The following is a 57,671-nucleotide window of genomic DNA, read 5'->3' as shown; positions in this document are numbered from 1 at the left end:
ACTGGTATTTTCAGCGGTTTGGGAAGATATTTGAGGGATTTAGCTTACACAAAATAGCTGATTCGATTGGCGGGCCGATCGCTTCTGCTATTGTTTCGGCAAATGTGGATGCTGAAAAATTACAACAAGGTGTGGATCAAGTCCGCAGTTGGATTGCTGAAGGTATTGCTGTGGTGGGAGATACCAGCAAACTGACATCCTACCTGGTAACTAGTAATGAAATGGGAGCGATCGCTGAGACTCGATGGCTTTGGGGAAGCGCTCAACAGATCAACCTAACCGTCAATGGTGTTCTAGCTTATCAATGCCAGGAAGATGGCAATCTAACCGATTTACATCAAGCCTTTACTCCGTTGAGTGTTACTCCCATTCCAGCTTTACATGAGCATAACTGGAACCCTTTGCTAAAAGCCCTACCTGATTTCAACGACAATCATCGCTCTCCTTTGCCTCTCAAGATCGATCTAGAATCCCGTCAATTATTTGTATTTTTACCGGGATTCACTAAAAAACAGGTGAAGCTAACTCAATATGGTAAAGAACTGACTGTTGAAGCAGGGGAGCAACGGCGAAATATCTTTTTACCTCCAGATTTGCAAAAGCTATCTATTAAAGCAGGCAAATTTGAAGAACCATATTTGATCGTTGCTTTTGAAGAGAAGCAAGAATAGGGTAGAGACGCGATTAATCGCGTCTCTACATGCCAATTTGTGGACTAACGAGGGTCATACTCACCATTCACCAACAGCATCATTAAAGAAATCAGGGATTTCATACCCATTACAATTAACGACATGAACCACTAGCCTGCTATAGAAGGATGCAGGAAGAAAGCAGTGGCTAGCATCGCATAAGTTATCAACAGTAATATTCCCTCTAGCCAGTTAGCGCGTCTATCGGTTTTGACGGAATTCGTCATTAAAACTGCAATGCCTAACCCCAAGACTATAAAGTTGTCAAAGTCTAAGTTCATTGGCTTACCCATAATCAAACCAGCAAAAACTAAAATCGGAGTCACAAACATAGCAATTTGTAAGCTAGAGCCGATCGCGACAGAAGACGCTAACTCAACCTTATTTTTGGTGCCGCAAATACCGCAGGTAATGATTTCCACTGCTGCTCCAAACATAGGAATCAGAATGACTCCAGTAAAAAGCTCTGTCAAACCTGTGGTGGCGATCGCCTCTTCTAAACTACTGACAAGTACTTCCGAGACAAATAACAGAATTATTGTTGTTCCCACAAGCAGTCCGATGTGGAGTTTTAATTTATACAAACCCCTCGCTTCGCTGCCATAGCTTTCGGGTTCGGCATCTTCATCTAATCCGTAAAGATAGCTATGGGTTTTCATTGAGAACAACAGCATCAAAACGTAACAAATCAGCATCAGTGCTGAGGCAATATAAGAAAAATCATTGGTTGTTTCCAGGTGTAAAGAAATAGAAGTTAACTCAATTGCAGTCGGTGCTAGCAAGAAAACAACTACCAAGTTAAGCAAAGAGGCATTAACCCGCGCTACAGTACCAAGATTTTCTGAATTCAGTTGAAAAGGCTGCTTCGGGATCTGCAATCCCCCTAAGAAGAGAGCAAAACCCAGACCCAATAATAGGTTTGCCATCATTGAACCCATTAAACTAGCTTTGACTACTTCTATCAATCCCGCTTGCAGGGCAACTACGGAGACAATCATTTCAGTCGCATTGCCGAAGGTTGCGTTGAGCAAACCGCCAAAAGTAGGGCCAATACGAGTAGCGATCGCTTCTGTAAAGTTGGCAATCCAGGCTGCTAAGGGGATAATTGCCAAACCTGCTGTAATAAAGACAAGCAATGGATCGAGATCCAGTCTACTCAAAATCAAGCAGATGGGTACAAAAATCAGCATTCGTAAAAGCAATGCATCTTTACGGGACATGAAGCGATTGGTTGGGCTTAATATCTTTTGGTTGGATTTTGTGACTGGCATAGTTATCACTCTAAAATTTAATTGTTTAACTGGAGAGAATGAAGAACGTGACAACTTCGAGGTAATTAAACACTTAGTTTAAACCCCGAATCAGCAAAGCTTTGTTAATTCACTGGGAAAAACTGAATAAATTTTGCCCAATATAAAAAATCCCGTAACAGAAGCAGCGTTTCAAGATAATATGCAACCACTAGGAAAGTTAGTGTTAAAAATCATCTTGAGCCAAATACTTGAATATTGAGTCAAGACTAACTAACCTTTGGTTTAGAAATTATTAATGAATAATATCAAGTTTAGTTGATTACCCAAAACTGTTAGAAGTCAGTTTTTTTGATGATGCAGGTAATACAATAAACCTGATATTACAGCTATTTTCTCATGGCTAAACAACTTTTAGATTAGAGAGGTTTTGCCAATAGAATTTCTTTGAGGTTTTCAGATTTAGCTGAAGTTGAAGATTGCACTACTAGAACTGAGCAAGGTGCATGATGGGTGACATAGCTGCTGACACTACCCAAAATCAATTCACTAATTCCTGAAATTCCCCGACGTCCTATTACGATTAAATCCGCTTCCCAAGTTTTAGCTGTTTCGCAGATAATGCGGCTAGGACTACCTAAACTTTGAGAATATTCAGTTGATACGCCTGCTGCAATTGCTTCATTTGCAAAAGATTTGAGTAGATCCAAACCGGGCTTCTCAAACTCTTCCCAGCGTTTCTTGCTTTCTGGGGTATTCATTAATGACAATATACCGGGGGTGTCTTTGTCGTCCAAAGATAAAATATGTATTAATCTCAGGCTTGCTCCAGTTGCTTTTGCTAGGTCGAGTGCCTCCCGAAAAACATATTTACCAACACTGTCAGAACTAGCAATGGGAACCAGTATTCTGTGTAGCATAACAATCTCCAAATTTGTGAAATTTCAAAGGGAACGGGGACAAGAGGACAAGGGGACAAGGAGAATAATTAATGACCAATGACAATAGCTTTATTTGTGCCGACTTACTTAGCACTTTGGAACATAGAAATTCTTTGTTGAATTCAAAGTACAAATATTTGATTTAGCTCATTTTTTTCTAGGTATGAGTTCATTACGAATTTGAATTTACAGGACTCTATGTTGACTTTGATGAACTCATTATTTGCTACATATGAGTTCATTATAAATTTAGAACTGTAGGATTCTAATTTAGCTTGGTCGAGCTTATTATTCTCAGTATGTGAGTTCATTTTGAAATTGAAATCCAGTATCAAGTATGACAATAGAAAGCATGGGAGATCCATGAAGATATCCCATGCTTTTTCTAGCTAAACTAAACTCTCGGCAGGCGATTGTGCTCCGTAGACTAAGGAATCAACTACATGAAAAGACTTAGTTGTTGGTTCGTATACCCAAGCAACACCTTCTGGGTCTTGGATTCTGCTCCACTCAATGAAACCAGGTCTGGAACGGTGACGTGTTAGTGATTGCGAAGATAATCCCAACCGTTTTGCTAATTCACTTTGCTTTAGTTGTAGTGTCTTCTTTTCAGAAGGTTTTGCAGCCTTAACTGTGGTTGGTTGGCTCTTTACTTGGGAACCATTTGCTCCATTTAGAGTGATGGCAGGATTTTCTTTATGACCATTGCCATTTTCGTGGTTACTATGTCCGTTTGCTCCATTGAGAATGACGGCAGGATTTTCTTTATGACCATTGCCATTACCGTTACCATTTTCATGGTTGCTATGTCCGTTGGTGTCAGCTACCTTGTTTTTCACCTCGGATTGCAATTCAGAAGAGACAAGAACTTCTTCAACCTGCACATCATAGGTTGGTAGAACTTGGTTAGATGTAGATGTGGGTTGATGCTGGTGAAGCCGATTTTCTTCTTCGGCTATTTCGGCAGCGCTGAGTGTATGTCCTAATGGAGTGACGTCACCCGGCCCCATCAACGGGCGCAGACCGTTTAGTTCTGCCAAAATAGCAGTACCATTGTTGATTACCACTGCCAAAATTGGATCGAGGGCAAAGAAAATACCTGAAAGTAGAGCGCCAAGGTTAGGAATTGCCACGATCGCTGTATTCTGCCAGATAATGTCCATTGCTTGGCGGGCACATTTAATTGCCATAATTAAGCCGCGTAGGTCGTCTTCCATCAGCACCACATCAGCTGTTTCTCTGGCAATGTCTGTTGCACCCGCAAAGGAAATAGAAACATCAGCATACGCTAAAGCAGCTGAGTCGTTGATGCCGTCTCCGCAGAAGGCAACAGTTTTACCACTGTCGTGCAATCCTTTGACAACTTCGACTTTCTTCTCTGGAAAGGCTTCTGCATAGATGTTATCGGGGTTCATGCCCAAGTTGCCAGCGATCGCTCTGGCTACTCGTGTGACATCACCACTTAACATATAAGCATTGATGCCCATCTCCTTCAGTTCTTTGATTACTGCCTTACTTTCTTCGCGTGGTGGATCGCTATAGCGAATCACACCTATAAGTTTGCCATCACCTGCCACGTAGACCAGAGATTGCCCTCCAGACTTAGCATCTGGGTAGCGGCGATCGTATTCATTTAGATCGACGTTTTCTTGAGTCATAAACCGGGGACTGCCCACAATGATCTGCATCCCGTCGATTTTTGCGACTGCACCCAAACCAACCTTGTACTCCCACTCTTCACATTCCTTGAGAACAAGTCCCTTATCTCTGGCATTGTGAACGATCGCTTCAGCAATTGGGTGGGTTAGCCCTTGTTCAGCAGTAGCAGCTAAACACAATACCTCATCCTTGGTAAAGCGATCGTCCATGATATCAATGTCATTGACGCCTGCATGTCCGATCGTCAATGTTCCTGTCTTGTCAAAGACAACGGTGTCGATGGTTGCCAAAATTTCAATGGCTCGACCACTGCGAATAAGGACGCCATTACGAGCGGCGTAGGTGAGTACAGAGAGAATTGTTGTGGGGACGGAAACGCGAATGCCAGTACCAAAGTCCAGTGTCAACAGCGCAACTGCCCGATTCATATTACCTGAAGCAAGTCCGACGCCACCAGCAATTAACAGGGTAGGTAGCACAAACTGATTTGCCACTGTTGCCGCATAGTTTTCGACGCGGGTATCATGCACCGGAGCCGCCTGCATCAAGTTGACAATCACACCAGCACGGGTGTTGTTGCCAGTTCGCTCTGCAAGTATTATCAAGTTACCATCTACTAGCAGCGTTGAAGCAAACACCTCATCGCCTTCTCGACGAGTCACAGGAACTGATTCTCCAGTCAGCTTGCACTGGTCAAGAATACCAGTACCCGTCAAGATAATGCCGTCAACGGGAACCTGATCGCCGGGGTATACCAAGACGCGATCGCCCACTACCACATCTTTCGTGTCGATTTCTATTTCCCGATCATCGCGAATGACAATGGTGGTTTTGTTCAAACAAGACATCAAGTCGAGATTTGCCCGCTCACTGCCACGAGCAGTCATATCCCGAACTGCTTCACCACCTTCCACTAAACCCAACATAAAGGAAGGTGCAAAGTAGTGTCCTTGGAGGGTATGTAAAGAGATTGCCAAACCATCAAGGAAATCTATGGTGAGTTGACGATCTTGTTGAATTGCTTCCCATGCTCGTTTAAAGACTGGCATAGCACCAACAAATACAACACCTGCAATCACAAAACCTGGAATTGGCAAGCCGACTAGTGCTCCTACACTCAACACCAAACCAGCAATAGGAAATCCCAATCGTTCTACAAAATCAACCTCATTATCAGCTTTTTTCTCTTCTTTTTCTCCTGTCCATCCGAGAGGAACTTCAACTTCAGACGCTCGCTGAATTGCAGTGAATAGCTTTTCTTGAACTATGGCAATGGCAGTTGCAGTTGGTTGATGTTTGTAATTGACTACCAGGGAACTAGCTTGGGCATTGATTTCAACTTCCGTCACAAATTCGATTGTGTCAAGAACGTACTTAAGTTTAGTGGTGTATTCTTCATCCTCATGTAGTTGAGAAATTCGGATGCGAAAACGTCCTGGTATCCAATGCACAACCTGATAATGGATATTTTCTGCCTGACTGGAGTGAGTCTCTACTGATATAACCAATCTATCCGCAACTGCTGTAACCGTCATAAGGCACTCCTAAATTGAGTTGTTATCTGAGGTACAAATTTTAAGACAATAACTTGCTGTACATTTTTGCAAGTCTTACAGCTTGTACCTGTGTATTCAGGAAGCTTTTAATTAGCCTCCTGAATCATCATGAATACATCAAAGTTTGGCAGGAATTTTTTGCCATGCTTTGAACTGAGCTATTAATCATTGAAAATTTAAGTCATTTTGTGAATTTGATTGACGTTTTTCTGTGACGATAAAACGAATTGGATGACTCTTAATAGTTAGACAATCATCGAATTACCAAAACCTAAGCAATATAAGCAATATAAAAGTTTTGGCAACCTTACTTTTTGAGATGAGCTAAACAGTCGCATCAAAAGGGAGCACTAGTGAGATAACCATTCCACAAGAATGATTTATGAGTAGAAGTGTGATATGTGTTTATACTTTGAGGCTATCTCTATATCTCTATTAAAGAAGAGTTTACATAAAAAAGCAAAGAAAAAATAGAAAGTTTTATGAATTTTGTTTTACGTAACTAATTAATTTTAAAAGAAAATTTAATTTCATTGATACTATACTATCAATTCATATAATTCTCTCTGAAGCTAAAAAATTATTGCTTATGGTAGTGATAAACAGCATAAAAAACTATTTGCTGGAATAAGCAAAAAAATCCTGACAAAAATAGATTATTTAAAGATAAATTCACTAATTTATGAAAATATCATAGATTTTAATAGTTTTACTTCCAGATAATCGTAGGAGTGCAAGTTTTTGTGTCCCTACAGTTTAACAGGCCTCTTGTATAAATATTATTTTTTCTTATGCTTCAAGTGTGGAGTATTAGGTACGGAAGAATGACTTTTGCAAGAGTTTCAATGAAAACTATCAAGAATTTCTATATAGCAGTCTTAAATCATTTGTGAACAACAAAATCCCCGACTTCTCTAAGAAGTCGGGGATCTAAGCGTTCGATGATATTAGAATAAAAATTGTCTCATCAAAGTTAATATATTTTGGTCTATATAAGCCTCGACTTCTTGGTGGGTAAAACTATAACCCAATTCTGTTCCTAACTGTACTGCTATTCTGACGAGACTGGCTTGGTCTGTCGCTACTCCTAAACGCTCTTTTAAGGAAGCATCTTGAAGAACTAGTTGATGGAATTGCTTTAGCTCATGGAATTGGTTTATTTGTTGTGACGACACGTTTATCCTTCCTCACTTTTCTCTATTGAAAAACAGAAAATATAAATTCATCATCTTGTCTCAGCTTCGGTTTAGGGGAATAGATGATGAATTTTAGCAAGTCAACATTAAGTGGCATAAATATACATTTATGCTACTTGAATATTGCTGATACTAAAATGCAAGCTAAATGGGTAATCGCCGGACAAAACTTAAAAATTTACAAAGAAAAGCAATTACTTAGCTGCTTTTGGAACTGATTTTGGAAGACTTGATTTCTACAGTTTTACTCTCAATTTTTTTATATCATAGATTAAGGATAAATAACTATCCAATTATGATGATTTAGATTGCAAAACAGACTACTCGAAAACCAGTGCCACTACCTGCATGATCTGCTTGATCCCAATGGCGCTGGGCTGAACGGCAGAGAGTGGGGAGGCAATACCACGCTCCACCTCGCAATACACGACAGTTGTTAGACTTATCCAACTGCCAAATACTGCCATCAGAAGGTGCATTTTGATAGTTTTCATGCCAAGAATCGGCACACCATTCCCAGACATTGCCGTGTAAGTCGGATAGCCCAAAAGCATTGGCTATTTGGAAGCACCCAACAGGGGTAGTCTGTTGGCGATATGGCCCTTCTGTTCCAGAACCGTAAATATAGCTACCGTCATAATTAGCAAGGTTAGAGGTTATGGTTTCACCAAAGTGGAAAGGAGTTGTAGTTCCAGCCCGACAGGCGAATTCCCACTCTGCTTCACTTGGTAAGCGATAACTATGCCCTGTGAGTTGGGTAAGTCTTGCACAAAACTCAATGGCATCATACCAGCAGACTTTCTCGACGGGAGTATCTGGGTGTTTGAAATTGGAGGGATCTGGGTTGAGATATCTGTTGATTTGGGGAAGTTGGGCAATTATCCTCCACTGGGCTTGAGTAATGGGAAATCTACTAAAGTAGAAAGGTTGGAGGGCGACTGGATGTTGGGGTGCTTCATTGCTCTCTCTACCTAATTCATCTTCAGGAGATCCCATCAAAAATGTTCCTCCTGGAATGTAAACCATATTCAGAAAGACACTATCTCCCAGATGTTCTTGAAAATATTGTGCTTTGTTGATGGAGCAGTTAATTGGTTGTCCCCTGTTGTTTAAGGTTACAACTTCAAAGCTAAACTCTTGTATTTTGACTGATGAAGAAACTTTCTGTAATTGGAAGTCGGGTACTATTGTATGCTTTTGCTTGCGCTCTTGTTTAATGCCTTCTAGTTCAGTTCGCAGTTGTGCCATCTCTTGAGTAGATTGCTGTAACTGCTCCTGCAAGAGTGTGAGTTTGGCTTCTTGTTTTTGCAAGATTTCGGTCAGATCAGAGCGTTCTTGATAACTTTGTTCAAACTGCAAAGTAATTTGTGATGCACGTTGATTTGCTTGCTCAAGCTGTATCTGTGCTTGTTTTAATCGCTCTTGAGCTAATTGTAAGGCTGTCCATATTTTTTTCGCCCAAGCCAATCTGGTATTTTCTTTTTGAACAATTTCGGGGATCCACCCCATAGGAAATGGGTAAGGTGGTAGATTCCAATTACAGCAAGGACAATAATCGTCCTTGTTATGAATGTACTTACTTTGGCAGACGGGGCAGCGAGGCATGATTATAACCTCTGTTACAGATTTTATGTTTTAAGTAGGCAATAAATCAGAAATAGTAGTTGTCTTTTTTTGGGTGTTGCTGGAATTACTGACTTCCTGAGAATTAGCAAACGTAGAGATTAAGGATTCGTCTACTACATAGGAGTTGGGATCTGTATCAGGTTCAAATAAAGGTCGGAAACTGTTTAGTTCTGCCAGTAAGGCTGAACCATTGCTGATAATAACTCCTAACACTGGATCTAGAGCGAATAAAACTCCTGCGAGGACAACGCTAATATTGGGAATGGCAGCGATCGCCGTATTCTGATAAATAATTTCCATCGCCCTTTTAGAAATGGCAATGGCATGGGTAATGCTGCGCAGGTCATTATCCAAAAGTACGACATCAGCGGTTTCTCTGGCAATATCGCTACCTTCAAGAAAAGATATGGAGACATCGGCATGAGCAAGAGCGGCAGCATCGTTAATACCTTCACCAACAAATGCTACTATCTGCCCTCTGTCTTTTAAGTTACATATCACTTCAACTTTTTTGTCAGGGAAAACTTGGGCATATGTGCGTTCCTGGTTGATGCCTAATTGAGCACCGACGTGATTTGCTACACGTTGATTGTCTCCTGTTAAGATGTAAGTTGTCATACCCTGACATTGTAAAGATTCAACAACTTTTGTACTTTCTGGACGCAGAGGATCGGTAAACAAAATTACTCCTAGCAGTTGATTATTCTTAGCAACATAAACAAGAGAGTAACTGCTTGTTTTCAAATTTGGATATTTTTTGTGGATGGCATCTAAATTAATACCCTCTTGTTCAAGGAGCAATTCGCTACCTACTAAAATCTTTTCATCCTCAATCAGGGCAACAATTCCTAAGCCAATCCGATAATCCTTGGTTGTAGAAAGTTTAATTTCAACTCCATTTTCTTCCGCACAGCGAATAATAGCACTAGCTACGGGGTGAGAATTACCTTGTTCGGCAGAAGCGGCAAGTGCTAGGATTTGTTGGGGCGATATTTGCTCGTGTGCTGTTTCAATCGCCACGACTGCTGCATTTCCTTGAGTTAATGTTCCAGTTTTGTCAAAGACGACGGTATCTATCCGTGCTAGCATTTCCAAAGCTCGACCGCTGCGGATGTAAATTCCCTGACGAGCAGCATAGGTGACGGCTGCAAGAGCAGTTGTTGGAACTGCAATCCGAATGGCGTGCCCAAAGTCAAGATGGAGGGGAGCAAGTGCCCTCGATACATCTTGCGTCAGGGCAAAAATGGCTCCACTTAATAACAGGGTTGGTGCAATTAGGGCATTAGCGATTTTAGAGGCGTAATCTTCTACACGAGTATCGTGTACTGGCGCAGATTGCATCAGCTGAACTGCCAAACCTAGACGAGTATTCTTGCCAGTTCGTTTTGTGAGGACGCAAATCTTACCTTGCAATACTAGGGTAGAAGCATGGACGACTTGTCCCTCTGAGCGAGAAACTAGCTTCGATTCACCTGTTAACTTGTGTTCGTCGATCAGGGCAGTACCCCTTAATACCCGTCCGCTGACGGGAATTGTTTCACCTGCATAAACAACTATGCGATCGCCTTTTTTCACCTCGCTTAATTGAATGCGCTCCTCTTTTCCATCCCGTTCTATCCTGACGTACTTATCTACTCCTTGCAGTAAATCTAACATTTGTTGCTCATTGGCACGGGCGGTAGCATCTCTAAGCACATCTCCTGACTCTATCAGGCTAACCATTAATGCCGGGCCGACAAAATCACCTTTGATTGTATAAAGACTCATCCAAAGGATATCCAGAATATCCGCATCCAAACGACGCTCTGTCAACATCAGATCGAGTGTGCGCTGGATAAACGGAATTGCGGCAACAGCTACCACTCCTGCTAGCAACAAAGGGGGAATAGGTAGGAATTGTTGGGCTAAAAGTGCCAATCCCAAACTAAAGACAGGCATTCCAACTCTCTCGATTACCCAGTCGATTGCTGGTTTAAATTCTGTTTCAGCCCAGGTAATTTGTGACGAAGTTTCGGCGATCGCTGCCTGCTGAATCATCATCAGTAGGCTTTCTTCGACTATGGTGCTGGAAACAAGCTTTTCTTGATAGTGGATGATTAATGATTCTGCTGCTGGATTGATGCGAACACTAATGATGAAGTCAAAAGACTCAATTAACCAATTTAGTTGGTTGGCATACTTTAGATCTTTAGATAATCGAGGAATTTTAATCCGGAGGCGACCGCTAGTAGAATGGATGATTTGATAATCTATTTCCCCAATATGCTTCTTTAAGCTCAGAGTTTCTATTTCTGCAACCGATCTCATTATTGTTCTACCTTTAATATCAATCAGGTTTAAAAAAGAATTTTAAGAAATTGACAAACATCTTGACAGAAGGAGCCTTTTGTTGCATCTATCTTAGGAACAATTGCTTCCTACTAGAGTATAAAATTACAGATTAAATATATAAGTTTCGCTTAAATTAAGTAATTCGAGCGTGTCTATTTTTACCAATTGATTGTTAATATCGCACTTAACTGTACCAACAAACTCCTCAATAGCAATGTTTTACAGCAAAATCCTATAGAATAACTTATACTAATAATTAACTATAATTTATCGAATCTGTATTTGCTAGTTGGAGGTGAATGGCATTGAATTGACATTTATTCCCGGCTGAACATGCGCTAAAGCTTTCAAAAAAAATGGTAAAAATTTTTAAACATTCATAAAATTTATCAGTTAAAAATTTTGGATTAAGAGAGAAAGAATGTTATGCCCTTCATTGACATTAACCGTGTCAACATTCTCCCTAATAGGCGTCCTCTCAATGACCAAAAAGTCGCTGAGTTAATGGAGTCTATCAAAGCTAATGGACTTTTGAACCCTATTACTTTAGACCAAAACCTCAATCTAGTTGCAGGCTTGCACCGTCTGACTGCCTGTAAGCTCATTGGTTTGAACGAGATAGAGTGTTGTATTATTACCTGCGAAGACAAAGACCATGCCCGCCTAGCAGAAATCGATGAAAACTTGATTCGCAGCGAATTAGATGCTCTAGAACGCTCGGAATTATGGTTGGAACGCGATCGAATTCTAGAACGGATGGGGCTGAGGGCAAAGGTAGGGGACAACCAATTTACCCAAAGAGGTGGTGAAAGTATTTCACCACCGCCGAAAACTACATTGGAGTTGGCACAAGAAATAGGCTATACAGAGCGCACTTTACAGTATGGTAAACAAATTGCTAAAAACATTGTTCCTGAAGTTAAGGAGATGATTAAAGGCACGCCAATTGCTAAGAGTACCTCAGCGTTACTGAAAATAGCCAGGGCGGGAGGTAAAGAACTACAAGAGGCAGAACAAGCAGAAATAGCGGCACAAGAAGCTAGAGCAAAACAAAAAAGAGACGAACTAGAAAAGCAAAAAAAGCTAGCAGCACAAGCAAGAGAGAAACATAAGCAACTTCAGTTAGTTGCTTTTCAAAACGCCATAGCCCAAAAAGAAGCTAAAGAGTCTAGCAAGCCAACTCAACGTGTATCAAAAAATATTAAGACCGATGAAATTCAGATACAGACTGACGAAGTCTGGATTCTAGACCGACACATGATTTATTGTGGCGATACCACCGATGAAGATTTTATTCAACTATTACCATCTAATGCTGCATTGGCGATCGCTCCTCCCAGTTGTTCTTGGAACCATGACTACTTAGTGAACGAAGCTCGTGTTGTCGCTGTGATGTGTCGTGAGGGATCTATCTACAATCTTTGCAGAAGCACTCAAATGCCCTTTAGATATGAATTAGTTATAGGAAATATATACACTGCTATTTTTTCCCAAGAAACTTTGCTTAAACCAACTCATAATTTTGATATTGAGGGTGTTGAAGGCATCGTTTCTTACTTGGTGAGCTTTTTTACCAAACCCGGTAGTTTTGTAATTATCCCTTCTATCGGACATGGTGAAGCACTAATTGCTTGTGAACGTTTAAGACGGATTTGTTTTGCTGGAGACGAAGATCCAAAGCGAGTCAATGAGGCAATCCTTCGTTGGCAGCGATGGACAGGAAAACAAGCAATGAGAGCCTAATCGCAAGTTGCGTTCAAAGAGATTTCTTTCCTTATATCTTACACTCTTCTCTTGAAGAGCCAGAGGCTCTAGTTCTCGTTACCAGGTTGAACCCGGTAACGAGGGTTTGTGGGCTGTTGCCTGGTGGCTGTCGGTAGGAGTGCAAGATGTGAATTTCCCCGTTCCCTTTAAAAAATGGAGTGTAAAGGTGCAGTCTACAGCCGTAGCTAGTTGTTTGCTGAGTTTGGGTTAGTTAGCACTAACCAACAACAAACAAAAATAGATTTACACCTTTACATCCCCGATATTGTCAAACGCTGCTCTTGTTGAGGATGGTAATAATAGCAATCTTCAGCAAGCTCTGAATCTTTTGTGAAAGTAGCTGAGAGCAGATGCAAATGTCAAATTTACATCCTGACAAAGTCGGGATTGGCTTTTAACTTTGTAACCGATGCAATTTCTTGTGCTTCTGCTGACTCTTTTCACAAAGTTTTCAGAATGCCAATGAGACCGCTACACACATTTTAGACTCGTTTTGATCGTAATTCTCATCAAGTCTCATTAGTATCTGTTAGCAGTGAGTTAGAAATAACTAAATTATTACTCTTTCAAGATAGCCAGTTGTATAGATTACAATCTTTGTAAAGATACATCAATATTAATGGTATTGAATTTAAGAAACTCTAACTTTCGTTGTTTGATTTTTGTTAAATCAACTTATTTCGGGCTACCAAAATCATGGCATTCATAAAAATTGACGATATTGTGGTTAACACAAAATATATTGCTGCTATTCGATTACAAGGTCGAGTCCGCTCTGAAGAAGAAAGTGTTTATTTACTGATCGCCATTCCAAGTACTTATCTATTCCAAGAAGACAGTATTTCATCCAATGCCTACCACTACGAATGGATAGAGTTTACAGGTGATTCTGCTAAGGCACTGCGAGACTATTTTACAAGTTTCAATAATGTCATTGATTTGCTGCCTTTATGTTATTGATCAACAGTAATGAAATGATTGGTAGTTAGTGGTTAATTCAAAATTCTTATGTAGTCTATAGTATTTATTCATAGACCTGTGGTGTCATGACCATCCTGCGAAACTAGCAGCAATCAACCACTTCTTAACTTCAAAAAAATTTTTGCAGATATTCGTATATACACAACAGCAGTCAGTGTAAAGAATTTAAGCTGCTCCTATTTTAATTAGTAGGGAAAATAGATATTACCCTACTGCCTGCTTGACTCTACTGATGTGATTGATTATGAGTAAGATTTGATGGCAACTGAAATACCAAAGCTATAAAAGATACAATAATTTGCTAAAAGTAAAAAAATATGTTTCACTGCGTCTACTTTTGTAACAAAAACTTAATGTTGTTTCTAGTACTTTATTTTCCTGATAATATGTAATATGAATTCAACAAGGTGGAAACATTTAGAAAGTTTCGCTACTTGTTTTCTGACGGTTTTTACTCTCACTACCCAGTCTTCTTGCTATTGCTCGTGTAGCTGTTGAAGATTCGTTTCTACTTTTTTCATTCAGTATTTTGAGGTTATACACCTTTACAACTTAGGATTCGAGTTATCTAAATAGCTGCACCTGAAGCAAGCAGATTTCTCTATCATTTTGGAGGTCAATTAAATATGGAATTCGAGGCTCTTTTACTAGGTCTTGAACCGATGACTGCTGCCGTAATTGGAGTTGGAGCATTGGTGTTAGTACCTGTTGTCAGCGCTCTTGACTCTGCAACTGGTCACAATGTTTCAGAATCTGCAAGGAGTGCAGCTAAGACTGGATTAATTTGGACTTTTGATGCCATTGATAAAGCTCAATCTACTTTCGCCGAAGCAAGTGAATCCTTCAAGGATTTAGTTGCTGAAGCAAAAGCAGAGCGTTCAACTTCCAAAAACGGAACAAGCGAATCTCCTCGTGAGGTAACTATCGGCTAACCTCTGCAAAGCATGAAGGTGAACAGCTGATGCTTGCCAGAGACTGATAGCCCCTCGGTTGTCAGTCTTATATTGACCAATCTACTAAGCTAATGTGCGTTTAAGTTGCACATTAATCTATTTAACTTGACAACTTCATCAATAAGCTTGATTGTCACCACTTAATACTTGCTTAATCTCTGCATTTTCAAAAGTTGGGCCATGTTTACGAGACTCAACCTACAAAATATCATGCACCAAATTAGAGTAGACGCGCCACTACGGCTTGTGGACTGACTTAGATGCTTGGTGCGGCTTCTCATAGAGTGCGCAACCCTAGTGATGTACAACAATAGGGGCGTACCTACAAGAAATCCAAAATTACAGCTGCCCTCATGCTCTACTTCTCCTGATGATAAATCAGGAGAAAAGAGCCTTCTCTCTATCGAACTATCGGAGATTTGTTACCATGCTTAAATATCCAGAGTTCTTTGACTTGCGCAAGCTAGCGATTACCTTTGCTGTTAGCCCATTTGCTTTTCTTGGGCTAGTCATTCTAACTGACTTATCAGCCCATTGGTTCATGACTCAACAAACAGCAGATGCTCTGTGTGCAAATGGATGTCCTCAAGATCATGCTATAAAACTTCAAGCGGGTGAATGTCGATAGCGCTTTGCTACTGGATCGAAATTCCATGCAATCCCTTCTGGATCTCTAGCCTGAGTCCATATAGGAAACTCAGGCTTCAATCTTTTGCTGGTAAGAGACTGAGATGATACTCCTAACCGCTTTGCCAATTCACCTTGTTTCAGTGCTTTGCCATTTGATTTTCCCTGGCTGATTCTTTGAGAACTGCTTTTTAGAGGAGGTAAGAAGTTTGTCTCAAAAAGTGGGCGTGAACCGTTTAAGAATTCAGCTACAAAGGCTGTACCGTTATTGACAATCACGTTATATACAGGATTTACACCCAAAAACATGCCACCGCCTATTTGCATAAATAGGTTAGGAATCACTATGGTTGCAGTGTTTTCGTAGATTATTTCCATTGCTCGCTTGGCGATCGCAATGGCATGGGTGACTCCGCGCAAGTCATCTTCTAAAATGACAACATCAGTTGTCGGATCGGGAATCTGGCTCGTCTTGGCAAAGGAAATGGAGACATGAGCACAAGCAAGCCGTACTGCCTCATCTTCCCCATCTCCCACAAAAGCCACTGTCTTACCTTGGTGCTGCAACCCACGAATCAGATTTATTTTTTGGGTGAAAGGAACTTCTGCACAGACGTAATGGGGATGAACTCCTAACTGAGTGGCAACATCAAGGGCGATCGATTCAGGAACACCAGAAACTAAGTAAATATCTATGTTTTGACTCTGGAGAATGGCAATAGCTTCCATCGTCTCAGGGGAATCTAAAGCCAAGACATCGATATCAAAGACAATTGCATCGATGTGGGCTAAGGCTTCCAAAATACCACCACTGCGAATGTATATTCCATGTCGCACGGCATAGATCAGCGCTTGCAGAACTGTTGTCGAAATCGAAATTGGAATACCACTACCAAAATCAAATTGGTAGGGTGAGATCGCAGCACCAATGTTACCTGTCATTAAATAGATCGTGCCACCTAAAGCCAGAGTTGGTAAAATTGCATTTGTTACAAATTCTGCTTGAAAAGCACCAATTTTTGTATCGTGAACAGGTGCTAATTCAGCCAAAAGAGCAGCTAAACCAGCACGGGTATTCAGTCCAATTCTATTTACCAAGACACATAAGCGACCTTCAAGTAATATTGAAGAGGCAAAGACATCTTGTCCTTCTGAACAAACAATAGGTGTAGAGTTACCTGTCAAATTCTGGGTATCGATTAAACCATAACCATCAACAACGATCCCATCTACCAAAATCATTTCGCCCGATTTGACAATCATGCGATCGCCTTGTTGTAAGTTGCTTATATGGATCTGTTGTTCCTCTCCCTCCAACTCTACCCAAACATATCGATCTAACTCATTTAACAAATTGAAAGACTGTTCTTCTCTAGTTTGGGTTGTATTTCCCCTGAGAGTTCTCCTCACTTCTACCAAAACCGTTTTGAGTGCAGGTGCGATAAACTGACCTTGGACAGTCTGCATAGTCATCCATGCTGAATCCAGTAGATCGATATTGGGCTGATGTTGATTGAGCAGACTATCAGCAGCACGGTTAAACCAAGGTGTTGCAGCTCCAGCAATGGCTAAAATTACAATCAATGGTGGTAACTCCAATGGAGCTGCTAGCAAAGCTAAAGTCAGGCTGAGGGCAGGAAATCCTAAATCCTTCCATTGATTAACTTCCGGTTTCAGATCTTCTCCTTCCAGCAGAAATTCTGTTAAGGAAATTTCAACACAGTCTGCCGCAGCCTGGATACAGCTAACAAACTTTTCTAGCGCCGTTGTGCTGCAAAAATTATCTTGATAGCTAACAATCAGTGAACTTGCTTGTGCATTAATACGAACCTCAGTCACAAATACCAGCGATTCAACTAGTGCCTTAAGTTTGCTAGCAAAGTCTGAATCATGAGCAAGTTGAGGTATACGAATACGATAACGTCCAAAAGTAGAGTGAACGACCTGATAGCTCATTACATCGAGAGAAGCTTAGTGAAAGGGTTTTAAATCTCGCATTAATCAACATCATAAGCTACAACCGAAATAAGTAAAAAGCTTTTGTTGTAAAACTATGTGAGAATTGCTCGGTGTAATGCTATTTGATTTGTGAACAATCATATCGCCTAGAACCCAGACTTTTTAGAAAAGTCTGGGTTCTTGTTTTCATAATTAATCTATGCTTGCTATATCCTCTAATTATCTCCTCTTCCTGCGATATTCAGCCAAAATCGCCCTTCTTTCGATATTAAATTCCTCAACAATCAATAATGTCATTCCAAATAAAATCACAAAACCTAGAATAGAAACTAATAAGAGATTATCCATAAAACTTGCCCCTCATTGAAATAGCTCTCTATCTATATTGATAGAATATATAAAAAATCATTATACCTAATCTTTCTAAGTAAGTAGTATTTACTATCCAAAAGGTATAATTGCCACAAGTATTTTAAATAAACTGAGAACTTGCACCATTTTCAATAAGCGTAAGGTGGGCACTGTTCACAACGTAAAAATAAGGGTTTGAGGAAAGTTAGGCAGTGCCTACCCTACAAAAATTGCTGATTTTAACAAATTAAATAGGATTGCTATATAGCTATTTTGTATGGCTTGATGAAAATCAATATAGTTTTTTGTTTGATGTTTAGTATTTATGTATGTTAAAGATAATTAATTTTGTAATTAGAACTTTTTAAATGTGATAACCTATCATGTAGGCAAGCTATCATCTCAGTCAATTAAAAATAGTGAAACAGACTCTGCTCAGACAAACGTAATTAATCGTTTGTCGTAGGTGCTTGATGCAGGTGTTTTAAGTAATTGTGGAATATATCACCACTGCCACCTTTGCGATGAAGAACAAAATGGATTTAGCGGTGGCAGTGGCAATGGGATCGAGTTTGCAAATTGCCATGTTTATTGCTCCTATTTTAGTTTTGGTGAGTCAATTAATTGGGCAATCGATGAATCTGGACTTCAATCCCTTTGAAGTACTGGCAGTGGCGATCGCAGTCTTAGTTACCAACTCTATTAGCACTGATGGTAAATCTAATTGGTTAGAAGGAGCTTTACTTCTGATTACCTATGCTGTTGTTGGCACAGCATTCTACTTTCACCCTTAACAGTGCTCAATTTCCCATTCCAATTTTTATTGAGGTCATCTCCATGTCAAGTGAAGGAATAATCAAAGCTCAATCCTCAGACATTGCAGTCAAAGCAGAGGTAATCCAAGTTTATTCCCAATCTACCAGCATTCAGTTAGCTAGAACTTCGACTCAAAAAGCTTCTTGTTTGGGATTTTTTGCCACAGTTGCAAATGGAATCGGACAAGCAATCAGCGATGCAGCATCACAAGCAGGAAAAGCTGTGACTGAAACCACGGCTAGTATGGCAGAAGCAATTAATGGCATGGCATACCAAGCAGGAAAAACAGTGCTGGAAACTGCTGCTAATGTTGGAGAAGTGCTTGATAGCGTCACACCTCCTGGTTTAGCGCATTTGTCTGCAACAGCCAACAATATGGGTGAAGCGATCGGCAGCGTTGCTTTCCTCACTGGAAAAATGGTATCAGGAACAACTGTTGGTATTGGCGAAGCAATTGGAAATGCTACCTCCCAAGCAGGGCAATCTATTGCTCAGACAGTATCTGAAGCCATAGAAAATATTCCCTCTCCCGCATCCAAAGCTACGATTCAAGAATTCGGAGGTAGTTTAATAGGAGCTACTGTCGGAGAAACAGTAGGGGGAACAGTTGGAGCAGTTGTTGCTGGGATGGCGATCGGGCCAGCAGGCGCGATTGTTGGGACTCAAGTAGGCAGTGTTGTTGGTTTTACCATTGGCGCACAGTTTGGTGAGGATGCAGTGCGGCAAGTCAATCAGATCGCTCAAAAAAATTCTGAAACTGTTTATAACGTAAAACCATCATCTTCTCATCAGCAGAAAGGAAGTTGGCTAGGCAATACTGCCTGCAATTTCTTAGGTGAAACTGGTACAGCTGTTATCGGTGGAGCGATCGGGGTTACAGTGCTGGGGCCAAAAGGCAAAGAAGTTGGTAGAAAAATTGGCATGTTTGTAGGTAGACGAACTGACTGGAATCCCAACATAAAAACTGCAACTCGTGTTGAAGTTGGAGGTGGAGAAAAGCAACAATCTTAAATATATTTGTCGATCGCATATACAAACTACTCCACCTCTGCGGATAAAGTCAGCAGGGTAAGGTTTCTACATCCTCGCTAGCAAGTTGAGGCTTTTGACGCTTCGTTCATCAATTCACTTTATCCTCAAATCTTCGTTAACTTTAGCGACCTCTGCGCCAAGTTGCGATAAGGAAACACTTCTGTTCTACAGCCATATTGATATCTTGAGCGAGCACTCTTGCTCTAGTTCCTTCTGTTCTACAGCCATACTGATATCTTGAGCGAGCACTCTTGCTCTATTTCTCGTTACCAGGTTCAGCCTGGTAACGAGGGTTTCTACCACTTCCACCTGAATATTTACTCTTTCACTTTCAAGGTAGTTAAAATTCCATGCCCTTGACTAATAGAATTCATTTCCGCAACTTACACGGTGACATTTTTGGCGGTGTCACCAATGCTATTGTTTCATTACCTATTGCCCTGGCGTTTGGTGCTGCTTCTGGTTTAGGACCTGTAGCAGGTCTTTATGGATCGATCTGTGTCGGCTTTTTTGCATCTCTGTTTGGTGGCACACCGACTCAAATTTCTGAACCAACCGGGCCAACAACCGTATTTATGACAGCGATCATTACCGCGATGATTGCTAGAAATCCAGAGCATGGTATGGCGATGGCGTTTACGGTAGTCATGCTGTCTGGAGTGTTTCAAATCCTCTTTGGCATCTTCCAGTTGGGTAAATACATTATCCTCATGCCCTATAGCGTCATTTCAGGATTCATGTCTGGAATAGGTGTGATTCTGATTATTCTTCAGATACCACCATTTCTAGGACATGCAACCCCAGAAGGGGGTTTGATGGCAACGCTAACAAAGCTACCGCAACTTCTGGCAAACCTGAATCCTGTGGAAACCAACCTAGCAATTATCACGATGGCAATTATTTTTTTTATGCCCTCTAGATTCAGGCGCTATTTTCCACCACAATTGGCAGCATTGGTGATCGGTACAATCATTTCCTTTACCTTGCTCCATAATGTTGAGTTGAGACGGATAGGTGAAATTCCATCAGGATTACCTACTCTATATATGCCTACCTTCACACCCGCTCAAACGATGCGGATGTTAATTGATGGAGCCATGCTAGGTATGCTGGGTTCGATTGATGCCCTGCTGACATCAGTCATTGCTGATAGTATGACGCGCACGGAGACTTATGAGGATCAAGAATTGATTGGTCAAGGAATTGGAAATTTAGTTGCTGGTTTGTGCGGTGGACTTCCTGGTTCTGGTGCCACGATGGGAACAGTGATTAATATTCAGGTGGGAGCTAGGACTGCTCTTGCTGGTTTAATTCGGGCAGCACTGATGTTAATCGTGGTGTTGTGGGCTGCTGACTTAGCAGAATACATTCCGATGGCAGTATTAGCCGGAATTGCTTTTTCGGTAGGAATTGAAATGCTTGATTGGAACTTCTTGAAGCGATCGCATAAGGTTCCCTGGAAATCAACTTTGATTATGTACGGGGTGCTGCTGATGACAGTCTTTATGGATCTGATGGTTGCTGCTGGAGTGGGAATGTTTCTTGCTAACCTCCTGACAATCGAGCAATTGAGTAATGTACATGCTCAACAGATCAAAGCGATTTGTGATGCAGATGATACTATTCCCTTGAATTTGGAAGAGAAGGAGTTGCTCAATTTAGCCGATGGGCGAGTCTCATTATTCTACATGGGCGGGCCGATGAGCTTCGGGGTGGCAAAAACCATCGCTCGCGAACATTTAGCGATCAAGAATTGTGATACTTTGGTGATGGATCTCAGCGATGTTCCCTATCTGGATGAAACAGCGGCGCTGGCGATCGAAAATGCGATCAAAGATTTTCAGCAAAAAGGTTGTCAGGTGTTTATTGTTGGTGCGGTTGGCAGAGTTAAGCAACTGTTGGAGCGTCTTGGCATACTTAACTTAGTACCCTATGACAACCTGTTTATGGATAGAACCTATGCCTTGAAAAGAGCAGTTGTGATGGATAAGGTTGAAATCGGTTTGCAGACTGGTTAAATTTAGGGGTTTGATTGTCATACTGCATATGCCTGCCTGATATCTTCTAAGGCTTGGCGTAATTCTTGAGCGTGCATCCAACCCACAAAGCCAGCATACAAACATTTCCCCTGTGGAGATGCCACAAAGACATGATCGACGCCAACAAGGTTGCGCCAAGTCCGAATCGTGCCGCCATTGTTCAACTTCATCACCACCTTAGCTCTATGAAAGTCACGCCAATGCCCATCAGTCATTCCTGGCACTGCGTGTAAGCGTTGAACAATGTCATCAAATATAATGGATTCACCAATTGTAAAATCCAACCAAAAGTCGCGAATTGTTGATGCAACCAATGGATGATTTCGCAAGACAGCATGAGACAAACCGCCTAAACAAATAAACTTCGCATTTGCAAACTTGGTAGATCCTACCGGAATAGTACCGTCACTGCCATCGTCAATATCTCCAGCAATCGCTAGCGTTGGAATCACAGCTGCAATGTGTTGGGCGATCGCTTTGCGGTTTGTTCCTAAATCGCGAGCAACTCCGATGCCGAGATTCAAGGGATCGACGATCCGCCCTAAGTCTGCTCCGCCAACCGGGGATGCAACCAGAACTAGCGAATGTACCTTAGCCCACCACTGTGGATGACGATTCAGTAATTCTAACCAAATTAAACCACCCATCGAATGACCAATTATCCTGATCGGAACATCCGGATACTTAGCCATTTGCTCAATGGCAATACTTTCCACTAACTTAATGAGAGGGGTAATTCTAATCCAGGTTTGGATGTATCCCAGGTTAGGGGCAACGACTGGAGTCGTATCCGTGACGAGACGTTGCCCCAAATCTATCATCGCTCGATTATCATCTGCCCACCCATGCTGTACGAATAAGATGAATTCTGGATTCTGCGTTCTTTGTTCTTCTGTTATTTTTCTTGATACGTCCATACACCATCATCCCAGTCTGCATCAGATGGAGGTTTTTGCAACCAGTGTTGACAACGCTTCATATGCATGAGTGTGGCTTTATCATTTTTATCCATTTCCAAAACTTTATTAAATTCGACTTGAGCAAAGGTAAATTGGCGCTGAAGGTAATGATTACGTCCTTTATGATAATACTCAAGCAACTTTAATTTTTCACTACTTATAATATCAGATTGCAAACCGATTAATTGATATACTGCTACTGGTTCATTTCTACCTTTGACACGAATATAATCTAGTTCTCTTGCCCAAACAAAATCTTTGCAAGGATAATATGTTTTGTCACTAATAATAATGTCACAGCCGTATTGCTTGCTAACACTTTCTAATCGCGAACTCAGGTTAACTCCATCACCAATGGCAGTAAATTCCATCCGCTTGCTAGAACCAATATTGCCACTAATTACAACATCAGAATTAATACCAATACCAATATTAATGCACGGTTTATTAAGTGCATGACGGCGAGCATTAAATTCTTGCAAACGGTGACGCATTTCTAGAGATGTTTGCACTGCCATCCAAGCGTGTTCTTGTAAAGGTAAAGGAGAACCATACACAGCCATGATGGCATCTCCAATATATTTATCGAGAGTACCTTTATATTTGAATACAGCTTCTACCATCGACTCGAAATATTCGTTGAGCATACTTACCACTTCTTCTGCATCTAGGTTTTCTGTCAAAGTGGTATAGCCACGAATATCAGAGAATAAAATCGAAACTTCTTTGCGATCGCCTCCCAATTTAGCATCATCTAATTTCAGCAATTCTTCTGCTAATTCCTGAGTCATGTAGCGATACATCGTACTTTTGAGGCGCTTTTCGTCGCTGATGTCATCCATAACTACGAGTGCGCCACAGATTTGATTGCGATCGCTGGCATCAGCTATTGTGTTAATCGATAAATTTACACTGTGCTGCTTGTCTTCACCTGCCAGTAGCGTGCGATCGGGATAGTACTGCTGGCGGTATTTTGACTCGGCTGCACTCAAAGCACCCTGACACCACTTTTGAAAGTCACCTTCTTTAATACGGATAATCTCAGTAATTAATTTTCCTTCTAGGCGATCTTGTGCTTCTAAACCTAACAAGCGTTTGGCACTTTCATTGGCAGCAATAATATGCCCAACTTTATCAGTAGAAATTACACCATTAGAAAGACTGCGGAGAATATCTCGCTGCATTTGTTCTTGTTGCTTAACTGTGGCAAACAATTTAGCGTTTTGTAATGCTACTCCTGCTTGAATATTAAAAGCTTCCATAAACTCTTCATCGTTACGATCGAAACTAGCTTGGAAGCATTCGGGAGCTTTAGGCCAATCGCTAGGATTATAAGCAGAAAAATCACCAGACTTCTTTTTATTTACCAGTTGCGTCACACCAATTAATTCGCGATCGGCATTAAAAACTGGCATACACAGTAAACTACAAGTACGATAGCTTGTCTGCTGGTCTATTTTTTTGGCAGTATCAGAATCAGGATGCTCGTATAAGTCAAAGGGAATATTTAAAGTTTGCCCGGATGCTGCTACTTTACCAGCAAAACCTGTACCAATTGAGATACGTAACTCCTTTGTTGAGCCGTCAGCTTGGGTAATTTTTGTCCATAATTCGTGGCGATCGCTATCAATCAGCCAGAGAGTGCTGCGATCAGCATTCATCAATTCTTTGGCTTCATCCATCACCCGTTTGAGGGTATCTTCTAAATCAAGACTGCTTTGACTCAAAGATTTAACCGCTTTCATCAGCGCCGCTGCCGCTCTTTGTTTTTGAGTAGCAACGTAAAAGGAGCGTGACGACTCTAAAATCAGGCGAATCGAAGGAGCAAATTCCTGAAATAACTGTTCATCGTTACTGGTAAAACCACCAACATCAATTCTTTCTGACAAAGATGCACATGGATTGATATGAGATTTTAATTTATTTAGCAATTGCACCACCGCTACTAATTGCCCATGTTGGCTCAACAGTGGTAAAGCCAGCATTGTGTAGGTACGGTAGCCTGTTCTTTTCTCTTGTGCTTGGGCGAAAAAAGAGCGGGGATCGTCGTAAAAATCAAAGGGAATGTTAATAACTTTTTTTTCAGTTGCTACTTCACCAGCAATGCCCTTATTAGCCGGAACACGAATTTCTAAAGAGCGATCGCCTTCTGCTTCGGCTACTATTGACCACAGTTCTTGTTTTTCTTCATCTAATAAAAATATAGTCGTCCGGTCTGCTCCCAGTAATTCCCCGGTTTTTAAAGTTATAGAATGTAACATTTCTTGCAGAATTTTTTCAAACCCATGTGAATCCAACATAGACAGGGTTTGATTGACAATCTGTAATTTTTGTTCTACGTCTTTAACGACTAGTTTAAAAGTATCCTGAGTTAAGGGGGCAAGAAAGGAAGAAATTGTTCCTTGACTTCTGACAAGAGCACCCACAGGAGTAGTATTTTGCGGCAAATCGCGATCGCTATGGGTGGGAACACCAATAATTAAATCGGCACCTTCACCGCTACTACGTTGTTGAACTGACATAACTGACTTTTGATATAGGATCGATCGGGTTGTAGGAGTTTAATAATGCAATTAAATGATTATGTAAACATTATTACTAGCAACACTGAACTAGTATTATCCACAGTGTAATCGCTCCTACAGCCAGCGTCACCCCAGAAAAGATTGTCAGTGATGTGCATCTGATACCAATTCTCCAAAATCCTGCTACACATTAATCACCGCGTCTCAACTGTAGCCATCTTCAAGAGAAAAGGTATAAACCTATCCCTGCGGGTTTGAAAATAAGGTTGAGGGAACAGGGTTGGGGGAACAGAACAAGAAATATTTTCATTCCCTCGTTATGTGATAACATTTCACGTTAATTACGATACACATCAATTTTGTAGAGACGCGATATATCGCGTCTGTACTTATATCAAATTTTTTGTCAAATAGTATGCCGATCGCATGACGTCTAGATTGAAAGTCAAAGATTAGATAAATTAGCGATCGCCCTGATTTTAAGAGTGAAACGGACAACCACCTGCGGTTAATTTTTGCAGAAACGTGCTGTTATCAAAATAATGCTCTAAAGACTCAATTTTCAAATCTTCTGTGACGCGAGCAATACTTACGCCTACTATTTCTATTGTTTCTCCTGTTGGTGCATAATCTTTAAAAGAACCGCTAAATGTTCCCCAATGCCGCCATTTAAAGGTAACATTTGGTGGCCCTGAAAGTACTTCTGTTAGTTCCCATAAAAAACCATCGGGAAAGGCTTTGTGAAACATTTCAAAAGAAGATTCAAAAGTTTCTGATTTGGAACTGTACTGTTCGCTTTCACCTAAGAACAAGTTATAAGTTCCTTCTTTTGCTACTTCCTGGGCTGTGTATTGTGCCCCTCCATTGCTACTCATCCTAAAGCGATCGCTAACAATCGAAAGCCACTGTTGAGGATTGGATTTGTGAGACGCTTCCATCTCAAAAGTTCGGACTAAGTTTTGAGCGATCGCTTCTAAAGAGCCTTCTGGGTGCTGATATTGACTTTCTTTGTGAAGAAATTGATTCGTGTAGGTATAATCTGGACGTTGCCCTTCTCGCCACTCAACTCCCTCATCGTTAGCAAGGACAATCTCTCTATCTTGTACCCACAAAGGTAATTCTGAAGATTTGGAGTCACTCATTGCTATTTGCTGAATCAAATCTCGTTCAGAATAAAATGTGTGCTGTAAACCCGTAAATTAAATTATACAAAAGTTTATATTAAGTATAATAACTAAATTAAACGTAAAATACCTTTGGCAGCTCCCCGACTTCTGTTAAGAAGTCGGGGAGCTGTGTTTTAATTTATTTAGTTTATCAATAATCTTTAAATAAATTTGTCACTAAAAAATTTACCAGTATATGTACTAATGGCAACGCTTTAACACCAACTTTTATAGATATTGACTATAAATAAAAATGTCTTGCAAAGGAGTTTATCATCACAAAAGTTGTTCTAACTTTTGGAAATCAAGCTGGATTTCATCCCATAAAGCCTTGTTGTGGGGATCGGTTTTTAAAGCTTTTTGAAGATAGATTTTGGCTTTAGGTAACTGTTTTTGTGCGATCAGTGCCCTTCCCCAGATTTGATAAGCAATTGCTTGCCACTGCCGTACTTCCGCATCTTCTGGCATACGTTCTGCCAAAGCTTCTGCTAGTGCGATCGCCTGCGGAAATCGTCTTGCTTTCAAAAACTGCTGCAACTGCTCATAAGTTTTCCACTTCAAACGCTGTTCTATTTCTGATGCTTGTGGCGGTTGTGGCGTTGGCTTATGTTGTGGCGTCTGGTGAGAAATTTGTTCTGAATAAGTTTTTGTTATTTCCTGAGGAGTTGCCCCTGTTGATTGAGTTGACTGTTGCGGTATTGATATGGGAGGTACAACCTCCAACAGTAACTTGTATGCCTCAGTCAAGGCAATAAACTTTTCTTTTGCCTTTTTGTCATCTGGGTTGATATCAGGATGATATTGCTGCACCAATCGGCGGTAAGACGCCTTGATTTCGGCAAAGGAAGCTCCCGATCTTAAACCCAATAAACGGTAGCAATCTCCAAGATCCATCTTCAGCTACTACAAGCACGAATATGAACTATTAGCTTAAAGCATAAAGCTTTAGGTACCAATGATAAAGACCAAATTGCCAATTTTAAAGGTTAATGATTATTCATTAGTCATTCGTCATTAGTAGGGGCGGGTTTATTTAGATATTTTGTCATCCTAGAGGGATTGTTATTAAAACCCGCCCGTACAGTCTAGCCCCTAGCCCCTAACTACGGGCGTTCTTCAATTACTCTATCAATCAAGCCGTAGTCTTTTGCCTCTTGGGCAGACATAAAAAAGTCACGATCCATGTCTTTTTCTATTTTTTCCAAAGACTGACCAGTATTGTTAGCGTAGATCTGATTGAGCTGACGGCGAATTCTTAAAATTTCCCTAGCTTCAATTTCGATATCGGTTGCTTGCCCGCGAGTACCTCCTGAAGGCTGGTGAATCATGATCCGTGAGTGAGGCAATGCCAATCTTTTGCCTTTAGTGCCAGCGGCTAGCAAGAAGGAACCCATCGAAGCTGCTAAACCCACACAAATTGTTACCACATCAGATTTAATGTGCTGCATGGTGTCATAAATCGCCAAGCCAGAGGTAACCATTCCCCCAGGGGAGTTTATGTATAAATAAATATCCTTACCTGGATCTTCGGAATCCAGATACAGCATGACGGCGATAATTTGATTGGCTATTTCATCGTCAATATCTCGTCCCAAGAAAATAATACGTTCCCGGTAAAGACGATTGTAGATGTCAATCCATTGTGTAAATTGTTCCCCTGGCATCCGGTAGGGAACTTTAGGAACGCCTATAGGCATTTTTACTACTCCGTATATAAATTATTGGGAGGTGGGAAAATTAAGTGTGTAGACACCTGTTAGGGCAGCTTCCCGGACAGTTTCTGACGTTTGAAGTAAAATTTTTATCCTTCTGCCTTCTGCCTTCTGCCCTCTGCCTTTAAACTTCTGCCTTTAAAGAATACTCGCAGGTACAGGAGGATGGGCGAGTTCTTCTTTTTCAAAAACTCTATCAATCAAGCCGTATTCCACAGCTTGCTTAGGAGTCATATAGAAGAGGCGATCCATATCCTTCTCAATTCTTTCCTTGGGCTGCCCGGTGTTGCGAGAAAGGATGTCTAACATTGTTGCCTTGTTAGCTAGTACTTCCTTGGCGCGAATTTGAATATCAGTTGCTTGACCTTGAGCATAGCTCTTCGGTTGGTGCAAGACAATACTAGCGTTGGGCAAACTAGCGCGGCATCCCTTTGTTCCAGCACTGAGGAGCATTGCTGCCATACCTACTGCCATCCCAATGCAGATGGTGTGAATAGGAGGCTTGATATATTTGATCGTGTCATAGATGGCAAAGGCTTCTGTTTCAAAGCCAATGGGTTCACCACTATAACCAGAAGTGCCTGTGGAGTTGATGTAAATTTTAATCGGTTTTTCTGGATCGTCAGACTGCAAATACAGCAGTTCAGCAACGATAAGTTCCGTGACAGCAGGCACCAGCGGCATACCAAGATAGACAATTCGCTCCTTTAACAATAAGGAAGGTAAATCTGGCGGCGGTGTGCGGTAGAAGTTATCGCCGTAATAGGGGGCTTGCACAGCCTTGATGGGGGAAATGTCCATAGCAACTGTTGCCTGAATTAAAGCCGTTAACTGTAATACATCCTAGCGCGATGAAAGCTCATCTGGAGGTGCGGATTTCTCGCTCATGAGCAGGATTTTTCTACTTTTAAGTAGCGCTTGTTATTAAGTTATTGTCAATATTATTAATGTATGTTTGCTTTATTGCTTTTCCGTAGAGCAGATATTGCATCCTGAAGTTATTTATATATATGTATATCCTGGTTCGGAACCTTGAATTATGAAGGTTAGTTTGCTGCCTAAGCTAAATGACGGCAATTTGGATGCCAGTCAAATGAACAGTCAACGTCAGTTGGCAATTTCTGTTTCTGCGATCGCAGAACAAATGGATCGTAATGTGCCACTGAATTTATGCTTAATTTTGGATCATAGTGGTTCTATGAGCGGACGACCACTAGAGACTGTGAAAAAAGCCGCTATTCGCATTGTTGACAGACTCAAACCAGGCGATCGCTTGAGTGTGGTAGTTTTCGATCACCGTGCCAAAGTCTTAGTACCCAATCAAGTTATCGAAGACAGAGAGCGCATTAAACAGCAAATCAATCGTCTTGCTGCCGATGGTGGTACTGCTATTGATGAAGGTTTGCGTTTGGGCATTGAGGAATTGGCGAAGGGGAAAAAAGAAGCTATTTCCCAAGCTTTTCTACTCACTGATGGCGAAAATGAACACGGTGACAACAAACGTTGTTTGAAATTCGCTCAGTTGGCGACTGGCTACAGCTTGACTTTAAATACTTTGGGATTTGGTGACAATTGGAACCAAGATATTTTGGAAAAAATAGCTGACGCTGGTGGCGGTACGCTCTCTTATATCCAGCAACCAGAACAAGCAGTAGATGAGTTTAGCCGCCTTTTTAGCCGGATGCAAGCTGTGGGATTGACTAATGCTTATTTACTTTTCTCGCTCATGCCGAAGGTGCGATTAGCAGAACTAAAACCCATTGCCCAAGTTTCTCCAGATACGATTGAGTTACCAGTACAAGAGGAAACTGATGGACGTTATGCCGTACGCCTGGGTGATTTAATGAAGGATACGGAACGGGTTGTTTTGGTAAATCTTTATTTGGGACAATTTCCACTAGGCAAACACGCCATTGCCAATTTACAAGTACGCTACGACGATCCGGCACAAAACAAGACGGGCTTATTGTCAGAGAATATAGCAGTAAATGTAAATGTGCTTTCAGCTTATCAAAGCGACTCCAATTCAGAAGTACAGCAGCATATTCTAGCATTAGCCAAGTATCGGCAAACCCAACTAGCAGAGGCGAAATTGCAACAAGGCGATCGCGCTGGAGCAGCAACGATGCTACAAACCGCTGCCAAAACTGCCTTACAAATGGGGGATGTAGGCGCAGCAACGGTTTTGCAAACTTCTGCCACCCGCTTGCAAGCAGGTGAAGAATTATCAGAAAGCGATCGCAAAAAAACCAGAATTGTTTCCAAGACAGTTTTACAGGATGAATAGTATCTGGGGTGGGCAAATTGCCTGCCCCCATTCATTTGAGAGGGGGAGCAGAGGGGACAAGGGGACACGGAGACACACCAGACACGAAGACAATCAACCACTAACCACTAACTACTAACATTTACAAATGAAAACTACTGGAATTCATCATGTAGCGATTATTTGTTCAAATTACGAAAAATCAAAAAAGTTTTATACAGAAGTTTTAGGATTTTCGATTATTAATGAGACTTTTCGAGCAGCTAGAAATTCTTATAAATTAGATTTACAAGTTGGAGATAATTGCCAAATCGAATTATTTTCTTTTCCTAATCCCCCACAAAGAGTAAGTAAACCAGAAGCTTGTGGTTTAAGACATTTGGCTTTTGAAGTTGATGATATCGAGAATACTGTAAGTGATTTACAAGCTCAAGGAGTTGAAGTAGAAGATATTAGACTTGATGAAATTACTGGCAAGAGATTTACTTTTTTTCAAGATCCAGATGCTTTACCATTAGAAATTTATGAAAGATAAAGTAGTAGTCTGTCTCATTAATTTTGATTGGTAAACTCGTTCTTAATTTTTCTTCCTTTGTGCTCTTTGTGTCCTACCCTGCGGGAAGCCGCTGTCGCGTCTATGTGGTTCGTTCCTCAACCCCCTTAAAATTTATAATATGAACCAGTAGTAGTCTCTCACATAAGTTTTGAGGTATTCGTAGTAAGCGATGCACGCGCTCTCGAAGTTTAGGACTAAAGTCCTTACTACGAACTTATATAACCATCATAATTAATGCGATGAACTAGTAGTTAATAATTTATTTTGACGAAGAAGACGAATATAGATTGCTTTACACGATAAAGAACTAATGCAGGTTGATTGCATTGAGAACATAGTTTAACTCGAAGCGATCGCCCCATTCCGTCTCCTGATGAAGTGTTATTACTGCATTGCTTCAGCGACTTTCAGCGTATCCGTGTATTGCTGAAATTTGACGATGCGATTATCTTTGAGCCTGTAGACGTGAGCAAATGCAGCTTTAGTTGATTTGCCTGTTAATTTATAAGTGCCACGATATTCGCCTAAAGCGATAATTGTGTCGCCAGCGTCTAACCATTCCTCCACAACCGCTTGCCATGTATCCCACTCCGAGCGAAACTTAGCAAAAACATCATTCAAAATTGCGTCTACTCCGCAATGCCTGCCACCACCCGGAAATCCTTCGTTTTGTATCCACTCTATATTGGGATCGAATATTTGAAGAATGGTATTTTGATCGCGATCGCTAAACGCTGTGTACAGACGCTTTACAATTTCAAGGTTGCTCATTTCAGTACTTTCACTCTAATAACCTTCCACAGTTTTTAACAACCCCCACTATGTAAATGGGGGTAAGGCACTTTCCTTCTAGACAGTCTACTTAACTTATTACCGTACTCAAAGAGCGATCGCTTCAAAAACAGCGTACCCAAAAGAAAAACTTAGGGTTGAGTTTGAAAGTTGTATCCACCAGCATCAACAGAGAGCTTACCTTCCTTCCATCCCAGATAAATAGGTGTTTTACCCCCGTCAGGATTTTGGTAAACGGCAAAGTGATTTTTCCAATCGTGAGCTTGTCCGTTTCTCCAAACTTTTGGTAAGCCTGAATCTTGATATTTGAGTTTTATGTTCCCCGCAACACCTCGATACTCAACTATGCCACCATGAATTTGGCTCAGATTTAACCGCGACTTCTCTAGCACAGACAGTTTAAATTGCTGCCAACTACCGTAGCTTTCCCGCTCACCCACTTCTAAAGCAAAACCGCTTATAGTCTTAAGAGTGCCAGTTGCAGTTAAAATCTGGTCAATGGGGTAGCGATCGCTCATTTTCTGAGTTGCTTTATGGTTAATTCCCTCAACCTTTAAATTAATCGGCGTCAGTGCCAACCACGTTTTTTCGTAGCGAATGAAAGTCACACCATTGTCGGTTTCCAGCTTTGCTGACTTGGGTAAGAAGAATTGAAACGGTACTTGTGGCTTGTTGTTGAGCCAGATGACTAAATTGCGGTACTGAGCAACATTGTCGCCACCAACAGATGAAGTAGATATTTTGGTAGGATCTGTTCCTGTTGCGGCAATAAAATAATCAACACCGCGCTCAGTGTTAAATGCCATCAACTTGAAGCCGTTCCAGTCACCACCGGAACCTTGAGCTAATGTCCCCAACTGAAAAGTGTTGCCAAAATAGAGGGTTTCGTAAAACTGGGGTGCGTCATCGCCTCCTAGTTTCCAGTTTTCATAGGTTGGCTTGGAATTTAACAGTTCTACTGGCTTTTGAAATTGCTTCCGTGCTAATGCTACAACTGCTGCTGGTGGACGATAACTGCTAGTAATTAGGTGTATTTCGTCTGGTTCAGGCTTTGGATCTGCTAGGGGTGAATCACCAAAGTACAACCCAAGAGAATGGGTAGCCAAAGAACACCAAGAACAATTACCCTGACTATAATCGCGCTTAGAAGGGCCACCAAATCCACCACGCCAATATTTTAGTGCGCCAGAAGCGAAAAACCAATCTAATGCAGATTTGGCTAGTGATTTTACTTCTGGATCAAGAGCAAAATCGTAGAGATTTATGTAGCTGGTGATGGTGTGTCCCAGGTAGTTTTCAGAATCCCATTCGCCTTGTCCAATTTGATATAAAGTACGAACATTGTGGCTGATACGTTCTTTGTATATCTTGCGTGTCTGTTCATTACCACTTTCTTCCGCAAACAGATATACTGCAACTTCCCGCATGGCTTTGAGGTTATCAGTGTTGCGGCAATCTACCCAAGTATCGCAGTTATCTGTAGACTTCTGCCAAAACTGGCGTTGGTATGGAAAGTGGCGTGTGAGCGGATCTACTTCTGTCCAAATTTGCATCGCCTTTTTCATCCGCTGGCGATATGCCGGGTTAAGATACTTGCCAAAGTAGAAATATTTGCGGACTTGCCCTTTAAGAGTGAAACCAGAGTAAAAATCAATTCCCAAAGTGTGGGCGTGATTTTGAGCGTCAGCATCTTCAGATTGGAGGAATGCGATCGCACGCGCTCTATTCCCGGCAAGAAAGTCAATCATTGCCTTGGGGTAAGATTTCTTTTCACTCTCAAAAGCAGTAGTTCCGTATTTACTGTCTGCAAGTTTTGCAATTACATCCTTTGAGCGCTGCTGAAAGTCAGCTTCCATCTGTGGTGTCCATTGTGAGGAGACTTTTGACTGGGAACAAGCTGACAAAAAACACAGTAAGCAGATGATGGCAGCACTTTTAAGATGTAATTTTTTCACATTCACCAGATATACTAAACAAACTCAACGACCACCAAGCCAAATGCGTATACTGGGCGCACTCAAACCAGGTAAAAGTAAACACAAGGTAAGTAATTATCACCGCCTCAATCCCCCGGCAAGGCGACTTGATAACCAGCCATAGACCCAATCCTAACAGCGATAAGTAAGAAACTAGACCTAATACACCTACTGATAGAATTGTATCTAAAATCAAATTGTGTGCTTTCACCGTGGGTAGCGTTTGCCTGCCACGCTGTCCATCAAAGCCCTGGTAATCAAAAGTAAAATCGCCCAAGCGAGTAACCTTCACCCATTTAACCGATTTAGAATTGATGACGTGTGGGTAAGCAGTACCAAAACCATTCATACCCCAACCGAGTAAGGGGCGTTTACTGATACCGCGTTCTGCTATCTCCCACAGATATACTCTGTCTGATGTCAGTTGTTTGAGAATCTTGGTATTACTATCAAAGTTGAATCGATTGAGTGTTTCAATGTTGCGAGTTAAGGAAACTGCACCGACAAACAACAAAGCCACCAACACGGTGCAGAGCATAAAGGAGCGTACTTGTTTGCTTAAAGGGAACTGATAAATCCAATAAACTCCTGCGACAACAAAAGCTAGTATTCCCGCCCTAGTTTGAGTCAATAGCAATGCAGGGATAATTAGGATACTAGCTATAGCAGCATAACGAGTACTTATCCACTGCCATTGCCAACCGACAAGCGTCATCACTGCCACTGCTGCTAGCACAAATGAAGCATGACCGCGATGAGAATACAAGCCGATTGGCTGTTGATTTTGGAAAATGGTACTAGCCAGGATATTATCTTGGAGTAGTTGCCCACTTGTGGCAGTGTAGTCGATGCGCCAGTTAATAACTTGAGGAAAGATACTCAAGGCAAGGATAACACCGCCAATAACTAAACCAATGAATTGAGAACGGGCTAGTTCTGGATGCAGTCTTAGTAGTAGGCTATTGCTGAGGGTGAAGATGGCAATTAGTAACCAGTAAAGCAAGCCATCACCCATCTGCTCTTGACCGAATAGGGAACGTAAGGGGAAGGGACTAGTAACAGTTGCGATTAACCCAATTGCGAGAAATATTTCCCACAGCAGTTTGCTAAGTTTCCAACTTTGGGAAATTTTAAGGGTGTCTTTTTCTTCCCACAGATAAAGAAAGTTGAGTATACAGATGAGGAGGATTGCAAATACTTTTGGCTGAGTCCAGATTTCCCCGCGCATTGTACCGAATGGGTTGATGAGAATGATGCTGAGGGAAAACAAGAGAGTGTAGAGGTGGTTCACTGCTGTTTGTTGGATCTAATTTTCAGCGCTTTTACTATACTCCATGCGCCAACTGCTAATAGTCCAAATACAGAGGAGTACTCAGGTACAGACTGAGGAGAGCTTTCCTTAGAAATTGGACGCATTTTGAAACTACCTATACGGTCATTAAATGCTAGTTGAATCGGGAAAGCTGTTTCTTGTGTTGAACCAAATAGTGAATCGATGTCAGTTATTTTAAAGTTGGAAATACCATGACCAAATAAGGAAACAAAGTCTAAGCTCTCTCCGGGACTGAATTCACCAACAATAGTATCTCCTACTGAGACGGTAAATCGATTGTCGTCTCCAATCGGGAAGTCAAGAATTTCAGTAAATAGTGTGTCATCTAGTGCTTGGAATTCAAAACCATAGGTAGTGTGTGGGTCGTACCAACGGCAGCCAGGAACGTTGCGGAATAGTTGCCAGTTTCCTTCCCTCTCATCAGGAAGAATAGGATCATCCTGCGTCCGGCCTGGAATTTCAATCTCAGCGCCAAATCCACCACCACCGCTACTTCCAACGATAAATTCATCTGCTTCTGGCAGAAACTCTCCCTCTTCATACAGTTCAACATAAAGCTTGTAATTGCCTCGATCTTCACCACGACGACCCCCATTTGCAGCACGAACATCTAGGTTGATAGTGCCATCACTAGACACAGATCCCTTCAGTGCAGAAGCAAAGCCATCGCCCAATGGACTGCTGTTATCGTCAAAGTTGCTTATATAACCAGAGTTATCAGATGCAGTTAAATACGTGTTTGGATTGCAGCGATTTCCAGGTATGTCATTATCAATCCTGGCAGTAAATCTTTTTCCTGGAGTAAATCCTGGTAGTTTGAAGCTATCTACTTCGGTACCAGAAGATAAACTGTCGGAAAATTCATAGGTACAGTTATCATCACTGCTAATACTCTTAGCTGGACATAAAATATTACGGCGACGATAAACTCTGTTTATCCAACCCCATCTAACCCCGTTGTAAATTTTTACTGTTTGTGGTGCTATTTCCTCAACTAAGTAAAGTTCACCAACCCAAAAATGAGGGTTGTTAGCGTCTATTCTATAAGATTTATCTCGGAAAGAAGATTCATTTGCAGTACCTACAGTGTCATAGTAAGGGTTAACATTCATCCATATGGGAATGTCAATTCCGTCATAACGGAGATCATGTGTTCCTCCATCTATATGGATCTGGTGTTCATTATAAAGGCTATGGTTATTAACCACACGTTGAATCCAATGGATTTTTGCTTGTTCTGGTTTTGGGTCTGTTTTCTGGGGATTATACTTTATATTAATATAAGCTCCTACTCCACCTCGTATGTGATTGTCTGACTTCGGCTCTTCTTTTGCACAAAGAGTTTGAGCACCGCAAGCATAGTAATATAAAATTTCAAAATTACCATATAAATTTTTGTCTGAAGGAATAAAATCCCAACCTCGCCACCTAACATCATCATTTAACATTTTCAAGAAATCATTTGTCCCACCTAATTTAATAGGGGCAACATATCTAGGTGACAAAAAAGTTGTACCACTGGTATTAGCATCTATAACGTAGGGTTCTGTAGGATTGTAATAAGAGATAGCCCCTTTGCCAAACTTAAGACTGAAGGCCATAGCCGACTGGTTCGTCAGTGCCATTAGTAAGTTTGTTGCTACACAAATTAGAAAATATGGTTTTTTACGCATTTTTTATTATTTCCTAGAGATCAAGTTTCAAATAAATATCAGCTGTTGTCATAAAATTAGCGAGTAAAGTCAAAACTAATTTCATGACTTGCTCAATTTCATGACTGGACTAGTTGAATATCTACAAGCGGAGTCAGTACCTCTCCAGTCCAGAGATTTTCTACTATTCTTTGTAAAACTGTTGGTTCAATCCATCGAGAAAGATCCCCTATACCTTCACGAGAGTAACGATACTTGAACCGAAATTGATATGTACCTGGATACAGTGGGCGAAAAACGTAAATGTCTTCATATGGAAAAGGGATATTCAAAGTTAACTGTCGGTCACGCTTTTTCTTCGGATTCTGTATCCAAAAAAGAAAGGCATTACAAGAAAAAGTTAGTGCTTTTTCTGGAAGTACCAGAAAAAAATCAGATTCCATTGGTCGGTTAAGTCGCTCACAGTGGATACCTGTCTGCATTACTTGACCATCTGGTACTATCAATTCTGGAAACATAGAGTAAAAATTCGATGAAAAATGAAAGGAAGTTTCCGTATTATTAGTAATGCGAATACCAAGCTGTACAGGAGTGAAAACACTGCGCTTGGCTTCAGGAATGGGTAATACTCTTTCCGATACCACAGTTTCAAATTGAATACCATCCACTTCAACCATAATGCTGCTATTTGATTCACAAGATGTCATGTTGGCTACCGTCTTTATTTCAGGTTTTTAAGTGCCGTCATTATAGACAGTACACAAATTCTATTGTCCTGAAAAATAGCGATAATTTGTTGCAGACTTAGGTTTAGATTTTTCAAAAAGTTTTTCTAACTCTTTGTTCACCATCGAGGCAACAACATCACTATTCTTTCTAAATACAGGATAGTTAATGTCTCTAAGAGCTTTACGCAAATTTTATTTCTGTTGATGGTTCAGAAATACTTTAGCTATATGGGTAGTAGATGCATAAATCCGACGTTGATTTCATGCAAAACTTTTTGGTGCTACATTTCAATGTTGTAGTTTATAACTCCGAAACTATTAGGATAAATATACGCTGTCTTTGAATAGGTGATAACCCAAGTTTTACTGAATTGTTAAAACTAGTATCTACTGTATTAATAAATGAAAATTTATTAGAGCTTTATGAATTAAATCTAAAGTAAATATTCTTCAAAAAAGAAAGGTTAATTGTTAAAATAATACAAAGATAAAATCAAGAAAAGAGATAGCCCAATATTAAGAATATATTAAGCTGAAGAAATATATTTATTTAGTGATGTAGCTGCTACTGTACTCAAAGAGCGATCGCTCTGATCAATAGCTTGTTGTCAGTCAGTTAAGTACTTGCACAGTCATTTCAACTACTTGGATATAACTGCCAGGTAAAAATGACAGGTGTCAAGCTTTGGATCTGCTACAGGCGAATCACCAAAGTACAACTTGAAGCAAAAACTTAAACTATACATCCTCGTCTGATAAACTATCCCAGAGTTACAGGCGATTTTTTGCCCTAATGAAACGTTCCCCCTTATTGCTTGCCATCTTCCTGATCTCATTCACACTACGTACCTTGGCAATTACTGCATCCCTGAATACCGATGAGGGGTTGTGGATATACCGCGGCAGTCAGTTTATCAAACGCTTGCTGGAAGCAGATTTAACCCGTACTTTTCTCAAGCACCATCCTGGGGTTCCTAATATGTGGCTCAGTGGCACCAGTATGTGGTTGAATTGTTCGCTGCACAAGCTTTTTCCTGGCTTTTTGGGTGTAGATTTGCCTTCAGATCTAAGTGCTTGCTTGAATATCCAAGAGTTTCCCATTTCTTTATATATAATTCCTCGCCTAGTACAAGCAATAGTCACTTCTGCTTGTATGGTGTATTTATACATACTCAGCAAGCGTTTATTTGGTAAAGCTGTAGCTCTATGTACTATTAGCCTACTGCTATTAGAACCATTTTTTTTAGCATATCAACGCTTTATTACCACTGACGCACTACAAGCTGATTTTTCTGTTTTGGCTATACTGCTATTTTTGTCGTATTTGCAAAAAGATAGCGATCGCAAATCTCTTTTAGTTTCGGGAGTATTTCTGGGATTGGCGACGGCAGCGAAAATTACTGCATTATTTTTATTACCTGCTGTTGCTCTGTTAATAGTGTTGATTGAGTTAGGAATTTGGCAGAGTAGTTTTCCCAAAAGGGGCTGGAAACAACAATTTCAGGGCTTTGCACTTTGGGGAGCCACTATTTTAGTAGTGTTTACCCTCATTTTTCCGGCAATGTGGGTTTCACCCGGATATGTTTTCACTCAGATATACAAGGGTATTCTAGACGAGTCCGATCGCGGATTTCTTTTTTTCTTGGGGCAACTTACCCATTCGCCAGGAATTCTTTTCTATCCGCTAGTGCTGGCATATCGTTTATCACCTGTACTGCAAGTAGGATTGTTGGCAACAAGTGCAGTATTACTTCTACCAAAGTTGCGGCAAGAGCAACAGAAAGTGCCTGAGTTGGCAGCGCTCGTTGTGATTTCTCTGTGCGTCCTGCTGATACTATCAGTAAGTGACAGTAAAATCGACCGTTACATTAATCTCTGCTTGCCTATACTAGGGTTGCTCGCAGCTGTTGGTTGGCTAAAAATAATTTCTTGGGTTGAAAATTGGGTGGGCGATCGCATTACACATCTTCCCAATTTTTCTAGCGATCGCGCCCCGTTAACAGCAGTAGTTCTATTACTTTTACAATTAATTTTCCTTTTACCCCACTATCCCCATTACCTGACTTATTACAATCCGTTACTCGGTGGTGTGAAAGTAGCCCAAAATATATTTATGATTGGTCAAGGGGAAGGTTTAGAAAAAGCTGCACAATGGTTGAACCAATCACCAAATGTAAAAGAAATCAAAGTAGCTAGCTGGTATAGTCGATATTTTTCCACTTATTTCCACGGTCAAACCTTACCAATAGACAAGCGTATCCCATCTGGAATTCAGCCTTGGACACAGGCTAATCGAGTGGTATTCTATAAAAATCAATTGCAGCGCCAACTTCCAGAACCAAAGATGCTGGCTTATTTTGCCATGCAGCAACCTTTATATAGTGTGTGGTTTCATGATGTTGACTATGTTTGGGTTTATCCTGGTTCAATACCCTTAGCTGAAGATATCAAACGCATTCAGTTTCCTTTATCTTTGTCTTTTGGCGAGCAAGTGCGGCTACTAGGTTATGACTTAAATCAAACGAAGTTGTCTGCAAATGAAGATTTGATTATCACATTCTATTGGCAATTTCTCGCACCACTACCACCAGATATTCAACTTAAAATTGGTTTGCGCAAGAATAGTTCTAGTCTGAATGAACTTTCTAATGCACCTTTGTTGAATGGATATATACTTCCAGAACAAATTAGCCCAGGCACAATCCTGCGAGATGTTCACAAGCTGAAAATTTCTCCAGTTAAACCACAGCAACACTACCAAATTGAAGTGGGATGGGTTTCCCCTAGCCAGGGAAAAGAATTCGGACGAGCAGTTATTAGTAAAGTGATAAGGTGATGTTTAGTAGTTATTTGTTTATAAATTACGTCTGATGTGAATTAAAATAGCAAGCAAAAATCATATTATAAAAATCGACCACAGATAAACACAGATGCACACGGATAATTTATCTGTGTTTATCTGTGTCCATCTGTGGTCGTTATCACAATAAAATTGGATTTTACAATCAATCTATTATGAGAGTGCGACTCAAGGTGAGTTCGGCTAATTCACATTAGACGTAAATCACTATTAACTATTAGCCATTAACTATTGACCCTTAGTTACTTTTTCCCATTCACTACCTGAAAATCTATAAATCGTAGTTACAATTCTGCCATGATTAGAAAAAGTTTTTACTGGTTGATATCGTTCCTCCCAGTAACTTTGTTCTTTGTCTAAAATTTTTTTGTTTCCACTTTGAGGATTTCTGATATATATTACGTATATTTCTCCTGTGGAGTTAGAATCGTAAGGATATAATTCTAAATTTTTGAAGTTACCAGGAATATAATATCTCGTAATACTTTTCTTTTCATTAGTGATAAAGTATCCATTACTTTTCGCGCTTTCAAGATATAATTCTACCTTTTCCCAATGTCTGTAATAAGGAAAACCAAATAAACTCTGTCTGCTTTGCCTTTTGAAATTAAGAAAGAAAAAATTTTTATTTTCCCACGGATATTCTTGTTTGTTATCTATGAACAATAAATGAGAAAACAAGAAAGAAGATATATATATTGTACTGACAATAAAAACACTAATATATTTTGATTGATTGAAAAATCGCTTTTTTAGAAAAGAGTGAAATTCTTCTAATCCAAAAGCCATTAAAATACAAAAAGGTATCACGTATGTATAAATATGTGTACCAGGATTACCAACCAAAGTTTCTAATGCTATTAGAGGAAATAAAAACCATAGAACCACTGAACTATTTTCTTTGATTTTGAATAGTCCCATTAAACCCAAAACTGCATATATATATATCAGGAATAATGGATTATAAGTCATGAACGTTTTTGTCGAACTAACAGACTGTTTGCTTATCCTATCTACCCAATATTCTTTTGTAGATTCTGAGATTGAAAGAAAGAAAGGAATATAAAATACAGACAAAGATGCTAAGAAAATAGTTGTAGCATAAATTAAATGCTTAATTGTCTGTTTATTATTTCTACTGTTAACATACCATCTATAAACTAGATAAAAGACAAACGGAGCAATGAAAATGCCATCATAATGGGCAAGAATAGATAATCCCCATAACAGCATCCCCAAATATAATCCATAAATTCTCCAACCATAATATTTAGTAGATAAACTGAAAAAATACAAAGCTAAAACTGAAAATAAAATTACAAATGATTGATATTGGACTATTCTCGCGAAAGCAACGAATAGACCATTTAAGGATACAAATAAAGATGAATAAAGAGCTATTTTTTGCCCAAACTCGATTTTGACAAACTTATAAAAGAAATAAATAGCGAAGATGCTTGCTATCGTAAAAGGTAATCTAAGCAAAAATTCATTATCATAATCAGGATTAATAAAACTCATAAGATAAGTAACCAAAAATTGAATTGGCCCTTTTCTTTGAGTTAGTAAAAAATTCAGCATACTTTGACCATCTTGTGGTCTATATAATGCTTTAATTTCATCTCCTTGATAATTTGAATAACCTATATTAATTAATCTCAACCAAAAAGTAGCAAGAATTAAATAAGCCAAAGGAATTTTATTTATAATCTTTTTCATCGCGGCTTGACTAAATGTTTTAAGTGATTTCTGAAGTATACCCCTAGTGAAAAACCAGGAATAGTGAATCTAAATAGAAAACTTGAATAATATTACTTGTTTTCTGAGATCCTGCACCATTCTCAAGAACCGTAAGGTGGGCACTGTCCACAACATAAAAATAAGGGTTTGAGGAAAGTTAGGCAGTGCCCACCCTACAAAAATTGCTGAACCGCATTGGTTTCTAAACTGACGTTACTAAATTGCTGAGACAACAAAAAACCTCGGCTGTTAAACCGAGGCGAGTTAGAGGAATCCAAATGTCGTTCGCGTAGTGTGTGCGTAGCACTTTGGGAGATACCGATGAAAAATTAGAATAATTAATTTGCTTTTTGTTTTATATTTGTTAACTTATGTAAATAAATATAATATTTACGTTACAAATAGTCAATTGAGGTTGACAAAAAAAGGTAAATATATAATATAAGCAAATCTTATGAAAAGTACACAGCTGTTAAATCAAGTATTCCAGCCAATCAATTGATAAAGCTGCCATAATATGTATGTTTAATATTACAAAAAATACAACTTTAGTCTAAGAATAAACGTAAATGCTTGATCCAAGTTTGTGCGAGCGTCCTGCTAGCCAATGGTTAGCTGTGAAGTCAACGCTTTATCAATGGCTGATGATACCTTCTCTCGTTGTTTTAGTATGTGTAGCTTTAGTCTTCTTACCTTGGATTATTCCATTTTTGCGAGAGTTACGGTGGCGACGCTTGTTTATTAGGTTAGGAATCCTTTTGTGTGCGTTCTACTTAATTGCTACTTTCCCGCTAACAACAGCAATCATCAAAAAAGGATTGTGGGCATTTGTTCCTAACGATCCAGGTACAACAAACGCAGATGCAATTGTAATTTTGGGACGTGGGCCGAAATTTCGGCCTTCTCGTGTAGAAGTAGCGGCAGAGCTTTGGAAATCTCAGCGGGCACCTTTGATTTTTGCTAGTGGTGCAGGAGATGGGCAAGAAATAGTAGAGGAATTAAAAGCGCAGGGTATTCCTGGTGATGCATTAGACGAAGAACACTGCTCTCGAACTACCAAGGAAAACGCACTTTTCACCGCTTCTGTCTTGCAACCAAGAGGTGTAGAGCGGATTTTGCTTGTAACCGATCCTCCACATATGTTACGTTCGGTGCTAACTTTTCGCAATTTAGGATTTGAAGTTATTCCACATCCCAGTACTTTTCCAAATCATTTACCGAGGAGGAAAAAAGCAATACTTGTGTTTTATGAGTCTATGGGTTTACTTAGCTATGGTTTACAAGGACGTCTTCTTCCCCGTGACTTTATTACTCAACACCAAAACTCGCCAGTAGCCAAGTTAGAAAATTCTTCACAGTTGGAATCACAAAATTCCAAGTCGGTAGTTACAGGAGATAGAAGTTATAGCAGGGAACAGGCTTGAAATTCTCTTGATGCCCTAAGCTACCTGGCAGCGGCCAAAGTATCGTAAGCCTCTGATTTCTGCAATAAAAAACCCCCATCAGGGGGCTTTTTAATGAGAGTATTAAGTAATAAATAACACTCTAAAGAATATATAACAATCCGAAAAGGATAATCCAAATCACGTCTACAAAGTGCCAGTAAATTTCAGCAGCTTCTATTCCAAAGTGCTTTTCGCTACTGTAATGACCTGGTTTAAGCGATCGCCATAACACAGCTAGAATTGCTAAAACACCAATGGTAACGTGCAGCCCGTGGAAGCCAGTCAAAACGAAAAACGCACTGGCAAACAAGTTTGTAGTTAGACCGAATTCCAGATGGTAGTATTCATACAACTGCCCCACCAAAAAAACGATCCCCATCACAGCAGTGATCCCAAACCACATTTGCATACCCCGCAAATTATTCTTTTTGATTGCGGCATCAGCATTGTGGATTACAAAACTGCTGGCAATTAGATTAATGGTATTGACTCCGGGAAGCAGTAATTCTAGTTCAGGAGTTCCTTCTGGAGGCCAAGCAGGCAATGTCGAACGGAAAGCCAAATAGGCACCGAATAAACCCATGAAAATCATCCCTTCAGCAACCAGGAACATAATTAGTCCAAAGAGACGAAAATCTGGATGCTCTTCGTGATGAGCAGCTTCCACTGTGTGGTGGTAATTTAGTTCTGCTTTTGCTGGGTCAACTGTTTGACTTTGCATGAATCTTCTAAGGTAATGGTGTGAAATCTGAATTTTCTATTGTGACGGAAGAAGGATAAACAAATGTTATCCTTTTGCCTCTCCGAAGTTCAGATCGGAGGAAACCTCCGATCTGACTTCTCTCTGCCTTCTGCCTTCACTAGCGTTCGTCAGTTTCAGCAGCGATCGCCGGATAAGGTTCGTCTGGATTGGCACGTAACACAGAGTTAGTACCAGCGGACAAAACGGGTTCGGCATCAGACAGGGGAACGCCCTCCCTTGCATTCTCCAAGCCGTAGTCATAAGGGCCTGTTGCCAGTACTGGTGGTTTATCGAAGTTTTCAAATGCTGGCGGTGAAGCAGTCATCCACTCCAGAGTTAGTGCACTCCAGGGATTATTACCCGCTTTTGCCCCGTACATCCAACTCCAAATCACATTAATAATGAAGGGGAATGTCGAAACTGCCAGTATGTAAGCACCATAAGTGCAGATTTCGTTGAGGAACGTGAATTGGGGATCGTACTGGGCGACGCGGCGGTTCATACCCATCATGCCTAGCTTGTGCATCGGTAAGAAAGCCATGTTTAAACCGATGATAGTGAAGGCGAAGTGAACCTGCCCCCAAAATTCATTCAGCATTCGCCCTGTCATTTTCGGGAACCAGTGATAGAAGGCTGCATAAATGCCCAATACACTACCACCAAACAGAACGTAATGCAGGTGCGCCACCACAAAATAAGTGTCGTGAACGTGGATATCAAACGGCACAGCTGCCAACATTACACCACTGATCCCGCCAATCACGAAAGTGCCAACAAAGCCGATCGCAAACAGCAAAGCAGGGCGCTCAAGGTGAAGTTTGCCACCCCAGAGAGTTCCCAACCAACTGAAAATTTTAATCCCCGTGGGTACGGCAATGATCATTGTGGTGATCATAAAGAACATCCGCAACCAACCAGGGATACCACTGGTAAACATATGGTGTGCCCAGACAATCAAGCCCAAAAAGCTAATTGCCAGAGAAGAATAGGCGATCGCTTTATACCCAAAAATTGGTTTGCGAGAATGAACGGGGATCACTTCAGAAATCACCCCAAAGAAGGGCAAAATCATAATGTAAACCGCTGGGTGTGAATAGAACCAGAACATATGCTGGTAAACTACGGGATCGCCACCGCCAGTGGGATTAAAAAATGTCGTACCTGCGAACAAATCAAAGGCAAGTAGAATTAATCCTGCCGCAAGTACGGGTGTAGATAAAAGAACCAACGCTGAGGTTGCAAAAGCTGCCCAACAGAACAAAGGCAACTGATGGAATCCTATGCCAGGGGCACGCATTTTCAGCAGGGTAACAATGAAATTGATTGCCCCCAGGATGGATGATGTACCCAAAAGTAGGACACTCATAATCCAAATTCCTTCACCCACCTGACCGGTTACTAAGCTCAGGGGAGGGTAAGAAGTCCAACCTGCGTCTGGTGCATCGCCTACAACTAAGCTGGCGATTAACATTAAACCCGCTGGGGGAATGATCCAAAAAGCTAAGGCATTCAGGCGAGGGAACGCCATATCCTTTGCCCCAATCATCAGGGGAAGCACGTAGTTAGTAAAACCCGCACCTGCTGGCACGATCCACAAGAAAATCATGATTGTGGCGTGCAACGTAAACAAGCTGTTGTAGACTTCGGGAGTAACAAAATCGACTTCTGGGGTTCGCAGTTCCGTGCGAACCAAATCGGCCATCACGCCACCAATGCAGTAAAAAATGAAAGTGCTAACTAGGTATTGAATACCGATAACTTTATGGTCGGTGTTAAAGGTAAAGTATTCCCACCATTTTCTTATTCCTGGTTCCTCAATTTCGGCAGGAATATTGGCTTTTTCTTGTACCTGTGCTTGTGTCATAGAATCTATTGTCATTTGTCCTTGGTCATTTGTCCTTTGTCATTTGTCTCGTGTCCTAATGACTAAAGACTTATGAACGCCAGTCGCTACAAGTTGGCAAAGCCGCCCAACGCGCTGGCTCCTAATGACTAATTGTGAATTTGATGTAGTATTTCTGGCTGAATTCCCATGTTGTGAGTATGGGGTGCGAGAAATTCAGCTGGAGTTAATTCCGCAGGATTTACAGCAATTGCTTGATTAAGCGTTTCATTGCTTGCAACTTGCTGTTCTTTCATCCACGCTGCAAAGGTTTCTGGTTTCTCTACGACAACTTGTGTTCTCATTGCACCATGGTAAGGGCCGCACAGTTCTGCACAGATGAGCGCATACGTACCCTCTTTGCTGGGAGTAAAGCGGATCTCACTTTGCCGTCCGGGGATCGCATCTTGCTTCAGGCGAAACTCTGGTACCCAGAAAGCGTGAATCACGTCATTTGCTGTCATATTAATCTGCACCTCGCGTCCGACAGGAACGTGCAGCTCACCAGAAGTGACACTGGTGTCTGGATAAGTAAAAATCCAGGCATACTGCAAACCTGTAACGTTAACTGTAAGTGCGGGTGGTTTGCCTTCTTTGTCAGGAGTAGGCCCAATTGTAGGAGCTACACTGCCTACTCCAGGAGCATTCTGCTTTTGAGGAATTTGATCGGCATTGCGGACTGCTGCTGTGGCAGGATCTTCCATTGCCTGATCAGATTTTTCCTGATTGAGATTGGGTTCTGTGTTCGGTGGTGTATCGGTTAAAGTCGCCGCAATCGCCGCTCCTGGCATTTTCATCGCTTGTGGTGTCATCGGAGCTTCGTGGACAGCATGGGGATTGAAACCGCCCATTTCATTGTAGACATCGAAGCTGTAAACAGAAATACCAAGAACGATAATTGCCGGGATCGCCGTCCAGAGGATTTCAAGTGGTACGTTGCCATGAACTGGCAGACCGTCTTTATCGTCACCTGTACGTCGGCGATACTTGACTATAGTGTATATTAAAACACCTTCAACCAACAGAAAGATACCTACAGATACGGTCATCATTGTATTGAACAGACCGTCTACCAAGGAAGCTTCATCAGAGGCTGCTGTTGGTAGGAGACCATGATTTTGACCGTACCAAAGACTGACGAGTGTCAGTAGGATGCCAATGAGTAATGTCCAGATGGAACTTGGAATTTTCACGGTTGATAGAGCTAATGACTTTACTACGGTGGACAGAACTGCTCACTTACTACGGTAGTCTAGGCTGCCAGACATTGAGTACCAGAAGGTGAAATCATTATTAATTTTTAAGCTGATGTTTCCATCCTCAACAGAACGTATTGATTGGATATGCCACAAGATGGATGTCAATCAGAGAAAATTCTCCGGAAGCAAGAAGAATTTGCAGCAATCAATTGCTGACAATTGGAAAAATCCCTAAAGCTTCAAGCCCAAACTGGCAAGGGTGGTTCAAAGTATAAATGAGAGCCGATCTCTAGTCCAGCTTTATATAAGCTAGGGTGGAGAAGGATCTACACTGAATTGTCCCTTGAAGTTTGTTAGCTCACGAAAAGTAGGCAAAAGGTATCTTTCATGAGCGAGATAGTCCTAGAACAACAAAATCTAACGGCAGTTGAACAGCAAAAACCAAAGGATCGAATTCGTCGTTTGGTTTGGAAAATGTGTGTGGCCACTTTGATTTTAATGGCAATCGGCAGTGCCACCCGCGTGATGAATGCAGGACTGGCTTGCCCAGACTGGCCTTTGTGCTACGGTGAACTAGTGCCAACCAAACAAATGAATTTCCAAGTTTTCTTGGAGTGGTTTCATCGCTTGGATGCGGCATTAATTGGCATCAGTGCGATCGCACTCGTTGGTATTTGCTGGTGGTGTCGTCGCTCCTTACCCTACTGGCTGCCTTGGGCATCCACATTTGCCTTGTTTTTAATTGTTTTCCAAGGTATATTGGGCGGACTTACTGTTACCCAATTATTGCGGTTTGATATCGTTACCGCCCACCTGGGAACGGCGTTATTGTTTTTCTCGACTTTAATGGTTATTGGTACCGCACTCACCCCGTACCAAGGTACTGGAACTGTTGGTAAATTACCTTGGGTGGGTTTAGTAGCTACTCTTTTGGTGTACGTCCAAAGTCTACTCGGTGCTTTAGTCGGATCTCGCTGGGCGCTACACCAATGCTTTGCGGGTTACCAACTTTGTGATGTGATGTATACGCATATTTTTGGCTTGATCCCACCAACAGTAGCAACACTAGCTGTTGTGATTCTGGCTTGGCGCACACCAGCATTGCATCCAGCTTTGCGAAAACTGGCAAATATGGCTGGAGGATTGCTAATGCTCCAAATCCTGTTAGGATTAGCCACTTATCGGTTACACCTCCAAGTTGAGCCATTGACAGTTTCCCATCAGGCTGTAGGAGCAGCTTTGCTAGGTACTTTAGTAGTTTTTACAGTTCTCTCGCTGCGTGACTGGGCTATAAATCGGGAACTCAATGCTTACACGATTACCGATCCAGCAACTGCGATCGCTAAAACTGTATCTGGAGCAAAGCCTTAATTTATTTCAGGTTTGAGACTCAAAAGAGCTAAAAAAGCAGCGGCAGCCTATAAGTTGTTAACACAAAAGGAAATATTGCCAAAATGATTGAGACTAATGTCTCGAAGCAGCATCAAACATTTCTGCAAGTTCTTCAAAGTTATTACCAGTTAACTAAACCCAGGATTATTCCATTACTGTTGATTACTACAGCTGGAAGTATGTGGATTGCAGCTAAAGGACAAGTAGATCCAATGCTTCTACTAGTAACTCTAGCTGGTGGCACTCTAGCTGCTGCTAGTGCCCAAGTAATTAACTGTATCTACGATCGAGACATTGACTATGAAATGGAGCGGACACGCCACCGTCCCATCCCTTCAGGTAGGATACTCTCACGTGATGCCCTCCTGTTTGCGATCGCTCTAGCTGTCATCTCCTTTACCCTACTTACTGTATTTGCCAACTTGCTAGCTGCATTGCTGGCAATGTCTGGTATTGTTTTTTACGTTTTAGTTTATACACATTTACTGAAGCGCCACAGTAGCCTAAATATTGTGATTGGAGGTGCCGCAGGAGCAATACCAACACTAGTTGGCTGGGCAGCAGTTACAGGTAGTTTAAGCTGGACAGCATGGTTATTATTTGCAATTGTGTTCTTGTGGACACCGCCTCATTTCTGGGCATTGGCATTGATGATTAGGGATGATTACGCAAAAGTAGGCGTGCCTATGCTACCAGTAGTAGCAGGCAATCAAGCAACAGTGCAGCAAATTTGGTATTACACTTTGGTAACCGTAGCAGCAACACTGTTACTGATTTATCCCTTGCACCAAACTGGAATTATCTACGCAGCGATCGCCCTATATTTGGGTGGATTATTTATTTACAAAGCGTGGCAGCTGTTGCAAAATCCGGAGGATCGCAATTTAGCTAGAGGATTATTTCTCTATTCAATCTCTTACATGATGCTATTGTGTCTGGGTATGGTAGTTGATAGTCTTCCCCTAACGCATCACGCAATCAGTTTTGTAGTAAGTCAGTTACATTTTCTCAGCTAAAATCTTAGTTGGAAATTTAAGCGAATAGAAACCGGGTTTGTGAAAAGCCCGGTTTTTAGTTGGAGCGATCGTAAACCAAAGGTTGCTGTATTTGATAAATTGAGACTTGATCAAAGCGTCAGAAAGTAACCATGACAGCCATTCAAACAACTGTGGTTCTTGCTATGACAGCGGATGGGAAAATCAGTGCTGTAGATCCTAGAGCGCCCCGTGATTCAGATCCAGCTGATAAAGCGCATCTAGAGTATCAAGTCTCGCTTGCAGATCTCATCTTAGTAGGAGCTGGAACGATTCGAGCAGAGGAAAAAACCTTTACAATTAACAATCCTGAATTATTAGCAGCGCGTCAAATTCGGGGACAGCCTCCCCAGCCCATTACCTGTGTTGTCTCACGCTCACTAGAACTATCTCCGGCTCTGCCTTTTTTCCAGCAGGACGTTGAGCGATGGATATTTACGACCCAAACAGCTTTGGAGCGTAGCTCCCAGACAACAGGTCTGCACAAAGTAGCTAATTTAATTGATCTGGGCGATACAGACTTAGACTGGGATCGAGGCTACACCATAATGGCAGAACGTGGCATCCGCAAGGTTGTTGCTTTAGGAGGAGGCTCTTTGACAGCTTCTTTGGTGCAGGCAGGGCGAATCGATGACTGGTGGTTGACGATTTGGCCCGTCATTTATGGAGGGCAAGGTGCGCCGACTCCAGTAGAGGGAGAGGGCTTTGTTCCCCGTGCAGCCCCTCATCTCCAACTAATTGAGACTCGTCAGGTTGGAAGTGAGTTGTTTTTGCACTATCGTACTGTCAAGTAATTATGTTTTTAGAGTTTATGAGATCTCAATTAAATTCGACGAGCTTGCAGGCATTTTCCTGTCACAGCTTTCAAGCCTACTCATAAATAGCTAATCAGTAACACCTTTAAAACATGGAGAAAGATGTGAAACAGCTTTTAGACTACAACTTCTTTGATCCCGAACTCCTTGAGTGCCCTTATGAATTTTATAAGCTGGCGCGGGAGCAGGCACCAGTTATGGAGCTACCGAGTCCAATAACTAACGCCAAGCTCTTCCTCGTTACCCGCTATGATTTAGTGGTCGAAATTCTTAAAGATACGGCAGTGTTCTCCAGCAATTTCTCTACTCTACTGGCTGGTAAACAGGAACAAGACGAACAATTGCAGCAAATTTATGACCAAGGTTGGCCCCAGATGAACACTTTGCTGACAGCAGATCCGCCAGAACACGAGCGATTCCGAGCATTGGTGAATAAGGCATTTACCCCTTCCCGTGTCAATAAAATGCACAACTCGATTCAGCAGATCGCTGATGAACTAATTGATAGTTTCATCGATAATAACAAGTGCGAATTTGTCAGCGAGTTTGCCGTACCCCTACCCGTGAAAGTGATTGCCGATCAGTTAGGTGTGCCGCGAGCAGATCTGCCCAAGTTCAAGCGATGGTCTGATGCTTTCATTGCTCGCCTCGGTCGCATGATCTCTAAAGAGCAAGAGATAGAGTGCGCCAAGGATGTCGTTGCCTTCCAGCATTATTTCTACGATGTAATTGAGTCACGTCGGTTAGAACCCAAGGATGACCTGATTACCGACCTAGTAAAGTCAGAGGTGGCAGGGACGCGATCGCTCGATATCGCTGAACTGCTCAGTATAATTCAGCAACTACTGGTAGCAGGCAATGAGACTATCACTAATGTGATCGCGGGTGGTATGCTGCTGCTTGCCCAGAATCCTGAGCAAATGGCTTTGGTACAAACAGATCTTTCCAAGCTTGAGAATTTTGTTGAAGAAGTCCTGCGTATGGAAACTCCTACAGCGGGGATGTGGCGAGTCGTCAAGCAAGATACAAAACTAGCAGACGTTGAACTCTCAGCCGGATCGTTAGTGATGATCCGCTTTGATGCTGCTAACCGCGATCCGGCAAAATTTGAGGATGGCGAGCGTTTCGACGTGTGCCGCCAGAATTCGGGTAGCCATCTGGCTTTTGGGCATGGCATCCATTTTTGCTTAGGCGCTATGTTGGCGCGTAAAGAAATGCAGATTGCTTTTGAGCGTTTGTTGCTACGCCTCAAGAACATTCGCCTAGCGCAAGGAGATTATAAGCACTTGCCAAACATACTCTTACGGGGATTGACGCACCTCTACATTGAGTTTGACAAGGTAGCATGAGTAACTATGATGATTCAAATAGAATCACAGCAATGTAGAAAGATTCTTTTTGGCTTGTGCTTTCAATTTCCATCAAAACCTCCTCTAACAGCGTGATCGCATTACTATCAGAATCGGTTATTTAAAATTGTAAAAACTAAAAATGCTGACAAATTACATTAGTGCAGCAATGCATAAGGCGACTTACGAATTGCTTGAGGATGGAACTTTTTATGGTGAAATTACTGAATGTAAAGGTGTTTGGGCAAACGCTTCCACACTGGAAAATTGCCGGGAAGAGTTGCAAGATGCTTTAGAAGGATGGACTACTTTAGGACTGCGTTTGGGGCATACTCTACCAATACTTGACGGTATCAACCTGAATTTTAGTAAAGAGGTTGCCTAATGCCACCATTTAGAGCAATCAGTCGGCGTGATTTAGTTTATTACCTGAAAGAATTTGGTTTTGATGTCCCTTATCCCGGTGGAAAACATTAATAAAAGCCCAGTTTTTTAATGAACTATATCAACCTCTCCATTCCGACTCAGGAATTTGTGCTCCTTGAAAAATACTGCGTAATGTACCTATAGGTAAAGTACGCCCTCGATGTTCCGGAACAATCACTTGCAAACCAATATCTTCATTTCTCCATTTACGGTGACTACCTTTTTGAGAAATAAGTTGAAATCCATATTGTCTCAAAATAGATTCAACTTCTCTAGCTGTCATCCGACGAATACGTTCGCTCATCAGACGATAATCTCCCGTGCAATTGCACCAGGAGCTAACTCAATCTCTTCCTGTTGTAAGTACAATTGAATAGCTTCTTTAATATTTTCTAATGCTTCTTCTTCTGTTTCTCCTACTGAAGTACAGCCTGGTAATTCTGGACACCATACAGCCCACTCACCTGTTTCTGGATCTTCTTCAAGAATCACACGCCATTTCATAATTAATTATTTTTGATAATAATTCTGGGATAGATTTGTTCATGGTGAAAATGACAATGAACCGCATCATGAACCATTTCTTGTAAGCTTTCTAAGTCATCAGCTTGAGTAAAAATTGATTCACCTAATGCCCTGGCAGTGTAACCACCATCTGGATCGTCTTCAACTAAAAACACAATTTCAGTCATAACAAATTTCGGATTAGAACAACCAGGATTGGAACAGTACAGCATTTCAGGAAAAGTCTCAACAGATTATGCCTCTGTGTTAAGTTTTCCCATTTTTCTACCTGTATCTCAGATTAACTCTCAACTATCTGTGAAGCAAATTCTATTGCCTCTGCTGCTGTGGAAACCTTACCTTCAATTTGTGCGATCGCTATTTCTGTTAGTAATTTCCCGACAAGTGGTGAAGCCGGAATTTGTAATGCTGCTATCAAGTCTTTTCCACTTACTAAAGGCGCGGGATGAGCAACTAAATCATTAGGATTAAGGTAGCGATTGATTAAAGGTGCGATCGCTTCTATAGAAGTACCATTTGCTACTGCTAAAACTGCTGTGGTTGGAAATACAAATCCAGCTTCTTGAAATAAGAAATACTGTTCTCGTAAAGACATTGAAGATGCATTTAGCTGCATAAAAAGTTTCAAAGCTGTAATTACAGCTTTAATTTCCGCACGGCTATAGGTTAGTTCGTGTAATTCAATTTCTGCTACTTCTGGATTTTGACTAACTAAACAAGCTAGCTTGGCAATACCCAACCAAGTTGTTTTCACGGTATCGCGAATACATTTTTGCAATTCTTCCCCTAGTTGTGGCCATATTTGTGTAAGGCGATCGCTGGCACTGTCAACTGCTCTAAGCTGGCGAAAGCTTTCTAGCGTAGCGTATTTAAAAAAATGGGTAAGTAAATTATCTTTGCCCGCATCAATTAGCCAAGGAGTACCATGAGAACTTGCCAGCATATACCCCAATTCTACCCGTACTCGTTCTGGGGCAACTTTCACTAGATATGGTGTTAAAGCGCGAATTGCTGCTTGAGTGCTTTCTTCAATCCTAAAATTAAGTTGGGAGGCTTGGCGATACGCCCGTAGTAGCCGCAAGGGATCGTCTTTCAAATTAACGGGTGATATCATCCTCAAAATCCGCTTTTCTATATCTGCACAACCTTCCAAGGGATCGATGATTTCTTGGGTGTGTGGATTGTAGGCGATCGCATTTACTGTAAAATCTCGCCTGTGTAAGTCAGCTTCTAAACTATTTCCTTCTTGTAGAGCAAAATCAGCAGTCGCACCAGGAAATACTACACGAGCAATTTGTCTTTCTGGATCTAGCAAAACAAAACCAGCTTTGTAATGCCTCGCTATTTGACGAGCCACTTCTACAGCATTAAATGGCAAAACAAAATCTAAATCTAAATATTCGCGAGTTCTGTTCAGGATGGCATCTCTTACAGCACCACCTACCATGTAAGCAGGTTGTGGCAATAATTCTAGGCTAAAAGGCCAAGTTTCGGGAGCTAGGGTAGAAGTAACTGAAAGATGCATTGTAATAAAAATAAACCCAAGGGCCAATGAATAACAGTTTCGCTTAAGCTACATTAACAATAAAGGCTCAGGAGTTGGTTCTATTATGTGTGTTTGTGTTAATTGCCACTATGTAGATCGCTGCATCACCTACCACGCGGTAGAAACGCAGCACCAACAGCCCCATTTGACTGAAAACCCAGATTTCGAGCCAAATGAACCATCCATCAATGTCAACATTCGTTCCAAAGACGATGTCATTGAAATGGAATGGGATGTTGTGGGTTGTCTCAGCTTTAAGAAGGAAATGGGTAAGTGGTCGAAGTTACGCCCTGGTGAATTGGTGCCAACTTGAGAAGAATGGCAAGTGATTTTAATGCGACTACTGCCGAACAGTGTGGTAGTCGTATATGTCTTGATGTAAATGCAGGTATTCAAAATTATATGCCTGAAGGCCTTTTGCCAATTTAAAATGAGCAGTGGCAACCTGATTTATATTTGTATAAGCTTTGTCTACTGAATTAGAAAATTTCGACTCCACAAAATACGGTTTAGCACTCCACACCACAACCCCTGAACTAGGTTTGGCAATCAGTAACTTTGCTGAAGATAAACGTTCTGGTGTTTGGAATTTGGAACGCGAATTATCCAACCAGCTACATCTATATTTAACGAAATTTATAAAACCTCAAACCTGGGCAGATTTAGCATTCATTGCCGTCGCTAAAGGACCTGGTGGTTTTACTGGAACTCGCATTGGTGTTGTTACTGCTAGAACACTAGGACAACAATTACGTATTCCTGTATTTGCTATCTCCACCTTGGCAGCAGTGGCGTGGCAGAATGCTGAATATGCAGAAGATAATGTTATTGCCGTGCAAATGCCAGCACAACGGGGTCAAGTTTTTGCTGCTATTTATCAACCTGCACCTGATGCTTCTAGACTCAACGTCTTATTGCCAGATACTGTCTTGACACCAGAAGTTTGGCAGGAAAAGTTAGCTAGCTGGAATATTAATTATCAGCTAATTGAAGCAAAATCTGGATTAGCAATCACAGTGACTAGTATTTTGCAACTAGCATATTTAGATTGGCAGAGAGGAAATTGTCCCCATTGGTCAGAAGCACTGCCATACTATGGACAACATCCAGTGGATACGTAATGTAAATGGGTTTGCCCTCCTCTACATTTGCATCAAGCGCCAATTATAGCGATTCCATTCGTACATACCTTGAATTTCATACTCGGCACCATTATTAAAGCGGACGATGCAATTGGTAGAAGAATAATCACTATGTCTAACTTCCTTAATCTGAATGACAATACAGGGAAACCATTCGCGACGACAAGGGCCATCATCTTGTACCCATTCCCACAGTGCATTGCAAACTTCAATGCGATCGCCTACTTTTAGCCTCCATCTATCCTCAGAAAAAAACTTATGAAAATGATGTGCTTCTATACGATTAAGCCATTGCAAACCGTAGCGATCGCGGATAAATTGAACCTCTCCAGAATTATTGTCATGCAACCAATCGTTAAGTAACTGGGCTTTCCAGGAAAGATTTTGTTCTTCTTGCCCTTTGACGAAACGTAAAAATGCTTGCAATTCTTCCGTGGTTAGTTCATCTAAAGGGTTAGCATGATCTAAAACGCCGGAATTTAAGTTTCCCTTAATTTGTCCGACGACTTGCAGTAATATCTGTTTTTGTATCTCAGTGAGAGGGCAGCGGGCTGTTTCACAACGATTAAACGCTGTTTCCAAGGCTGCTTCAATCTCATCTGGTGTCATAAGTTAATAGCAATTTAAGGGCTATTTCTATAATTATTACAAAATTTGTAGAGACTGAAAAATAGCCTCATACAATATCTACTGGGAATGAGATATATCCAATGTTGCAATATAAAATTAGGTTAATACAAGTTTCTATAAGTCTCTATCCTAAAATAAAAAGTTATAAATATAACACTTAAACAAGTAAGATTATCTATTTTTAAATAAGTATCAATAGCTCTCAAAATCTAATTCTGGCACTCAAAATACTATAAACTGAGTTTTAAGTTACCTATTGTTTTATTTATTCAAGGTGTCTTTTATGCTGTTACGCGCACTGAGAGTGATTTTCTTTTCCTGCATATTCGGAGTATTAACGTGGGTGTTTACTCCCCCTGCCGTAGCACTGACACAAATTAAACTATTTGATATTTCTTATAAGGAGTGCCCAAAAGAACTGGCAAAAGGAGCAGTTACTAGTGGTACTACGATGGCGGCAAATTGCTTTCTTGTCACTGGGAAAGCTGAAAATTCGACTAACAAAACAGTCTACGATGCAGATATATTTGGGCGTATCTATGATGCTAATAACGACTCAGTCATGCAGAATCGCACCCGTCTGGGTTCAATAGCAGAAGTACCACCAGGCATCAGTGATTTTGAATTGAGAATTTCTGTGCCAGCCAATCAACCCACTCCTTTAAAGTTAAAGCAGTTTAAAGCTGCCGGGTTTAGCGCCCAAGTTCGTAAGTAATACAAATTTGCCTAAGATATATATAATTCTCAAACTACCCAGGTTGGCTTCATATTTATGAACCCAACCTGTATTGATTAATTTTTTACATCTTTTACCATAACGTTATTCCAGTAATAGCAGTTCAGTTGGAAGGAGATGCTCATAAGGTTCGTCAGTCTATCATCATTGGTTCTGCTATTGCCTTACTGATGTTTATCGCCTGGAATGCTGTGATTTTGGGAAGTGTCAATTCCGAACTGGTAAAGGACGTCTACTCAAGCAAAACTGTTTTTGATCCATTGCAAATTCTGCGTGATGGCGGTGCAGGAGAATGGTTAGGGATACTAGTTTCTGTTTTCTCAGAATTTGCGATCGCAACTTCATTCATCAGATTTGTATATGGCTTACTAGATTTCTTTAAAGATATTCCTGTTTGTGCATCCAATAATCATTCAACTCGCTTACCACTCTATGGACTCATCATTTTCCCTCCAATGAGTTTGGGGATGCTGAATCCTAGCATTTTCTTTACTGCGTTAGATTATGCTGGAACTTTCTGTATTTCAGTTTTAGGAGAGATTCTTCCCGCATTAATGGCTTGGAAACAACGTCAGCAGCAGAAATACTCCCAGGGTATGAATATTATGCTTGTTCCTGGTAGCTGGGCGACACTCGCGCTCGTGATTTTTGTATCATTAAGCGTCATCTTCAAACAAATTCTCTCATTTTAGCTATAAACAACCGTACCTTTAACTAGAAAAGCTGTCACGGTAGGCGATCGTACCTCTTTGCACTAGATAGCAGAGGAA

The 57,671-nt window shown here is 41.1% G+C and carries 48 protein-coding genes and 1 pseudogene (1 of these 49 running past the window's edge); 22 read left to right on the top strand and 27 right to left on the bottom strand.

Going from position 1 to position 57,671, the window contains the following annotated elements:
• Positions 1-671 carry the 3' portion of a Get3/ArsA fold putative tail anchor-mediating ATPase NosAFP gene (locus tag UYC_RS0101725; RefSeq protein WP_016872910.1) on the top strand. Its footprint begins 448 nt before the window's first position, so only the last 671 of its 1,119 coding nucleotides appear in the window; the start codon falls outside the window, past its left edge; its stop codon occupies positions 669-671.
• A 131-nt stretch (positions 672-802) separates the two neighbouring features.
• On the opposite strand, the gene cax is transcribed toward UYC_RS0101725, so the two are convergent.
• From cax to UYC_RS0101685, 6 genes are all read right to left on the bottom strand, one after another.
• Complete coding sequence (gene cax / locus UYC_RS0101720; RefSeq protein ID WP_016872909.1) at positions 803-1,912, bottom strand: calcium/proton exchanger; 1,110 nt, start codon at positions 1,910-1,912, stop codon at positions 803-805.
• 449 nt (positions 1,913-2,361) lie between these two features.
• A complete protein-coding gene (locus UYC_RS0101710; protein ID WP_016872907.1) occupies positions 2,362-2,862 on the bottom strand; it encodes a universal stress protein in 501 nt (166 codons plus the stop codon).
• A gap of 410 nt (positions 2,863-3,272) precedes the next feature.
• Positions 3,273-6,077 carry a heavy metal translocating P-type ATPase gene (locus UYC_RS0101700; RefSeq protein WP_016872905.1) on the bottom strand — a complete coding sequence of 935 codons (2,805 nt, stop codon included), beginning with the start codon at positions 6,075-6,077 and terminating at the stop codon, positions 3,273-3,275.
• 968 nt (positions 6,078-7,045) lie between these two features.
• A complete protein-coding gene (locus tag UYC_RS0101695; RefSeq protein ID WP_016872904.1) occupies positions 7,046-7,273 on the bottom strand; it encodes a Nif11-like leader peptide family natural product precursor in 228 nt (75 codons plus the stop codon).
• 324 nt (positions 7,274-7,597) lie between these two features.
• A complete protein-coding gene (locus UYC_RS0101690; protein WP_016872903.1) occupies positions 7,598-8,803 on the bottom strand; it encodes a formylglycine-generating enzyme family protein in 1,206 nt (401 codons plus the stop codon).
• Between the two features lie 126 nt (positions 8,804-8,929).
• The gene (locus tag UYC_RS0101685) at positions 8,930-11,227 is read right to left on the bottom strand and encodes a heavy metal translocating P-type ATPase (protein ID WP_016872902.1); all 2,298 of its coding nucleotides are present in this window, start codon (positions 11,225-11,227) and stop codon (positions 8,930-8,932) included.
• Positions 11,228-11,677: 450 nt separating this feature from the next.
• Between UYC_RS0101685 and UYC_RS0101680 the strand changes: the two genes are divergently transcribed.
• The 4 genes from UYC_RS0101680 to UYC_RS0101665 all read left to right on the top strand — a co-directional run bounded on the left by UYC_RS0101680 (position 11,678) and on the right by UYC_RS0101665 (position 15,577).
• The gene (locus UYC_RS0101680) at positions 11,678-12,994 is read left to right on the top strand and encodes a ParB/RepB/Spo0J family partition protein (protein ID WP_016872901.1); all 1,317 of its coding nucleotides are present in this window, start codon (positions 11,678-11,680) and stop codon (positions 12,992-12,994) included.
• Positions 12,995-13,711: 717 nt separating this feature from the next.
• Complete coding sequence (locus tag UYC_RS0101675; protein WP_016872900.1) at positions 13,712-13,975, top strand: hypothetical protein; 264 nt, start codon at positions 13,712-13,714, stop codon at positions 13,973-13,975.
• A gap of 647 nt (positions 13,976-14,622) precedes the next feature.
• Positions 14,623-14,928, top strand: coding sequence for a hypothetical protein (locus tag UYC_RS0101670; protein ID WP_016872899.1), 306 nt, complete (start codon positions 14,623-14,625; stop codon positions 14,926-14,928).
• A gap of 448 nt (positions 14,929-15,376) precedes the next feature.
• Positions 15,377-15,577, top strand: a complete 201-nt coding sequence (locus UYC_RS0101665; RefSeq protein ID WP_016872898.1) for a hypothetical protein — start codon at positions 15,377-15,379, stop codon at positions 15,575-15,577.
• Here UYC_RS0101665 and UYC_RS0101660 read toward each other — a convergent pair.
• The gene (locus UYC_RS0101660) at positions 15,556-17,532 is read right to left on the bottom strand and encodes a P-type ATPase actuator domain-containing protein (protein ID WP_016872897.1); all 1,977 of its coding nucleotides are present in this window, start codon (positions 17,530-17,532) and stop codon (positions 15,556-15,558) included. The two genes, UYC_RS0101665 and UYC_RS0101660, sit on opposite strands and share 22 nt — an antisense overlap.
• Before the next feature lie 851 nt (positions 17,533-18,383).
• Between UYC_RS0101660 and UYC_RS0101655 the strand changes: the two are divergent.
• The 3 genes and pseudogenes from UYC_RS0101655 to UYC_RS0101645 form a co-directional block, all read left to right on the top strand.
• Positions 18,384-18,680: pseudogene (locus UYC_RS0101655) on the top strand (calcium/proton exchanger); the annotation flags it as partial.
• Between the two features lie 43 nt (positions 18,681-18,723).
• On the top strand, positions 18,724-19,713 hold the full coding sequence (locus UYC_RS0101650) for a hypothetical protein (RefSeq protein ID WP_016872895.1): 990 nt from the start codon (positions 18,724-18,726) through the stop codon (positions 19,711-19,713).
• 371 nt (positions 19,714-20,084) lie between these two features.
• Positions 20,085-21,752, top strand: coding sequence for a SulP family inorganic anion transporter (locus UYC_RS0101645; RefSeq protein ID WP_016872894.1), 1,668 nt, complete (start codon positions 20,085-20,087; stop codon positions 21,750-21,752).
• Between the two features lie 17 nt (positions 21,753-21,769).
• Here UYC_RS0101645 and UYC_RS0101640 read toward each other — a convergent pair whose 3' ends face one another.
• The 6 genes from UYC_RS0101640 to UYC_RS0101615 all read right to left on the bottom strand — a co-directional run bounded on the left by UYC_RS0101640 (position 21,770) and on the right by UYC_RS0101615 (position 28,936).
• Positions 21,770-22,690, bottom strand: a complete 921-nt coding sequence (locus UYC_RS0101640; RefSeq protein ID WP_016872893.1) for an alpha/beta fold hydrolase — start codon at positions 22,688-22,690, stop codon at positions 21,770-21,772.
• A complete protein-coding gene (locus UYC_RS0101635) occupies positions 22,669-25,254 on the bottom strand; it encodes a GAF domain-containing protein (protein WP_016872892.1) in 2,586 nt (861 codons plus the stop codon). Before UYC_RS0101635 ends, UYC_RS0101640 begins: the two co-directional genes overlap by 22 nt.
• Positions 25,255-25,736: 482 nt before the next feature.
• Positions 25,737-26,399 carry an ester cyclase gene (locus UYC_RS0101630; RefSeq protein WP_016872891.1) on the bottom strand — a complete coding sequence of 221 codons (663 nt, stop codon included), beginning with the start codon at positions 26,397-26,399 and terminating at the stop codon, positions 25,737-25,739.
• A 300-nt stretch (positions 26,400-26,699) separates the two neighbouring features.
• Complete coding sequence (locus tag UYC_RS0101625; protein ID WP_016872890.1) at positions 26,700-27,317, bottom strand: J domain-containing protein; 618 nt, start codon at positions 27,315-27,317, stop codon at positions 26,700-26,702.
• 209 nt (positions 27,318-27,526) lie between these two features.
• Complete coding sequence (locus tag UYC_RS0101620) at positions 27,527-28,120, bottom strand: ATP-dependent Clp protease proteolytic subunit (protein ID WP_016872889.1); 594 nt, start codon at positions 28,118-28,120, stop codon at positions 27,527-27,529.
• A 153-nt stretch (positions 28,121-28,273) separates the two neighbouring features.
• The gene (locus UYC_RS0101615; RefSeq protein WP_016872888.1) at positions 28,274-28,936 is read right to left on the bottom strand and encodes an ATP-dependent Clp protease proteolytic subunit; all 663 of its coding nucleotides are present in this window, start codon (positions 28,934-28,936) and stop codon (positions 28,274-28,276) included.
• Positions 28,937-29,174: 238 nt separating this feature from the next.
• On the opposite strand from UYC_RS0101615, the gene UYC_RS0101610 reads away from it, so the two are divergent.
• Both UYC_RS0101610 and gloA2 read left to right on the top strand, forming a co-directional pair.
• Positions 29,175-30,422 carry a vWA domain-containing protein gene (locus UYC_RS0101610; RefSeq protein ID WP_016872887.1) on the top strand — a complete coding sequence of 416 codons (1,248 nt, stop codon included), beginning with the start codon at positions 29,175-29,177 and terminating at the stop codon, positions 30,420-30,422.
• A gap of 127 nt (positions 30,423-30,549) precedes the next feature.
• Complete coding sequence (gene gloA2 / locus UYC_RS0101605) at positions 30,550-30,936, top strand: SMU1112c/YaeR family gloxylase I-like metalloprotein (RefSeq protein WP_016872886.1); 387 nt, start codon at positions 30,550-30,552, stop codon at positions 30,934-30,936.
• A 405-nt stretch (positions 30,937-31,341) separates the two neighbouring features.
• On the opposite strand, the gene UYC_RS0101600 is transcribed toward gloA2, so the two are convergent.
• The 5 genes from UYC_RS0101600 to UYC_RS0101580 form a co-directional block, all read right to left on the bottom strand.
• The gene (locus tag UYC_RS0101600; protein WP_016872885.1) at positions 31,342-31,728 is read right to left on the bottom strand and encodes a nuclear transport factor 2 family protein; all 387 of its coding nucleotides are present in this window, start codon (positions 31,726-31,728) and stop codon (positions 31,342-31,344) included.
• A 152-nt stretch (positions 31,729-31,880) separates the two neighbouring features.
• Positions 31,881-33,605 carry a hypothetical protein gene (locus UYC_RS0101595; RefSeq protein ID WP_016872884.1) on the bottom strand — a complete coding sequence of 575 codons (1,725 nt, stop codon included), beginning with the start codon at positions 33,603-33,605 and terminating at the stop codon, positions 31,881-31,883.
• A 79-nt stretch (positions 33,606-33,684) separates the two neighbouring features.
• Entirely contained in the window at positions 33,685-35,016 is a 1,332-nt protein-coding gene (locus tag UYC_RS0101590; protein ID WP_235082861.1) for an O-antigen ligase family protein, read from the bottom strand.
• Entirely contained in the window at positions 35,013-36,731 is a 1,719-nt protein-coding gene (locus UYC_RS0101585; protein ID WP_016872882.1) for a hypothetical protein, read from the bottom strand. The genes UYC_RS0101590 and UYC_RS0101585 overlap by 4 nt, the downstream gene beginning before the upstream one ends.
• 98 nt (positions 36,732-36,829) lie before the next feature.
• Entirely contained in the window at positions 36,830-37,417 is a 588-nt protein-coding gene (locus UYC_RS0101580) for a hypothetical protein (protein ID WP_235082860.1), read from the bottom strand.
• A gap of 814 nt (positions 37,418-38,231) precedes the next feature.
• Between UYC_RS0101580 and UYC_RS0101575 the strand changes: the two genes are divergently transcribed.
• Positions 38,232-40,274 (top strand): ArnT family glycosyltransferase, encoded by a 2,043-nt coding sequence (locus UYC_RS0101575; RefSeq protein WP_016872880.1) that lies wholly within the window; start codon positions 38,232-38,234, stop codon positions 40,272-40,274.
• A gap of 252 nt (positions 40,275-40,526) precedes the next feature.
• Here the strand turns inward: UYC_RS0101575 and UYC_RS0101570 are convergent, their stop codons facing one another.
• The gene (locus tag UYC_RS0101570; RefSeq protein WP_016872879.1) at positions 40,527-42,017 is read right to left on the bottom strand and encodes an ArnT family glycosyltransferase; all 1,491 of its coding nucleotides are present in this window, start codon (positions 42,015-42,017) and stop codon (positions 40,527-40,529) included.
• Between the two features lie 590 nt (positions 42,018-42,607).
• On the opposite strand from UYC_RS0101570, the gene UYC_RS0101565 reads away from it, so the two are divergent.
• Positions 42,608-43,462 (top strand): YdcF family protein, encoded by an 855-nt coding sequence (locus tag UYC_RS0101565; RefSeq protein WP_016872878.1) that lies wholly within the window; start codon positions 42,608-42,610, stop codon positions 43,460-43,462.
• Positions 43,463-43,583: 121 nt separating this feature from the next.
• Here UYC_RS0101565 and UYC_RS0101560 read toward each other — a convergent pair whose 3' ends face one another.
• The 3 genes from UYC_RS0101560 to UYC_RS0101550 form a co-directional block, all read right to left on the bottom strand.
• Positions 43,584-44,204 carry a cytochrome c oxidase subunit 3 gene (locus UYC_RS0101560; RefSeq protein ID WP_016872877.1) on the bottom strand — a complete coding sequence of 207 codons (621 nt, stop codon included), beginning with the start codon at positions 44,202-44,204 and terminating at the stop codon, positions 43,584-43,586.
• Positions 44,205-44,343: 139 nt separating this feature from the next.
• Positions 44,344-46,089, bottom strand: coding sequence for a cytochrome c oxidase subunit I (gene ctaD / locus UYC_RS0101555; protein WP_016872876.1), 1,746 nt, complete (start codon positions 46,087-46,089; stop codon positions 44,344-44,346).
• A 128-nt stretch (positions 46,090-46,217) separates the two neighbouring features.
• Positions 46,218-47,300 (bottom strand): cytochrome c oxidase subunit II, encoded by a 1,083-nt coding sequence (locus UYC_RS0101550; protein ID WP_016872875.1) that lies wholly within the window; start codon positions 47,298-47,300, stop codon positions 46,218-46,220.
• Positions 47,301-47,693: 393 nt separating this feature from the next.
• On the opposite strand from UYC_RS0101550, the gene UYC_RS0101545 reads away from it, so the two are divergent.
• The 6 genes from UYC_RS0101545 (at position 47,694) to UYC_RS40510 (ending at position 52,373) form a co-directional block, all read left to right on the top strand.
• Positions 47,694-48,677: a COX15/CtaA family protein gene (locus UYC_RS0101545; RefSeq protein ID WP_016872874.1), complete on the top strand. Its 984-nt coding sequence runs from the start codon at positions 47,694-47,696 to the stop codon at positions 48,675-48,677.
• Positions 48,678-48,760: 83 nt separating this feature from the next.
• A complete protein-coding gene (locus tag UYC_RS0101540; RefSeq protein ID WP_016872873.1) occupies positions 48,761-49,714 on the top strand; it encodes a heme o synthase in 954 nt (317 codons plus the stop codon).
• 131 nt (positions 49,715-49,845) lie between these two features.
• Positions 49,846-50,526 carry a RibD family protein gene (locus tag UYC_RS0101535; RefSeq protein ID WP_016872872.1) on the top strand — a complete coding sequence of 227 codons (681 nt, stop codon included), beginning with the start codon at positions 49,846-49,848 and terminating at the stop codon, positions 50,524-50,526.
• A 125-nt stretch (positions 50,527-50,651) separates the two neighbouring features.
• On the top strand, positions 50,652-51,896 hold the full coding sequence (locus UYC_RS0101530; RefSeq protein WP_235082859.1) for a cytochrome P450: 1,245 nt from the start codon (positions 50,652-50,654) through the stop codon (positions 51,894-51,896).
• A gap of 142 nt (positions 51,897-52,038) precedes the next feature.
• Positions 52,039-52,281: a type II toxin-antitoxin system HicB family antitoxin gene (locus UYC_RS0101525; protein ID WP_016872870.1), complete on the top strand. Its 243-nt coding sequence runs from the start codon at positions 52,039-52,041 to the stop codon at positions 52,279-52,281.
• Positions 52,281-52,373, top strand: coding sequence for a type II toxin-antitoxin system HicA family toxin (locus UYC_RS40510; protein ID WP_016872869.1), 93 nt, complete (start codon positions 52,281-52,283; stop codon positions 52,371-52,373). Before UYC_RS0101525 ends, UYC_RS40510 begins: the two co-directional genes overlap by 1 nt.
• Before the next feature lie 28 nt (positions 52,374-52,401).
• On the opposite strand, the gene UYC_RS0101520 is transcribed toward UYC_RS40510, so the two are convergent.
• The 4 genes from UYC_RS0101520 to UYC_RS0101505 all read right to left on the bottom strand — a co-directional run bounded on the left by UYC_RS0101520 (position 52,402) and on the right by UYC_RS0101505 (position 54,372).
• Positions 52,402-52,626, bottom strand: coding sequence for a type II toxin-antitoxin system HicA family toxin (locus tag UYC_RS0101520; RefSeq protein WP_016872868.1), 225 nt, complete (start codon positions 52,624-52,626; stop codon positions 52,402-52,404).
• Complete coding sequence (locus tag UYC_RS0101515) at positions 52,626-52,826, bottom strand: type II toxin-antitoxin system HicB family antitoxin (RefSeq protein WP_016872867.1); 201 nt, start codon at positions 52,824-52,826, stop codon at positions 52,626-52,628. The genes UYC_RS0101520 and UYC_RS0101515 overlap by 1 nt, the downstream gene beginning before the upstream one ends.
• Before the next feature lie 2 nt (positions 52,827-52,828).
• Positions 52,829-53,014: a hypothetical protein gene (locus UYC_RS0101510; RefSeq protein WP_026087323.1), complete on the bottom strand. Its 186-nt coding sequence runs from the start codon at positions 53,012-53,014 to the stop codon at positions 52,829-52,831.
• A gap of 113 nt (positions 53,015-53,127) precedes the next feature.
• Positions 53,128-54,372 (bottom strand): tRNA nucleotidyltransferase/poly(A) polymerase-related protein, encoded by a 1,245-nt coding sequence (locus UYC_RS0101505; protein WP_016872865.1) that lies wholly within the window; start codon positions 54,370-54,372, stop codon positions 53,128-53,130.
• Positions 54,373-54,457: 85 nt separating this feature from the next.
• On the opposite strand from UYC_RS0101505, the gene UYC_RS0101500 reads away from it, so the two are divergent.
• Both UYC_RS0101500 and tsaB read left to right on the top strand, forming a co-directional pair.
• On the top strand, positions 54,458-54,706 hold the full coding sequence (locus tag UYC_RS0101500) for a Ycf34 family protein (RefSeq protein WP_016872864.1): 249 nt from the start codon (positions 54,458-54,460) through the stop codon (positions 54,704-54,706).
• 154 nt (positions 54,707-54,860) lie between these two features.
• A complete protein-coding gene (gene tsaB / locus UYC_RS0101495; protein ID WP_016872863.1) occupies positions 54,861-55,514 on the top strand; it encodes a tRNA (adenosine(37)-N6)-threonylcarbamoyltransferase complex dimerization subunit type 1 TsaB in 654 nt (217 codons plus the stop codon).
• A gap of 21 nt (positions 55,515-55,535) precedes the next feature.
• Here tsaB and UYC_RS0101490 read toward each other — a convergent pair whose 3' ends face one another.
• On the bottom strand, positions 55,536-56,144 hold the full coding sequence (locus UYC_RS0101490) for a hypothetical protein (RefSeq protein WP_016872862.1): 609 nt from the start codon (positions 56,142-56,144) through the stop codon (positions 55,536-55,538).
• Between the two features lie 304 nt (positions 56,145-56,448).
• Between UYC_RS0101490 and UYC_RS0101485 the strand changes: the two genes are divergently transcribed.
• On the top strand, positions 56,449-56,880 hold the full coding sequence (locus tag UYC_RS0101485; RefSeq protein ID WP_016879217.1) for a hypothetical protein: 432 nt from the start codon (positions 56,449-56,451) through the stop codon (positions 56,878-56,880).
• Between the two features lie 80 nt (positions 56,881-56,960).
• Positions 56,961-57,593, top strand: a complete 633-nt coding sequence (locus UYC_RS0101480) for an aromatic amino acid transport family protein (RefSeq protein ID WP_321164230.1) — start codon at positions 56,961-56,963, stop codon at positions 57,591-57,593.
• Positions 57,594-57,671 lie beyond the last annotated feature (78 nt).

It is taken from the genome of Chlorogloeopsis fritschii PCC 6912 (genome assembly GCF_000317285.1).
Taxonomy (GTDB): domain Bacteria; phylum Cyanobacteriota; class Cyanobacteriia; order Cyanobacteriales; family Nostocaceae; genus Chlorogloeopsis; species Chlorogloeopsis fritschii.
The sequence above is the reverse complement of the archived record's forward strand: the minus strand, read 5'-3'. Positions and strand labels throughout refer to the sequence as shown.

Bases quoted from the DNA above. Each gene is read 5' to 3' on its own strand.
- UYC_RS0101690 (WP_016872903.1), bottom strand. From the start codon at position 8,803: ATGGGGTGGATCCCCGAAATTGTTCAAAAAGAAAATACCAGATTGGCT.
- UYC_RS0101575 (WP_016872880.1), top strand. From the start codon at position 38,232: ATGAAACGTTCCCCCTTATTGCTTGCCATCTTCCTGATCTCATTCACA.
- UYC_RS0101685 (WP_016872902.1), bottom strand. From the start codon at position 11,227: ATGAGATCGGTTGCAGAAATAGAAACTCTGAGCTTAAAGAAGCATATT.
- UYC_RS0101595 (WP_016872884.1), bottom strand. From the start codon at position 33,605: ATGGAAGCTGACTTTCAGCAGCGCTCAAAGGATGTAATTGCAAAACTT.
- UYC_RS0101710 (WP_016872907.1), bottom strand. From the start codon at position 2,862: ATGCTACACAGAATACTGGTTCCCATTGCTAGTTCTGACAGTGTTGGT.
- UYC_RS0101600 (WP_016872885.1), bottom strand. From the start codon at position 31,728: ATGAGCAACCTTGAAATTGTAAAGCGTCTGTACACAGCGTTTAGCGAT.
- UYC_RS0101535 (WP_016872872.1), top strand. From the start codon at position 49,846: ATGACAGCCATTCAAACAACTGTGGTTCTTGCTATGACAGCGGATGGG.
- ctaD (WP_016872876.1), bottom strand. From the start codon at position 46,089: ATGACACAAGCACAGGTACAAGAAAAAGCCAATATTCCTGCCGAAATT.
- UYC_RS0101670 (WP_016872899.1), top strand. From the start codon at position 14,623: ATGGAATTCGAGGCTCTTTTACTAGGTCTTGAACCGATGACTGCTGCC.
- UYC_RS0101645 (WP_016872894.1), top strand. From the start codon at position 20,085: ATGCCCTTGACTAATAGAATTCATTTCCGCAACTTACACGGTGACATT.
- UYC_RS0101520 (WP_016872868.1), bottom strand. From the start codon at position 52,626: ATGAGCGAACGTATTCGTCGGATGACAGCTAGAGAAGTTGAATCTATT.
- UYC_RS0101630 (WP_016872891.1), bottom strand. From the start codon at position 26,399: ATGAGTGACTCCAAATCTTCAGAATTACCTTTGTGGGTACAAGATAGA.
- UYC_RS0101510 (WP_026087323.1), bottom strand. From the start codon at position 53,014: ATGACTGAAATTGTGTTTTTAGTTGAAGACGATCCAGATGGTGGTTAC.
- UYC_RS0101525 (WP_016872870.1), top strand. From the start codon at position 52,039: ATGCTGACAAATTACATTAGTGCAGCAATGCATAAGGCGACTTACGAA.
- UYC_RS0101560 (WP_016872877.1), bottom strand. From the start codon at position 44,204: ATGCAAAGTCAAACAGTTGACCCAGCAAAAGCAGAACTAAATTACCAC.
- UYC_RS0101485 (WP_016879217.1), top strand. From the start codon at position 56,449: ATGCTGTTACGCGCACTGAGAGTGATTTTCTTTTCCTGCATATTCGGA.
- UYC_RS0101620 (WP_016872889.1), bottom strand. From the start codon at position 28,120: ATGCCTATAGGCGTTCCTAAAGTTCCCTACCGGATGCCAGGGGAACAA.
- UYC_RS0101640 (WP_016872893.1), bottom strand. From the start codon at position 22,690: ATGGACGTATCAAGAAAAATAACAGAAGAACAAAGAACGCAGAATCCA.
- UYC_RS40510 (WP_016872869.1), top strand. From the start codon at position 52,281: ATGCCACCATTTAGAGCAATCAGTCGGCGTGATTTAGTTTATTACCTG.
- UYC_RS0101515 (WP_016872867.1), bottom strand. From the start codon at position 52,826: ATGAAATGGCGTGTGATTCTTGAAGAAGATCCAGAAACAGGTGAGTGG.
- UYC_RS0101580 (WP_235082860.1), bottom strand. From the start codon at position 37,417: ATGACATCTTGTGAATCAAATAGCAGCATTATGGTTGAAGTGGATGGT.
- UYC_RS0101570 (WP_016872879.1), bottom strand. From the start codon at position 42,017: ATGAAAAAGATTATAAATAAAATTCCTTTGGCTTATTTAATTCTTGCT.
- UYC_RS0101675 (WP_016872900.1), top strand. From the start codon at position 13,712: ATGGCATTCATAAAAATTGACGATATTGTGGTTAACACAAAATATATT.
- UYC_RS0101540 (WP_016872873.1), top strand. From the start codon at position 48,761: ATGATTGAGACTAATGTCTCGAAGCAGCATCAAACATTTCTGCAAGTT.
- UYC_RS0101610 (WP_016872887.1), top strand. From the start codon at position 29,175: ATGAAGGTTAGTTTGCTGCCTAAGCTAAATGACGGCAATTTGGATGCC.
- UYC_RS0101615 (WP_016872888.1), bottom strand. From the start codon at position 28,936: ATGGACATTTCCCCCATCAAGGCTGTGCAAGCCCCCTATTACGGCGAT.
- UYC_RS0101660 (WP_016872897.1), bottom strand. From the start codon at position 17,532: ATGAGCTATCAGGTCGTTCACTCTACTTTTGGACGTTATCGTATTCGT.
- UYC_RS0101505 (WP_016872865.1), bottom strand. From the start codon at position 54,372: ATGCATCTTTCAGTTACTTCTACCCTAGCTCCCGAAACTTGGCCTTTT.
- UYC_RS0101500 (WP_016872864.1), top strand. From the start codon at position 54,458: ATGTGTGTTTGTGTTAATTGCCACTATGTAGATCGCTGCATCACCTAC.
- UYC_RS0101490 (WP_016872862.1), bottom strand. From the start codon at position 56,144: ATGACACCAGATGAGATTGAAGCAGCCTTGGAAACAGCGTTTAATCGT.
- UYC_RS0101665 (WP_016872898.1), top strand. From the start codon at position 15,377: ATGCTTAAATATCCAGAGTTCTTTGACTTGCGCAAGCTAGCGATTACC.
- UYC_RS0101585 (WP_016872882.1), bottom strand. From the start codon at position 36,731: ATGCGTAAAAAACCATATTTTCTAATTTGTGTAGCAACAAACTTACTA.
- cax (WP_016872909.1), bottom strand. From the start codon at position 1,912: ATGTCCCGTAAAGATGCATTGCTTTTACGAATGCTGATTTTTGTACCC.
- UYC_RS0101700 (WP_016872905.1), bottom strand. From the start codon at position 6,077: ATGACGGTTACAGCAGTTGCGGATAGATTGGTTATATCAGTAGAGACT.
- UYC_RS0101625 (WP_016872890.1), bottom strand. From the start codon at position 27,317: ATGGATCTTGGAGATTGCTACCGTTTATTGGGTTTAAGATCGGGAGCT.
- UYC_RS0101635 (WP_016872892.1), bottom strand. From the start codon at position 25,254: ATGTCAGTTCAACAACGTAGTAGCGGTGAAGGTGCCGATTTAATTATT.
- UYC_RS0101680 (WP_016872901.1), top strand. From the start codon at position 11,678: ATGCCCTTCATTGACATTAACCGTGTCAACATTCTCCCTAATAGGCGT.
- UYC_RS0101565 (WP_016872878.1), top strand. From the start codon at position 42,608: ATGCTTGATCCAAGTTTGTGCGAGCGTCCTGCTAGCCAATGGTTAGCT.
- UYC_RS0101650 (WP_016872895.1), top strand. From the start codon at position 18,724: ATGTCAAGTGAAGGAATAATCAAAGCTCAATCCTCAGACATTGCAGTC.
- gloA2 (WP_016872886.1), top strand. From the start codon at position 30,550: ATGAAAACTACTGGAATTCATCATGTAGCGATTATTTGTTCAAATTAC.
- UYC_RS0101545 (WP_016872874.1), top strand. From the start codon at position 47,694: ATGAGCGAGATAGTCCTAGAACAACAAAATCTAACGGCAGTTGAACAG.